The following is a 55,131-nucleotide window of genomic DNA, read 5'->3' as shown; positions in this document are numbered from 1 at the left end:
TTCGCCGACCAATAACGGTGGTTCGGATGATGAGGGGCCGCGACCGGGCGGCCGTCCGAGTCTGAAGGTCGTTAAGTAAGCGGTCGACGCCCGGACGCTATCCTGCTGTCCGGGCGTGGGGGCGGATTCAGTCGATGTATTCGAACAGCTTGACGATTCGCTGCACGCCAGCAACGCCCTGAACGAGATTGGTCGCGCGGTTGCCTTCCTGGCGAGTAACCAATCCCAGCAGGTAGACAATCCCGTTTTCCGTGATCACTTTGATTCTCGAGCCCGGCACGCTGTTATCAGCGAGCATCTGGGTCTTGATCTTGGTGGTTAGCCAGGAATCGTTACTGCGTGCCAATGCCGAGGAGGGTGGCAGGATCTGCAGTTCGTTATGAACGCGCTTGACCCGTTGCACGCCGCTCGCAGCCCGTTCAGCCGTCTCCTTTAGTTCTGCTCGTGGTGTTTGTCCGGCAAGGAGTACCACACCGTTATAACTGGCGACCACCACATGCGAGCCCTGATCGAGATCGGGATGGGCCTTGGCAATATTGACGGCGGCTTTGGTCTCGATCAGAGAGTCATCAATCTTGCTGCCAATAGTGCGCGTGCCCCGATTATCGGCTATTGGGTCATCGCGGGTTGCCGTCAGCACCGAGCTGCAGCCACTGACAGCGATGCACAGCCCTAGGGTGAAAGCCAAGCGGAACGCGTTCATTCCTCACTCCCGAATAGTTGGTTGTCGATCAGGTCGCACAGGCAGTGAATGGTCAGCAGGTGTACTTCCTGGATGCGGGCGGTGACTTTGGCAGGTACGCGGATCTCCACGTCTTCTGGCAGTAGCAGGGAGGCCATTCCGCCGCCGTCTCGGCCGGTAAGCGCGACCACCACCATCTCGCGATCATGAGCTGCCTGAATGGCCTGGATCACGTTGGCCGAGTTGCCACTGGTAGAGATGGCCAGCAGCACGTCACCGGGTTGGCCGAGGGCGCGAATCTGTTTGGAAAATACTTCGTTGTAGCTGTAGTCGTTGGCGATCGAGGTGATCGTTGAGCTATCAGTGGTCAGGGCAATGGCGGGCAGGCTCGGGCGCTCGCGCTCGAAGCGATTGAGCAGCTCGGAGGAAAAATGCTGCGCATCGCCGGCGGAGCCGCCGTTACCGCAGGTGAGGATCTTGCCTTCACTCAGTAGCGCGTTGACCATCACCTGACCGGCCTGCTCGATACTTGGCGCTAGCACTTCCATGGCATGTTGCTTGGTTTCAATGCTGGCCTGGAATAGCTGGCGGATTCGGGTTTGCATGTCCATCGGTGATTGACCTTCAAGTGGCAGGCGCGTCCGATGCCAATCGGACGTTACGCTTGCGGTTCGCTAGGGCTGGGCGGATCCAGCAGCTGTCGCTGCGTCATGACCGTTCAGCTGTCAAATGCGTTGCGGATCCAGTTCAGGTCCTCGGTTTTTCCGGTTGCGGCGATCGCGACGACGTCAAAGCGACAAGGGCTCCGCGCCCAGCGGCTTTCCTTCTGCAGAAACAGTTGGGCGGTCTTGATCAGCTTGTGCTGCTTGCGCATATCGACGCTTTCGAGAGCTCCACCCCAGGCGGTGTGGCGCCTGTAGCGGACCTCGACGAATACTACTGTATCGCCGTCGAGCATGACCAGATCAAGCTCGCCGCTGCGACAGGACCAGTTGCGCTCGAGCAGGCGAAGCCCTTTGCTGCTGAGGTGGTGCAACGCAAGGCTTTCGGCAGAGCGTCCGCTGCTCTGGCTATCACTCATTACTGAGCATCTTCCAGGCGCTCGACCGCGCCATCACGAAATTGAGCCCACGGGAGGTGGCGTTCGATGCGTTGCTGGGGATTCAGGCTGAGGGTCCCGGAAAGTCCGTCCAGCTGCGTGTCTGGCAGTGCGAGCAGTTGATTCAGGCGTGGCGCCAGAAGATAGGCATCTGCGCCCATCGCGTACAGGCGGCCAAGACTCCCGCCCGCCTGGGGCCATTTCTGTTCGACTTCCTGGCGCAGCGGTAGCTGGTCGTCCAGCAGCCAGGGTGTCTCTGCGAAGCGTATGCCTTCGAGGTCCAGGTACTGGGTGCGGTCGTGGCTGGCTGAGTGCAGGTGCGAGGTGCCGTACACCGGAAGGTCGCCTGCATACTGGAAGATCAGTGTGGGTCTGACCTGTTGGGCCTGCTGCGGAGTTGCGGCAAGAAAAATGAAATCGACGTCCTGGCGGCGGGTCGGTTGGCTGGCAGTGGAGGCGTCGGTAATGCTACTGACTCGGCCGGCACGGCTCTCGCTGTTGCGAAGTTGCAGCAGGTCAGCGATCTGATTGGCAAGCTGCACGGGTTCGGCCAACGGCTCGGCGGCTACCAGTGTTCCGCCGGCTTCCTGCCAGCTCTGGCGGAATGCATCGAGAATTCGGCCGCCCCAGTCGCCCCGTGGCGCCAGCGCAATCGCGCGGCGATGGCCGTCCGCCCAGGCGCGGCGGGCGACCTCGCGGGCTTCGTCTTCGGCGGCGAGCCCGAATTGGAAGAGCTGCGGTGGTGTGTGCTGCCCGGCGTCGCTGTAGTTCAGTGCCAATGTGGTGATCGGTAGCTGATCTCGCTCGGCGAGCTGACGAACCAGATCCTTTTCCAGTGGGCCGATTACTAATTGCACACCGGCGGCCTGGGCTTGGCGATAGAAGTCGTCGATGGAAACCATACGGCTACTGTCGTAAAGCTCGATATTCAGTGCCTGCCCAGCTTGTTGTGCGTGCAGATGGGCCGCCAGAAACCCGTCGCGTAGCGCGCGGGCTACGCTCGCCAACTGCCCTTCCATGGGGAGTAGAAGGGCGACGTGATTCAAGGGCTGATCGGCCAGTTCGCGTAGTTTCTGCAGTGGCTCTGGCAGCTGCTGTGCTGCAGGGTGCTGGGGATTCTGCGCGATCCAGTCGTCCATTGCTCGCTGCTGCTGAGCAACCGTACCGGCCCGCTTCAGTGAAAGTGCGAGTGCTTGCCAGCCTGCGAGGTCTGCCTCCGCTGCGCTCTGCAGTTGTTTTTCAGGCAGGGCGGAGACGAGTTTCCAGATGCTTTCGTGGTTTGCTCGGGCTTGCTCGCCGCTCAGCAAGGGTGCCGTGAAGACTCGTTCGCGCGCAGCGGCGAGAGGCTTGTTGGTTGCCTCCAGTGCTTCGGCGCGTACCAGTTGGCTGCGAATCTGCTGTTCCACGGGGAGTTCGCCCAGGCGCTCGAACGATGGGTGTCGGAGTGCCTGCACGGCTTGCTCGGGCTCTGCATTCGCAAGTGCAATTTCGGCCTGCAGTGTCAGTGCAAAAATCTGCTGCGCTGGCTTCAGCGCCTCCACCTGCACCTGTTCAAGAATGCTGCGGGCCTGAGCGTGTTTGCCCTGCTGCACGCTCTGGTCTGCTGCGGCCAGGCGCAGTTGAGCGGCTTGTTCGGGGTCGCTCTGGTCGGCCTTCTGTAGCAGTTGCTGGGTCGAGGCCTGCGGAGTGCGAGGCAGTTCACCAAGCGACGACGAGGGTGAACCGGCGCAGGCCGCGAGCATGGCAGCGAGGCAGAGAAGGAGGAGTGGGCGTAAGCAGGCCATTGGTTGATCGTTCCTGAAAGCACTGGCGGTGGATTGTACCCAAGCACTGGAGTGGCCGCGATGCTGCGGCGGTGAATCGGGCTACAATGCGCATTTCCGTGACGGAGGTAAGCCCTTGTGACTGCCAGTGATGGTGCGAATTCCGGGGTAGGTACGCTTTATGTCGTCGCTACGCCAATTGGCAATCTTGAAGACATCAGCGCCCGTGCGCTGCGCGTACTGAAAGAGGTGTCATTGATTGCTGCGGAAGACACCCGGCACTCGTCCCGTTTGCTTGCGCATTTTGGCATCCAAACGCCTTTGGCCGCCTGTCACGAGCACAACGAGCGTGAAGAGGGTGGGCGATTCCTCGGCCGGCTACAGACCGGGGAGAATATTGCGCTGATTTCCGATGCAGGTACGCCCTTGATATCTGATCCGGGCTATCACCTCGTGCGTCAGGCGCGTGCTGCGGGTGTTGCCGTTGTTCCCGTACCGGGCGCTTGCGCGCTGATCGCCGCGTTATCGGCGGCCGGCTTGCCGTCGGATCGGTTCATTTTCGAAGGCTTCCTGCCTGCCAAGGCCGCTGCTCGCCGCGCTCGTCTGGAGACGCTGAAGGAAGAGCCGCGCACACTGATTTTCTATGAGGCGCCGCACCGGATACTCGAATCGCTCCGCGATTTCGAGGATGTGTTTGGCGGTGGCCGAGTCGCTGTGCTGGGGCGTGAGCTGACCAAAACGTTCGAAACGCTGAAAGGCCTGCCGTTGGGCCAGCTGCGAGCTTGGGTCGAGGCTGACAGCAACCAGCAGCGTGGCGAGTGTGTCGTGCTGGTCGAGGGTTGGCATGCGCCGCAGGATGAAAGTGCGGTGAGCGCAGAGTCACTTCGGGTGCTTGATCTGCTCCTGGCTGAAATGCCGCTCAAGCGGGCGGCAGCTATAGCGGCGGAGATCACCGGTGTGCGCAAGAACCTGCTCTACCAGGCAGCGCTGGAGCGAAAATAGATCGCGGCTGGCCTTGGACTTTCGGGCAGTGTGCTTGCAGGTGGTGGCTTGCGACGATACTCTGGCGCCTGGAGAGTCGATCGGACAGTCGCTGTCTCTTTTTGTTCCGGCAAGAAGGGAGGGAGGAAAGTCCGGGCTCCATAGGGCGAAGTGCCAGGTAACGCCTGGGAGGCGTGAGCCTACGGAAAGTGCCACAGAAAATAACCGCCTAAGCGTTTCGGCGCCGGTAAGGGTGAAAAGGTGCGGTAAGAGCGCACCGCACGGCTGGCAACAGTCCGTGGCTAGGTAAACCCCACTTGGAGCAAGACCAAATAGGGATCCATTGGCGTGGCCCGCGCTGGATCCGGGTAGGTTGCTAGAGGCAGTCAGCGATGGCTGTCGTAGAGGAATGGCTGTCCTCGACAGAACCCGGCTTACAGATCGACTCTCCTTCTTTACTTCCCCTCCCTAAGACCCGTTTTTAATTCCGAAAGATTCTTGCTCTTAACAAAGCACTTTAACTTTGTTCGGTAAGTGCTTGCGCATCATGACAAGCATCTTTCTGACTTCCCGTAGTTCTGTCCGCATCTCCCATTAGCGTCGCTAAATTGCCGCTCCGTAAGGCTTTTTCCCTTCCGGCTCGCCTTGACGGTGGGGCGGCTGCGTTTCTATAGTGCGCACAAGTGGTAGGAAGTGGCAGAAAGTGGGTAAATATGGGCATGGATAGCTAATTCAGGGGAAGCGCAGCCGTGTTTCGCGGAGCTAACGCCATCAGTCTCGACGCCAAAGGCCGGCTAGCCATGCCCAGCCGGTATCGCGACGAGCTGAATTCCCGTGGTGATGGCCAGCTGATTATCACGATCGATGCCGTAGACCGCTGCCTTTGTATCTATCCCCTGCCCGAGTGGGAGCTCATCGAAGCGAAGCTTCGCGAATTGCCCTCTCTTCGTGAGGAGGCGCGCCGTCTGCAGCGGCTGCTGATCGGCAATGCGGTCGATCTGGAGATGGACGGCAGCGGTCGCGTAGTGGTGCCGCCGCGTCTTCGTGAATACGCCCGGCTGGACAAGCGCGCGATGCTCGTCGGGCAACTGAACAAGTTTCAACTGTGGAACGAGGACGACTGGAACGCGATTTCTGACGCGGACCTGGCGGCCATCAAGCAACCCGGCGGTCTGCCGGAAGAACTACGTGACCTTATCCTGTGAACCAGATCAGCAGCCTGCGACATATCACCGTGTTGCTCGACGAAGCCGTCGCGGCGCTGAGCGTGCGTCCGGATGGGCGCTATCTGGATGGAACATTCGGTCGCGGCGGCCACAGCCGCTTGCTACTGCAGCAGCTCGGCCCTGATGGCCAATTGCTGGGCTTCGACAAGGACCCGTTAGCCATCGCTACGGGGCAAGCACTGGCGGCCGAGGACGGCCGCTTTGTCGTTGTGCAGAGAAGTTTTGCCGAGCTGGGCGAGGAAGTCTCGCAACGCGGCTGGGCCGGGACTGTCAGCGGCGTTTTGCTGGATCTTGGTGTCTCGTCGCCGCAGCTGGATGATGCGGAGCGTGGGTTCAGTTTCCTCAATGATGGTCCGCTGGACATGCGTATGGACCCCAGTCGTGGTCTCAGCGCCGCGGAATGGATCGCCCAGGCGGACGAGGAAGAAATCGCGCGGGTATTCAAAGAATACGGCGAAGAGCGTTTTGCCAAGCGCATGGCGCGTGCTGTGGTACAGCGCCGCGCAGAAGCGCCGTTCGAACGTACAGCTGATCTTGCCAAGGTGCTGACCGAGGCCAATCCCGCCTGGGAGAAGGGCAAGAATCCGGCAACGCGGGCCTTTCAGGGGTTGCGCATCTACATCAACAACGAGCTGGGCGATCTGGAGCGCGGCCTCGATGCTGCGCTGGAAGCGCTGGAGGTGGGCGGTCGGCTGGTCGTCATCAGCTTCCATTCGCTGGAAGATCGTATCGTCAAGCAGTTCATGCGCCGTCACGCAAAGGGTGAGGCGGACAAGTTGCCGCGCGATCTGCCGATCATCCCGAAGGCGTTCGAGCCACGGCTGAAGCTGCTCGGCAAGCCCCAGTATGCTTCGGACGCCGAGGTCAAGGCCAACCCGCGTTCCCGCAGCGCCGTGATGCGCGTGGCGGAGAAGCTACGGTGAGCCGTATGTTGCGATCCATGCCCAACGGCAGCCTGCTGATGCTGGTGCTGTTCGTTGGCGTTTTGCTGTCGGCGATTGCTGTCGCTTACTGTGCGCATTGGAATCGCCAGCTGCTCAACGAGCTTTACGGTGAGCTCAGCGTGCGAGACAAGGCGCAGGCAGAGTGGGGGCGCTTGATCCTCGAGCAGAGCACCTGGACGGCTCACAGCCGCATCGAAACGCTGGCGACCGAGCAGCTGCGCATGCATATCCCCGCGGCTGCAGACGTCAGGCTGGTGAAGCCATGATGAATCTTCAGGGCGCGCTCTATCCATGGCGTTTTCGCATCGTACTGACGCTGCTGGCGCTGCTCGTGGGGGCGATCTCCTGGCGTATCGTGGACCTTCAGGTGATGGACCAAGGCTTCCTCAAGGGGCAGGGGGATGCGCGCAGCGTTCGGCATATCCCGATTCCGGCGCACCGTGGCCTGATCACCGACCGTAACGGCGAGCCTCTTGCGGTGAGCACGCCGGTGACAACGCTCTGGGGTAATCCGAAAGAGCTGCAGGCGGCACGCGCGCGCTGGCCCGAGCTGGCCAAGGCGCTGGGGCAGGATGCCGCGACTCTTAGCGAGCGTCTGCAGGCGCAGGCGTCCCGTGAGTTCATCTATCTGGTACGCGGCCTGACCCCTGAGCAGGGGCAGGACATACTCGACCTGAAGATCCCGGGGGTTTATGCCCAGGAAGAGTTCCGTCGTTTCTATCCGGCTGGCGAAGTGGCCGCGCATGTAGTGGGCTTCACCGACATCGATGATCGTGGGCGCGAAGGCATGGAGCTCGCCTATGACGAGTGGCTTGCTGGCGTGCCGGGCAAGCGTCAGGTGCTCAAGGACCGCCGCGGACGCCTGATCAAGGATGTCCAGGTAACGAAGAACGCCAAGGCGGGCAAGGCCATGGCGTTGTCGATCGACCTTCGACTGCAGTACCTCGCGCATAGCGAGCTGCGCAATGTCGTACATGAGTACGGAGCCAAGGCCGCCAGCCTGGTGATGGTCGACGTCAAGACCGGCGAAATCCTCGCCATGGCCAACCAGCCCACCTACAACCCGAACAATCGTCGCAACTTGCAGCCGGCTGCCATGCGCAATCGCGCCATGATCGACGTCTTCGAGCCGGGCTCGACGGTCAAGCCGTTCAGCATTGCCGCCGCGCTGGGCACTGGCAAATATCAGCCGGATTCAGTCGTCAACACGCTACCCGGCTGGATGCGCATTGGCCGTTACACCATCCGCGACGTTTCCCGCGGCGGCATGCTTTCGTTGACCGGCATCCTGATGAAGTCGAGCAACGTGGGTATCAGCAAGATCGCCCTGGATATCGGCGCCGAGCCTGTATATGCCGTGATGCAGCAGGCTGGTTTCGGCCAGGATACCGGGCTCGGCTTCCCAGGCGAGCGGGTGGGCAACCTGCCCAATCACCGCAAATGGCGAGACGCCGAGACCGCATCGTTGGCCTATGGCTATGGCTTGTCGGTGACGGCTGTTCAGCTCGCCCATGCCTATGCGGTGCTGGGTAACCAGGGCTCCAATGTGCCGCTTTCTCTATTGCGCCTGGATCGGGCTCAGGATGGTGTGCAGGTCATCGACAAGCACATTTCCGGCATTGTTCTGCAGATGCTGCGCGCCGTCGTCGAAGAGGAAGGTGGCGGTGGCGCGCGTGCCAAGGTGCCTGGCTATCAGGTAGGCGGCAAGAGCGGTACCGCGAAGAAGATCTCCGGCACCGGCGGCTATACCAAGGACGCCTATCGCTCGTTCTTTGCTGGGGTTGCGCCGCTTTCCAATCCGCGGATCGCCGCGGTGGTCGTCGTGGATGAGCCAAGCAAGGGTCAGTACTACGGCGGTCTGGTTGCGGCGCCGGTATTCGGCAAGGTCATGGCCCGTGCCCTGCGGCTGATGAACGTTGCACCGGACAATCTGCCGCCGCCTGCCGAGCTGCAGACTGCCGAAGCGGCAAAAGGCAAGGGAGGGCGCATCTGATGCCGATGCCATTGAATCACCTGCTGCCTCAGGCTGGCAGCGATGTGCTGATCCGCGAACTCACGCTCGACAGTCGCAAGGTCCGCGGCGGCGATCTGTTCCTGGCGGTACCGGGCTTGCAGTTCGACGGCCGAGATCACGCGCAGGATGCCATCGCTCGCGGTGCTGCTGCGGTTGCATATGAGGCGGAAGGCCTCGTTCAGCCCTTGGTCGGCGAGGCTGTGATGGTGCCCGTGCAGCATCTGGCCAGCCAGCTGTCGGCAATTGCCGGACGCTTTTACGGCGAGCCGAGCCGCAACATGCGCCTGGTCGGCGTCACCGGGACCAACGGCAAGACCAGCGTCAGTCAGCTGATCGCCCAGGCGCTCGACCGTCTCGGTGAGCCCTGCGGCATCATCGGTACGCTGGGCACCGGCTTCCATGGTCAGCTGGAGTTGGGACGACATACCACTCCGGACGCGATCGGCGTGCAGGCGACATTGGCCAACCTGAAGCAGGAAGGCGCGCGTGCGGTGGCGATGGAGGTGTCGTCCCATGGTTTGGATCAGGGGCGCGTCGCTGCACTGGATTTCGATGTCGCCGTGTTCACCAACCTGTCGCGTGATCACCTCGATTACCACGGCACCATGGAGGCCTACGGGGCCGCCAAGGCGCGCCTGTTCAACGTGCCCGGCCTGCGCTGCCGGGTCATCAATCTCGACGATGGCTTCGGTCGTGCGCTGGCCGGCGAAGATCGCGAGTCGCGGCTGATTACCTACAGCCTGGAGGACCCCTCGGCGTACCTCTACTGCGCCGAGGCCCGGCTCGATGACGACGGCATCCATGCGCGTCTGATCACGCCGCAGGGCGAGCGCTCCATGCGCAGCCCGTTGCTGGGGCGCTTCAATGTGAGCAATGTGCTGGCTGCCGTTGGGGCTCTGCTCGGGATGGACTATGCGCTGGATGAAATCCTCGCGGTGCTGCCAGAGCTGGAGGGCCCTGCTGGACGCATGCAGCGCCTCGGCGGCGGCGACCATCCGCTGATCGTCGTCGACTATGCGCATACGCCCGATGCCCTTGAAAAAGTCCTGACTGCGCTGCGTCCGCATGCGCGTGGCCGGCTGCTCTGCCTGTTCGGTTGTGGTGGCGACCGTGACACCGGCAAGCGGCCACTGATGGCCGAGGTGGCCGAGCGGCTGGCCGATGGCATCGTGGTTACCGATGACAATCCGCGCAACGAGGCGCCGGAACGCATTGTCGAGGATATCCGGTCAGGTTTCGTCAATCCTGCGGCGGCGACGTTCGCTCATGGCCGCGCTCAGGCGATTGCCGGCCTGATAGCGACAGCCCACGCCGAGGATGTCGTGGTTCTCGCTGGCAAAGGCCATGAGGACTATCAGGAGATCCGCGGCGAGCGCCTGCCGTTCTCCGACATAGAAGAAGCCTGCAAGGCACTTTCCATCTGGGAGAAACCCAATGCTTGACGCGATGCGCCTGAGCGAGCTGCAGCAGCCGTTGTCTGGCCGCCTGGTTGGGGCGGATGTCAGCTTCGCAGCGGTCAGTACCGATAGCCGGGCGATCGAGCCGGGCCAGCTGTTCATCGCATTGACCGGGCCCCGTTTCGATGGACACGCCTATCTGGCAGATGTCGCTGCAAAAGGTGCCGTCGCTGCGCTCGTCGAGCGTGAAATCGAGACCTCAACGCTGCCTCAGTTGGTCGTCGCCGATACCCGTCTGGCGCTCGGACTGCTGGGTGCCAGCAATCGCAACGCCTTCAACGGGCCGGTTGCCGCGATCACCGGCTCCAGCGGCAAGACCAGCGTCAAGGAAATGCTCGCCAGCATTCTGCGTAGCGCGTACGGACAGAACGCCGTGCTGGCGACTCGCGGCAATCTCAATAACGATCTGGGCGCGCCACTGACGCTGCTCGAGCTGTGCGACGAGCACCGTGCTGCGGTTATCGAACTCGGCGCGTCGCGGCCAGGTGACATCGCCTACACCGTGAAGCTGGTGCGTCCGGATGTCAGTCTGATCACCAACGCCGGGAGCGCCCATGTCGGTGAGTTCGGTGGCCCGCACAAGATCGTCGAAGCCAAAGGCGAGATTCTCGACGGTTTGAGTGAAAGCGGCATTGCCGTGCTGAATCGTGATGACAAGGCCTACCCGATCTGGGCCGAGCGTGTCGCCGGCAAGCGCATCGTTTCGTTTGGTCTGGACAACCCGCTTGCCGATTTCTCCGCCGGTTCGATCGCCTACGATCAGCGCGGTTGCCCGAGCTTCGTGCTGACTGGCCCGCTGGGCAATCTTCGCATCCAGCTCAATCTGCTCGGCCGGCACAACGTCGCCAACGCCTTGGCGGCAGCCGCGGCGGCTTATGCGCTGGGTGTCGACGCCGATGCCGTGGTTGCCGGGTTGCAGCAGCTGCAGCCGGTAAAGGGCCGCGCTGTGGCGCAGATGCTGGCCAATGGCGTGCGTCTGATCGACGACAGCTACAACGCCAATCCGGCATCAATCTGCGCCGCGATCGACGTGCTGGCCAGCTTCGCCGGGCGCACCATCCTGGTATTGGGTGACATGGGCGAGCTGGGCGAGTGGGCTGAACAGGGCCATCGCGAAGTAGGCGCGTACGCGGTAGGCAAGGTCGACACCCTCTATGCGGTAGGGCCGCTGATGGCTCATGCGGTTCAGGCGTTCGGTCCCGGGGCGCGGCATTTTGCCGACCAGGCCAGCCTCATCGACAGCCTGCGTGCCGAACAGGGCAGCGGCACCACCATTCTGATCAAGGGCTCGCGTAGCGCGGCGATGGACAAAGTCGTCGATGCGCTCGCCGGGCCATCCATGGAGAAACACTGATGCTGCTGCTGCTCGCCGAGTATCTGCAACAGTTCCACAAGGGCTTCGCGGTCTTCCAGTACCTGTCGCTGCGTGGAATTCTCGGCGTACTCACTGCGCTCGTGCTGTCGCTGTGGATGGGCCCCTGGCTGATCCGCACGCTGCAGCTGCGCCAGATCGGGCAGTCGGTGCGTACCGATGGGCCACAGTCTCACCTGTCGAAATCCGGCACGCCAACCATGGGCGGCGCGCTGATCCTCAGCGCCATCGGCATCAGTACGTTGCTATGGGCCGACCTGTCCAACCGCTACGTGTGGGTCGTGCTGGCGGTGACCTTGCTGTTCGGTGCCATCGGCTGGGTCGATGACTACCGCAAGGTGATCGAGAAGAATTCCCGCGGGCTGCCTAGTCGCTGGAAGTACTTCTGGCAGTCGGTGTTCGGTCTTGGCGCCGCCGTCTTCCTTTATATGACCGCGCAGACCCCGGTCGAAACCACGCTGATCCTGCCGCTGCTGAAGAATATCGAGATCCCGCTGGGAATCGGCTTCGTGGTGCTGACCTATTTCGTCATCGTCGGTTCGAGCAATGCGGTCAATCTCACCGACGGACTGGATGGTCTGGCGATCATGCCGACGGTGATGGTCGGCGGCGGCCTGGGCATCTTCTGCTATCTGTCCGGCAACGTGAATTTCGCCGAGTACCTGTTGATCCCGTATATCCCGGGCGCTGGCGAACTGATCGTGTTCTGCGGCGCGCTGATCGGTGCCGGCCTTGGCTTCCTCTGGTTCAACACCTATCCGGCACAGGTTTTCATGGGCGATGTCGGCGCACTGGCGCTGGGCGCCGCGTTGGGCACCATTGCGGTGATCGTTCGCCAGGAAGTGGTGCTGTTCATCATGGGCGGTGTGTTCGTGATGGAAACCCTGTCGGTGATGATCCAGGTCGCCAGCTTCAAGCTGACCGGCAAGCGTGTGTTCCGCATGGCGCCGATCCATCACCATTTCGAACTCAAAGGCTGGCCCGAACCTCGGGTAATCGTGCGCTTCTGGATCATTACCGTGATTCTGGTGCTCGTTGGCCTCGCCACCCTGAAGTTGAGGTAATCAAGAGTGCTCATCGCTTCCGACCAGTTCCGCATCGTTGTCGGCCTCGGCAAGAGCGGCATGTCCCTGGTACGCCATCTGGCGCGCCGCGGCCTGCCGTTTGCCGTTGCCGATACTCGTGCGAACCCACCGGAACTGGCGACGCTCAAGGCCGAATACCCGGACGTGCAGGTGCGCTGTGGCGAGCTGGATGTAGAGTTCCTCTGCGCTGCCAGCGAGTTGCTGGTGAGCCCGGGGCTCGCGGTCAGCACTCCGGCACTGCAGGAAGCGGCCGCCCGCGGCGTCAAGCTGTCAGGCGATATCGAACTGTTCGCCCGCGAAGCCAAAGCCCCGATCATTGCGATCACCGGTTCCAATGCCAAGAGCACTGTGACCACGCTGGTCGGCGAGATGGCCGCAGCGGCCGGCCGCAAGGTGGCGGTCGGCGGTAACCTCGGTACACCGGCACTCGACCTGCTTGCTGATGATGTCGAACTCTATGTCCTGGAACTGTCCAGCTTCCAGTTGGAAACCACCGGGCAGCTCAACGCTGAGGTGGCGACCTGCCTGAATATCAGCGAAGACCACATGGATCGCTACAGCGGGCTGCCGGCTTACCATCAGGCCAAGCATCGGATCTTCCGCGGCGCTCGGCAGGTGGTGGTCAATCGCGACGATCGCCTTAGCCGTCCACTGATAGGCGACGAAGTGCCTACCTGGACGTTCGGCCTTGGCAAGCCTGATTTCAAGGGCTTCGGACTGTTCGAAGAGAAGGGCGAAAAGTACCTGGCATTCCAGTTCGAAGCGCTGATGCCGGTTCGCGAACTGAAGATGCGTGGCGCGCACAATCAATCCAACGCGCTGGCCGCGCTGGCGCTGGGGCATGCGGTTGGTCTGCCGTTCGCGCCAATGCTCGAAACCCTGCGTCGGTTCACCGGGTTGCCGCACCGCTGCCAATGGGTGGGACAGCGTGGCGACGTCAGCTACTACGACGATTCCAAGGCGACCAATGTCGGCGCGGCGCTGGCCGCGATCGAAGGCCTGGGCGCCGATATCGACGGCAAGCTGGTGCTGATTGCCGGTGGCGACGGCAAGGGTGCGGATTTCTCAGGATTGCGCGCACCGGTCGCACGTTACTGCCGTGCCGTGGTGTTGCTCGGCCGCGACGCGCAGCGTCTGGCCGACACGCTGGACGATGCGACGACGCTACTGCATGTGGCCAGTCTGGAAGAAGCGGTGCGGCGTGCCGCCGACTGCGCCGAGGCGGGCGATGCGGTACTGCTCTCGCCGGCTTGTGCCAGCCTGGACATGTTCAAGAATTTCGAAGAGCGCGGCCGTTTGTTTGCCGCTGCGGTGGAGGCGCTCAGCTGATGCTCGCCTTCCTGCGCAACGCACCTTCACCCTTGTTTGGCCGCCGTGGCGTGGATCTGGACTTCCCCATGCTTGCCGGTTGCCTGGCGTTGCTCGGTCTGGGGCTGGTGATGATCACCTCGGCTTCCTCCGAGGTCGCCGCGGTCAATTCCGGCAGTCCGCTGTACCACATGATTCGTCACCTGATCTATGTGCTGCTCGGCCTCGGTGCCGCTGCCGCGATGTTGCTCGTGCCGCTTTCGGTCTGGCAGCGGCTGGACTGGATGCTGTTGCTGGCGGCATTCGGGCTGTTGATCCTGGTGCTGCTGCCAGGGATCGGCCGCGAGGTGAACGGCTCCATGCGCTGGATCGGTTTCGGTGCATTCAACGTGCAACCGTCAGAACTGGCCAAGGTTTTCGTGGTGATCTACCTGGCCGGATATCTGGTGCGTCGCCAGGAGGAAGTTCGCGAGAGCCTGTGGGGCTTCGCCAAGCCGTTCCTGGTGCTGCTGCCGATGGCGTTCCTGCTACTGATGGAGCCGGACTTCGGCGCCACGGTGGTGATGATGGGCGCTGCAGTGGCCATGCTGTTTCTTGGTGGCGTAGGCATGATCCGCTTCAGCCTGCTGGTGATCGCCGCGGTCGGAGCGGTGGTAGTGCTGGTGCAGACCCAGGAGTATCGCCTGCAGCGTCTGATCACCTTCACTGACCCCTGGGCCGATCAGTACGGTGCCGGCTACCAGCTGACCCAGGCGCTGATCGCCTTCGGGCGTGGCGAGTGGTTCGGCGTCGGCCTCGGTAACAGCGTGCAGAAGCAGTTCTACCTGCCGGAAGCGCATACCGACTTCGTCTTCTCGGTGCTGGCCGAGGAGCTGGGCATGGTCGGTGCGCTGGCGACCATCGCCCTGTTTGCCTTCGTCGGCGTGCGAGCCCTCTACATCGGCCTCTGGGCAGAGAAGGCCCGACAGTTCTTCGCCGCCTATGTCGCCTGGGGCCTGGCGTTCCTCTGGCTCGGTCAGTTCCTCATCAATGTCGGGGTGAATGTCGGCCTGCTACCGACCAAGGGCCTGACGCTGCCATTCCTCAGCTACGGCGGTAGTTCGCTGGTGGTGACCTGCGCCAGCATGGCGCTGCTGCTGCGTATCGAGTGGGAGAGTCGCACCGTGCTCGGCAGCGAGGACACCGAGTTCGATGAAGCGGATTTTGCCGAGCCGCCGAGCAAGGAGGTCGCTCATGGCCGCTAATGTGCTGATCATGGCGGGCGGCACCGGTGGTCACGTCTTCCCGGCACTGGCCTGCGCGCGCGAGTTCCAGGCGCGTGGCTATTCCGTGCATTGGCTCGGCACCCCACGCGGCATCGAAAACGAGCTGGTCCCGGCCGCGGGGCTGCCACTGCATCTGATTCAGATCAGCGGCTTGCGCGGCAAGAACCTCGCCTCGCTGATCAAGGCACCGCTGCAGCTGGTCCGCTCGCTGTTCCAGGCTCGCCGCATTATTCGCGAGCTGCGTCCGGTGTGCGTGCTGGGGCTGGGCGGCTACGTCACCGGTCCGGGTGGTCTGGCGGCCAAGCTGGCCGGTGTGCCACTGGTGATTCACGAGCAGAACGCGGTGGCCGGCACCGCCAACCGCAGCCTGGTGCCGCTGGCGAGTCGTGTCTGCGAAGCCTTTCCGGATACCTTCAAGGCCAGCGCCAAGCGCCGCACCACCGGCAATCCTGTACGTGAAGAGCTTTTTCTGGAAACCCCTCGCGACACCCTTATTGGTCGCCGGCCCCGTCTGTTGGTGCTGGGCGGCAGCCTGGGTGCCGAACCGGTGAACAAGCTGTTGCCCGCCGCGTTGGCCCAACTGCCGGTGGAGCTGCGTCCGGAAGTGTTCCATCAGGCCGGGAAGCAGCACGCCGAACTGACTACGCAGCGCTACGCGGAAGCTGCGGTCGAGGCCGAGGTCGCACCGTTCATCAAGGATATGGCGCGCGCCTATGCCTGGGCCGATCTGGTGATCTGCCGTGCCGGTGCGCTCACCGTCTGCGAGCTGGCCGCCGCTGGCCTGCCGTCGTTCCTGGTGCCGTTGCCCCACGCGATCGACGATCACCAGACACGCAATGCCGAATATCTGGCGAAGGAGGGCGCTGCCGTTCTTCTGCCACAAGCCAAGACTGATGCGGCCGCGCTCGCCGCTCAGCTGACCGAGGTAATGATGCAGCCGGAAAAACTCAAGGCCATGGGGGCCACTGCGCGCCGCCTGGCCCGGCCCGACGCCACCCGCAGCGTGGTCGAAATCTGCCTGGAGGTGGCCCATGGCTAAGTCTCCCGCCGCGGTGAAAGCGGAAGTACGCCGCATGCGCCGCATTCGCCGCATCCACTTCGTCGGTATCGGCGGGGTTGGCATGTGCGGCATCGCCGAGGTGTTGCTCAATCTCGGCTACGAGGTTTCCGGTTCCGATCTCAAGGAATCTGCCAGTACTGACCGCCTGCAGAGCTTTGGGGCGCAGATATTCATCGGCCATCAGGCCGGTAATGTCGCTGGCGCTGACGTGCTGGTGGTGTCCAGCGCCGTCAACTCGGCCAACCCGGAAGTCGCCCTGGCGCTCGAGCAGCGCATCCCGGTCGTGCCGCGCGCGGAGATGCTGGCCGAGCTGATGCGCTATCGCCACGGCATTGCCGTTGCCGGCACTCATGGCAAGACCACCACTACCAGCCTGCTGGCTTCGGTATTTGCTGCCGGCGGGCTTGATCCAACCTTCGTCATCGGCGGTCGCCTGACCGCGGCCGGGACCAACGCCCAGCTGGGTAGCAGCCGTTACCTGATCGCCGAGGCGGACGAGAGCGATGCCAGCTTCCTCCACCTGCAGCCGATGGTGGCGGTGGTGACCAACATTGACGCCGACCACATGAGCACCTATGGCGGCGACTTCGGCAAGCTGAAGAAGACCTTCGTCGAATTCCTGCACAACCTGCCGTTCTACGGGCTGGCCGTGCTTTGTGTCGACGATCCGGTGGTGCGCGAGATCATTCCGCAGATCGGCCGGCCCACCACTACCTACGGTTTTAGCGAAGACGCGGACGTGCGCGCCATCAATGTTCGCCAGGAAGGCATGCGCACCTACTTCACCGTGCTGCGCGACGGCTGCGAGCCGCTGGACGTGTCGGTGCACATGCCTGGCAATCACAACGTGCTCAACGCCCTGGCGACGATTGCCATTGCCACCGACGAAGGCATCGACGACGAGGCCATCATCCAGGGCCTGGCCGAGTTCGCCGGCGTCGGCCGTCGCTTTCAGGTCTATGGTGATCTGCCGGTCGAGAATGGCAGCGTGATGCTGGTCGACGACTACGGCCACCATCCGCGTGAGGTGGCTGCGGTGATCAAGGCCGTACGTGGCGGCTGGCCGGAGCGGCGCCTGGTGATGGTCTACCAGCCTCATCGTTACAGCCGTACCCGTGACCTCTACGACGATTTCGTGCAGGTACTAGGCGAATCCAACGTGCTGCTGCTGATGGAGGTCTACCCGGCCGGTGAAGACCCGATTCCCGGTGCCGACAGCCGCCAGCTGTGCCACAGCATCCGCCAGCGCGGGCAGCTCGATCCGATCTATGTCGAGCGTGGCGTCGACCTGGCGCCGCTGGTCAAGCCGCTGCTGCGCGCTGGCGACATCCTGCTCTGCCAGGGCGCCGGCGATATCGGCGGACTGGCGCCGCAACTGCTGAGAAGCCCGCTGTTCGGTGGCGATGGCTCCACGAGGAAATCCCAATGAGCGCCCTGCATTCGATTCGTGATCCGAAGACGTTCGGCCGCGTCGCCGTGCTCTTCGGCGGCAAGAGCGCCGAACGCGAAGTCTCCCTGAAATCCGGCGCCGCAGTGCTTGCTGCCTTGCAGGAAGCAGGTGTGGACGCTTTTGGCATCGATGCGGGTGACGATCTGCTGCAGCGTCTGAGCAACGAACGGATCGATCGTGCCTTCATCGTCCTGCACGGCCGTGGCGGTGAGGACGGCAGCATGCAGGGGCTGCTGGAGTGCGCGGGCATCCCCTATACCGGCAGCGGCATCCTGGCCTCGGCGCTGGCCATGGACAAGCTGCGCACCAAGCAGGTCTGGCAGAGCCTTGGCCTGCCAACGCCGCAACATGCCGTGCTGGCTAGCGAGGACGATTGCCGGGCTGCGGCCGAAACGCTCGGCTTTCCACTGATCGTCAAGCCGGCGCATGAAGGCTCGAGCATTGGCATGGCCAAGGTTGGTGCGCTCGCCGAACTGATTGACGCCTGGCGTGCCGCCAGTAGCTACGACTCGCAAGTGCTGGTCGAGCAGTGGATCCAGGGTCCGGAGTTCACCGTGGCCGTGTTGCATGGCCAGGTGCTGCCGCCGATTGGCCTGGGCACACCGCACAGCTTCTACGACTACGACGCCAAGTACCTCGCGTCCGATACCCAATACCGGATTCCCTGCGGCCTGGACGCCGCTCGTGAAGACGAGCTCAAGGCTCTCTCGGCCCGCGCTTGTGAGGCGGTCGGTATCCGCGGTTGGGCGCGGGTCGATGTCATGCAGGACGCCGCCGGAAATTTCTGGCTGCTGGAAGTGAATACCGTGCCCGGCATGACCGATCACAGCCTGGTGCCGATGGCGGCACGCGCTGCTGGGCTGGATTTCCAGCAGCTGGTTCTGAGCATTCTCGATGACAGCCTCGAGGCGGGGAGCTAGCCATGATCGCCACGCTGCGCCATTCGCAACCCGCTAGCGGCCGCGCTTCACGCAAGCCCGCGCAACGGGGTGCGAGCCGCCTGGTGCAACCGCAGCCGCTGTCGCAGCGCCTGCCAAAGCTGAACTTCGCCGGGCTGAAGCGTTTCGTCTGGCCGGTGCTGCTGGTCGGGCTGGCGGTCGGTCTGTACGAGCTGGGTGAGCGCCTGCTGCCCTACGCCGATCGGCCGATCGCCAAGGTCAGCGTGCAGGGCGAGCTGGGCTATGTCAGTCGTGAGGCGGTCCAGCAGCGCATCGCGCCTTTCGTCGAGCAGAGCTTCTTCAAGGTTGATCTGAACGGCATGCGTCACCAACTCGAACAGATGCCATGGATCGCTCATGTCGAAGTTCGCCGCGTCTGGCCGGACCAGGTAATGGTGCGTCTGGATGAGCAATTGCCGATCGCCCGTTGGGGCGGTGAAGCATTGCTTAACAATAAAGGACAGGCTTTCTCGCCGGATGACCTGAGCCGATATGAACACTTGCCACATTTATATGGTCCGAAGCGGGCCCAGCAGCGGGTCATGCAGCAGTACCAGATGCTCAGCCAGATGCTGCGTCCGCTGGGGTTCTCCATCTCCCGTCTCGAGTTGCGTGAGCGCGGGAGCTGGTTTCTGACCACCAACCAGGGCATCGAGTTGCTGTTGGGCAGGGACCAGGTTGTAGAAAAAATGCGTCGTTTCACTGCCATCTATCAAAAGGCACTGGAGCAGGAAAGCGAGAAAATCGCACGGATCGATCTGCGCTACGCGAACGGCCTGGCCGTCGCCTGGCATGAGCCGGTCCCGACTGCGACGGATACGACCGTCGCTGCGAGGAATTGAGGAATGAAACACATGTCGAGCGTGCAAAGCGGCAAGATGATCGTCGGCCTGGACATTGGCACCTCCAAGGTAGTGGCACTGGTGGGTGAAGTGACCGCGGACGGCGAGCTGGAGATCGTGGGTATCGGTACCCATCCTTCACGCGGTTTGAAGAAGGGCGTAGTGGTCAATATCGAGTCCACCGTTCAGTCGATCCAGCGCGCTATCGAAGAAGCCCAGCTGATGGCTGGCTGCCGTATCCATTCGGCCTTTGTCGGTCTGGCCGGTAACCATATCCGCAGTCTGAACTCCCACGGCATCGTGGCGATCCGTGATCGCGAGGTCAGCAGCGCCGACCTGGAACGCGTCCTCGATGCCGCCCAGGCCGTGGCAATCCCCGCCGACCAGCGTGTGCTGCACACCCTGCCGCAGGATTATGTGATCGACAATCAGGAAGGCGTACGTGAGCCCCTGGGCATGTCCGGCGTGCGTCTGGAAGCCAAGGTCCACGTGGTCACCTGTGCGGTGAACGCCGCGCAGAATGTCGAGAAGTGCGTGCGTCGCTGCGGCCTCGAGGTCGACGACATCATTCTCGAACAGTTGGCTTCGGCGCATGCCGTGCTGACCGATGACGAGAAAGAGCTGGGCGTCTGCCTGGTGGATATCGGCGGTGGCACCACCGACATCTGCATCTTCACCGAAGGCGCGATCCGCCACACTGCGGTCATCCCGATTGCTGGCGACCAGGTCACCAATGACATCGCCATGGCTCTGCGTACCCCGACCCAGTATGCCGAGGAGATCAAGATTCGCTATGCTTGCGCGCTTGCCAAGCTGGCCGGCGCGGGCGAGACCATCAAGGTCCCCAGCGTAGGCGATCGCCCGCCGCGCGAACTCTCGCGGCAGGCTCTGGCAGAGGTGGTCGAGCCACGTTATGACGAGCTCTTCACCCTGATCCAGGCCGAACTGCGGCGCAGCGGTTATGAGGATCTGGTCCCGGCCGGGATCGTTCTCACAGGCGGTACAGCGAAGATGGAAGGAGCCGTCGACCTGGCCGAGGAAATCTTTCACATGCCGGTGCGCCTTGGCGTGCCGCACAGCGTCAAGGGACTGAGCGACGTAGTACGTAATCCAATCTATTCGACCGGCGTGGGCCTGCTGTTGTACGGACTGCACAAGCAGGCCGACGGCATTCCCGTACCCGGTATCGGCAGTTTCGCCGAAGAATCAAAGACGTCTGTTCTGGATCGGCTCAAAGGCTGGATTCAGGGCAATTTTTAAGCAGTGCGCTGTAAAACCAAAACTAGAAAGCTGGAAGGAGAGAGGGAAATGTTCGAACTCGTAGATCATACCCCGCAAAGTGCAGTCATCAAGGTCATCGGTGTCGGTGGCGGTGGCGGCAATGCCGTGAACCATATGGTTCGCAACAACGTCGAAGGCGTCGAATTCATCTGCGCCAACACCGACGCCCAGGCGCTGAAGAAGGTCGAAGCACGCACTGTGCTGCAGCTCGGCTCCGCGATCACCAAGGGCCTCGGCGCTGGTACCAATCCTGACATCGGCCGCCAGGCCGCGATGGAAGACCGTGAGCGCATCGCCGAAGTGCTGGAAGGTGCGGACATGGTGTTCATCACCACCGGCATGGGCGGCGGTACCGGTACCGGTGCTGCCCCGATCATCGCTTCGGTCGCCAAGGAAATGGGCATCCTGACCGTGGCCGTGGTCACCCGTCCGTTCCCCTTCGAAGGCCGTCGCCGCATGCAGGTTGCCGATGAGGGCATCCGTGCGCTGTCCGAGTGTGTCGACTCGCTGATCACCATTCCCAACGAGAAGCTGCTGACCATTCTCGGCAAGGACGCCAGCCTGCTGGCAGCCTTCGCCAAGGCGGACGACGTGCTGGCTGGTGCGGTCCGTGGCATCTCCGACATCATGCAGCGTCCAGGCCTGATGAACGTTGACTTCGCTGACGTGAAAACTGTCATGGGCGAAATGGGCATGGCGATGATGGGCACCGGTTGCTCGACCGGCCCGAACCGTGCTCGCGAAGCGACCGAAGCCGCTATCCGCAACCCGCTGCTGGAAGACGTCAACCTGCAGGGCGCACGTGGCATTCTGGTCAATATCACGGCTGGTCTGGACCTGTCGCTGGGCGAATACGCCGCAGTGGGTGAAATCATCGAAGCCTTCGCGTCCGATGAAGCCACCGTCAAGGTCGGTGCTGTCATCGATCCGGATATGGCCGATGAGCTGCATGTCACCGTTGTCGCCACCGGTCTCGGCCCGCGCAACGAAAAGCCGGTCAAGGTCGTCGACAATACCGTGCAGACCACCGTTGCCACTTCCGCCGCTCCGGCCCCGCGTCAGCATGAGCAGGCCGCAGTGAACTATCGGGACCTGGAGCGCCCGACCGTGATGCGTAATCAGGCGCATGCAGCTGCTACTGCAGCCAAGCTGAACCCTCAGGAAGATCTGGATTATCTGGATATTCCTGCGTTTCTGCGTCGTCAGGCCGATTGATTGAAGTTATCAGGAGTATTGTTGTGATTGGTGTTCAGCAAAGTGGGCTTCTGCTATTATCGCCCCCAATTGTTGAAAACTATTCGCAACTAGTGCTATAGCGAAGCAAAAGGCCATGATCAGACAACGCACCCTGAAGAACATCATTCGCGCCACTGGCGTCGGCTTGCATTCGGGAGAGAAGGTTTATCTCACCCTGAAACCGGCACCGGTGGACACCGGAATCGTGTTCTGTCGCACCGACCTCAACCCGCCCGTGGAGATCCCCGCGCGGGCCGAGAACGTTGGCGAAACCACCATGTCCACGACGCTGGTCAATGGTGACGTCAAGGTCGACACAGTGGAGCATCTGCTGTCGGCAATGGCCGGCCTGGGGATCGACAATGCCTACGTCGAACTCTCCGCGTCGGAAGTGCCGATCATGGACGGCAGCGCTGGGCCATTCGTATTCCTGATTCAATCCGCCGGCCTGCAGGAGCAGGACGCCCACAAGAAGTTCATCCGCATCAAGCGTGAAGTGACGGTCGAGGAGGGTGACAAGCGCGCTACCTTTCTGCCTTTCGACGGCTTCAAGGTGAGCTTCGAGATCGATTTCGATCACCCGGTTTTCAAGGGTCGCACCCAGACTGCCAGTGTGGATTTCTCGAGCACTTCCTTCGTCAAGGAAGTCAGCCGTGCACGTACCTTCGGGTTCATGCGCGACATCGAGTTCCTCCGCTCGCACAATCTGGCGCTCGGCGGCAGTGTTGAGAACGCCATCGTGGTGGACGAAACCAGTGTGCTCAACGAAGACGGTCTGCGTTATGAAGACGAATTCGTGAAGCACAAGATTCTCGATGCCATCGGTGATCTGTACTTGCTGGGCACCAGTCTGATCGGCGAATTCCGCGGCTATAAATCCGGACACGCGTTGAACAACCGCTTACTACGTACCCTGATGGAACAAAAGGATGCGTGGGAACTGGTGACCTTCGATGACCCGCAGACCGCACCGATCTCCTACATGCGTCCGGTGGCAGCCGGCTAAGCTGTACCTCTCTTCCTAAATTTAAGGCCACCCTCGGGTGGCCTTTTTTTATCTCTGTTTCAACCGTTTATACGCCGTTACTGGAGCGTTAAGCGCTCCGCTGTGCAGCCCGGTCAGTTCATGCCGTCAAGCAGGCCCGCCAGATCGTCGGCGTGCTCTTCTTCCTGAGCAAGGATGTCCTCGAAGATGCGCCGAGTCGTTGGGTCCTTGTCACCGATGTACTGGACGATCTCGCGGTAGCTATCGATCGCAATGCGCTCGGCGACCAGGTTCTCGAAGACCATGTCACGCAGGCCGTTGCCTTCGGCATATTGCGCGTGAGCGCGCTCGGTGAGGTTGTCCGGATTGAAATCGGGTGCGCCACCGAGCTGCACGATACGCTCGGCGAGCCGGTCGGCGTGTTCCTGTTCCTCGTTGGCGTGCTCGAGGAATTCGGCGGCGGCTACGCTGGATTTGAGGCCGGTGGCCATGTAGTAGTGGCGCTTGTAGCGCAGGTAGCAGACCAGCTCGGTCGCCAGTGCTTCGTTGAGCAGATTGATCACGACTTCGCGGTCGGCGGAATAGCTCTCGGTGACGGCGCCATTCTCGACATGTTGGCGGGCCCGTTCACGCAGGCTCTGTTTGTCGCTCAGTTGTACATAACTCATCGCCATCTCCTGGTCTGGTTTGGCCGCTGTCGCGGTTCTTCACGGTTCGCCATTTGAGATCGGGATGCCGGCGAAAAGTTTAGCCGGCGGTGTTTTCCGGCGGCGGAGGTTCTGGCTGCGATTGGCCGGGGGCAGGATCGTCGATCGGCACCGGCTTGTCCGGGTCTTCACGCTTGGGATTGCTGGGTGACGGCGGCAGGGGCTGTTGATTGGTCATGGTTGTAGCTCAGCTGAGAGCCTTCAGTAGCTCGTCCTTACGCATCTTCGAGCGGCCGCGAATGTCCCGCTCGCGGGCCTTGTCCATTAGCTGGTCGCGGGTCATATCGGTAAGGCTTGTACTGGATGACTTCGAGCTGCGCGCTGAGCCGTTGTTGGGCGACTTGCCCTTGCGCGCATCGGCGGCGCGATGGGCCGAATCGTTGCGGTCGGCGCGTTTGGCCGTCTCGCTCTTGCTTCTGCCAGAACTGCCCTTGCGTTCGCCGCCACCGGATTGTTTGTTGACCGTGGCCCAGGCGCGTGCTTCGGCCTCCTTCTCGGGTACGCCACGTTCTTCGTAGCTTTGCTCGATGTGCTCGGCCTTACGCTGTTGTTTGTCGGTGTACTTGGTTTTGTCCCCACGTGGCATGGCGGTCTCCTTTCTAGCGGGCGCGGAGCTCTGACGCGCTCGCGACGCTGCTTTCTGGTCAACGGCGATTATTGACCTGGTTTTCTTCGAGCTGCTTGCAGGTCAGGAAACCCTGGCCGTCCACCCGCCCTGTTCCATCGAAGCTGACGTAGTAGGGCTGTTGCTTGCCGGCACGATTGAGAATGTAGTCGTGGCAGAGGCCGGGCATTGCGGTTCGAGCACTGGTCCTGGAGGGCTCGCCGCCGATCGTCAGCACCCGTGCCTGGGACATACCGTTTTCCACATCGCGAACCAGAGGTTCATCACGGAACGTGATCCGGTCCACCGGGTTCTGTACGTTGCCGGAACAGCCGACGAGCAACAATGTCGGAACGATGGCGTAAATGGTGCGATTGAACATTTGGAAGCCCTCGGAACGGATAGACGTACCTTTTATGGCCACATGGCGGCCGGCAAGGTTCAATCCGTACGGGGTTAGAACCCTCAGATCGGCCAGCCTGGCGCATAGGGTCGTCAGTCACTGCTCAGCCGGGCGTACGCGCCAGATGACGTTGCCCACGTCATCTGCAACCAGCAGTGCGCCTGTCCGGTCAACTGCAACCCCAACCGGTCTGCCCAGAGCTTCGCCCGCCTCGTTGACGAAGCCGGTCAGCACATCTTCTGCCTGGCCGTCGGGCATGCCGTCGCGGAAGGGGACGAAAACCACCTTGTAACCGCTGCGCGGCCTGCGGTTCCAAGAGCCATGCTGACCGACGAATGCACCATTTCTGTAGCGCTGCGGTAGCAAGCTCCCTTCATAGAACGCCAGGCCGAGCGAAGCGGTGTGTGCACCGAGGGCGTAGTCCGGTACGAGGGCGCGCTCGACCAGGTCCGGGCGCTGAGGTTTCACGCGCGTGTCAACGTGCTGGCCGAAGTAGCTGTACGGCCAGCCATAGAATCCGCCGTCCCGGACCGATGTCATGTAGTCCGGTACCAGATCGCTGCCGATCTCGTCGCGTTCGTTGACGGTCGTCCACAGCGAGTCGCTCTCAGGCTGCCAGGCCAGCCCGTTGGGATTGCGCAGGCCTGATGCGAACAGGCGCATGGTCTTGCGCTGCGGGTCGACTTCGAGAATCGCCGCGCGGTTCTCTTCGGCCTGCATGCCGTTCTCGGCTACGTTGCTGTTCGAGCCGCTGGTGACGTACAGGCGCGATCCGTCCGGGCTGGCGACGACGTTCTTGGTCCAGTGGTGATTGATCGGCCCGGCAGGTAGATCGATCACTTTCTCGCCGCTAGCGGTGATGCGGATTGCGCCTTGCTCATACGGGAAACGAAGGAGCGCATCGGTGTTGGCTACGTAGAAATCGTCACCGACCAACGCCATGCCGAAAGGGGAGTTGAGGTTGTCCAGAAAAACGGATCGCTGCTCCGGTACGCCGTCGCCATCGCCGTCGCGCAACAGGGTGATGCGGTTGGCGCTGGGGCCACCTGAGCCGGCGCGCGCCATGACTTTCTTGGCGACCCAGCCGCGCAGGCCCTGACTCTGCTCCTTGGGTGGCGCATCACTCTCGGCTACCAGCACATCGCCATTGGGCAGGACATGCAGCCAGCGAGGATGATCCAGGCCGCTGGCGAAGGCGTCCACGCGCAAACCTGGCGCTGCTTGTGGCTTTCCACCCTGCGGCCAGCCTTTGGCCGGGGCGATATGCACTGTCGGCAACAGGGTCCGGCTCGGCTCCGGCAGTGTCGGCGCAGGACCATAGCCGGACTCCACCGGGAGCTTTGCGGTTTCGCTGCAACCGGTCAGTGCAAGCAGACCGAAACCTAAGCAGAGAGCCAGAACGCTGCGCATGTTTTCCCCCAGGATCATCGATCCGCAGTCTGCTATGGCGAGCGACCAGCCTGACGGCGCTTGCGTGCGGCGCGCAGTGCCGTGTGACGCTCCAGGCGTGGCATCAGTACGAAGATGGCCAGGGCCAGCAACGTGCTCAGTACGGCGGTGGCTTCGTGTCCAAGGCCGACGGCCACACCGATCGCAGCAGTGAGCCAGATGCCGGCGGCGGTGGTCAGCCCTTTGACGTCCTCCGCGGTGTTGCCTTTGAGGATAGTCCCAGCGCCGAGAAAACCGATGCCGGTTACCAGCCCTTGAATCACGCGCGAAATGTCTTCCGGGGTCATTCCGGCTTGCACCGGCACCAGCACGAACAGCGCGGCCCCGAGCGCCACCAGCATGTGGGTGCGCAGGCCCGCTGCCTTGCGCCGGCGTTCGCGCTCGTAACCGAGCAAGCCACCCAGAACCGATGCGATCAGCAGGCGGCTGCTGACCCGTGTCGCATCTTCCAGGTCGGTGATGTCGGAAAACTCCGAGGCGACGGTGCTGGAAATGATCGCCCACCACTCCATGTCGTTCTCCACGCTGCATTTGTTCTGATATGGAGTGGTTGTGGGCAGCCGGGGTTCGCTAGTCGGTGACGCGGAAGCGCAGCATCCCCATCATCTGGCCTGCCTCGGTGACGACGCGTACACGCCAGCGGCCGGAGGGCTCTGCCGGAAAGTTACGCTTGTGGGTCCAGGCACGGTAGCCGGCTTCGCGGCCGCCGCTGATGTCCAGCGCGATTCGATCGACGCGTCGACCGTTATGCGTCCACTCATGGTAGATCCGCTCTTTCAGGCCGCGGGGTGCATTGATCGCGGTGTAGGCGTAAAGGCCGTTGGCGTGCAGCTCCGCACTGCTGAGCTCGCGCAGGCCCTTGCCGGGTTTGCGCTGGCGATCGTCGAGACTCATGGTCACCGCGACGTCGGTAAGCCAAAGCGTGGCCGGCGGCACCCAGGTCCGGCCAACCCAGCCTGCACCGGCAAGCGCGATAGCCAGGAGCGCGATGCCGGGCACCGTGCGCCAGTTCCCGCGCGGGAACAAGCCACTGAGGCTTGGCAGCGCCAGAACCACGGCGATTACCAGCGCCAGCTGATAACTCTGCGGTGTGGACAGATGAAAGATAATCGGCAGCGCGGTCAGCAGCACGGCGAACAGCGTCAGCGCATGAAAACCCAGATAGACCCAGCGTCGCGGCGCCAGCCATCGGTAATACAGCGGATCAATCAGCGAAACGAGTGCCGCCACGCCAAGCAGCCCGGTGAAAAGGGCCTGGCCGCTGTTCCAGGTGGTGGTGATGGCGAAGAACGGAATGATGAAGAACAGGCTTTCCTGATGCACCATCTGCGTCGCGTAGCGCAGCAGCGGTGGCGGTATCTGCCAGCCGAACCAGCGCTGCAGGGCGCGGCGCAGGCTGGATTCGAGGACCAGCCAGAGCCAACTGACGAGCATCACCAGGGCAACGACCTTGGCCAGACCGGCATGGCGTTCCACCAGAACGAAGCTGGCGACGCCGGATGCGAACCCGAACAGCGCCACAGTGCCCGGGTAACGGCGAATCAGCCGGCTTACCAGCTCGAACAGGCGCGACAGCAGCGGTTTGAGAGACATATGGGTCCAGTCCGAGTACGGCGTGCCAGTTTGCAGTATCGAGCACGCCAGACCGGGCGCAAGCTTGTTGTGATGAAGATTTGCTCGCAGGGCCGGCGTCGGTGCATTCGCTGTCAGGTTTGGACGGCGCTGCGGCTGTCGGCAGCGCCGTGGTGGAGAGCGTTCAGTCTTCCACTCAAGGCAGCTTTTGCGACGGCGCCGGTTGCGGCATCGCCGATGAGTGATGGCTGGTGATAAGCCACTGGCCGGCGTCATCGAACCACTTGTAGGTGAAGGTATAGCGCGCCGGGACTGTGTTGCCATCGCCCAGCTCGAAGCTGTAGAGCCCGGTGTCGAGCGCGCTGTTGCAATCGATCATGATCATCCGTTCGACAATCTCACCTTTCGGTTTCAGCGCCAGGAAATGCTCGAAGTAATCCAGCTTGGCTTCCGGCGTCTGCCTTGGGGTGTTGGACACCGTCGGCAACAGCATTGAATCAGGCGCATAGTTTTCCACGACCCGTTGCGGTTCGCCCGATTGCACATCGGCATTCCAGCGGTCGAACAAGGAGCTGATCTGGGCTTCGTCGGTCTTCTGGCAGGCTTGGTCATCCGCCAGTGCGGCGAGCGGGGTGAGGGAGAGAAGTAGGGGGAGGGCGTATTTCATGCTGTCACTCGTAGCCGGTGGTCGATTCGCGGATCATTCCGCAGCGGTACTGCACATCGTGGTTACGTCATGCAGCCTTGTGACCACCCGCTACCGCGGTCATTCCCGCCAGTGGTCGATCAATGGCGAAGGGCGGACTCGATGGCCTCGCGGACAGCCGTATAAGAGCGCGCTGCCTGTGCCGTCAGGCGCACCTGAGGCAAGCGGACGGTTTCACAGAGACGATCGACAAAATCCTGCTCGGCTTCCGGATCGTCCAGATTGATCACGCAAACCGGTGTCAGATCGTTCTTCTCGCATAGCAGGAAGTCAAAGCGCGTCGCAGCGATGCGGTTGTGGGCTTGGTACCAGTAGGCGCGCCGAGGCACCGCCGTGATCTCGACGACATCGGCGACGCTTACCTTCGCCAGGATGAGGTAGCGCTCAGCGAATGTCCGTTCCAGCATGTCCAGCAGCTCGCGCTCTGCTGGAGAGAACAACGGGACCTTCAGGCTGTAGGGGTACTGCAGGGCGGGATGGTTCAGCTGGCGATTCTTGATGAAGAAAACCAGCACGAAGCAGACGAATGCCACCAGCGTCAGGGCGAGCCAGCTCATGAGTCAGTCCCCTGGCGTAACGGCACATGGCGAAGCCATCTCAACTGGTGCATGTATAAGCCTCCTACATCAACGAAACCTGCAGGTTGTGAGTGTGAACCGATTGATTCGTTCGTTTGAGTGCTTATCCACGATAGTTGTGTGTCGTCCTGTGGATAACAGCTGTAACAGTTTCTATAGGCGCCGCGGCACTAGCGTTTCGAACAGTTGATCAAAATTTGTGCTTTTGCTCTCCTGCGACACGAAAGGGCTAAAAAATGGACTTTCGCGACGGCTTTGCCAGCGCTCTAGAGCTTTATCCACGCCAGCTGTGCATTCCTATGTGGATAACATGGGGGCGCAACGCTGCAGGCCTGATCACGTACGGCCTGCGGCGAGTTGGATGCTTTTTGATCGGTGTCTTCAGGATTTACTGCGGCGCCGTTTTATCCCAACGACTATGCGCCGGCGGCTGCCAGGCATCGAGCAACTCGATGAGCGCCTGCGGCTGGTCGCTACGCTGCAGCATCTGCCTATGTTGAGGCCGCACGAAGCCCTCATCGACGAGGTGGTCGAGGAAGTGGCTGAGCTTGCTATAGAAATGATTGATATCCAGCAACCCGAGCGGCTTGGGGTGGTAGCCGAGCTGACCCCATGTCCAGACCTCGAACAGCTCCTCCAGCGTACCCAGCCCGCCGGGCAGGGCGATAAAGGCATCCGCCAGTTCTGCCATACGCGCCTTGCGCGCGTGCATCCCATCTACCACCTCAAGGCGAGTGAGGCCGGTATGGCCGACCTCGGCATCTTTCAGGCTCTGTGGGATTATTCCAATCACCTCACCGCCTGCAGCCATGGTGGCGTCTGCCACCACGCCCATCAGCCCGACAGCTCCGCCGCCGTAGATCAGACGGATGCCATTGGCGGCCAGCGTGCGGCCGAGGTCTTGGGCAGCTTGTTCATAGATCGGATTGGTACCGCGGCTGGCGCCGCAAAAAACGCAAATGGAACGCAAGGTCATCGTTTACTCCGCTCGTTGGGCTCGCGGAAGGGTACGCCGGGCCGCGCCAGTGGCCAAGCGGGTTGCCGTGCGGCTAGCGCTCGGCCAATGCGCCACTGGCGGCACAGGCGTAGTTGGCGAACAGGCGTTCGATCAGGTTAAGGCTGGACATGGGCACTCTCCGTGAGAAGCGATAGCTCAATGCTAAAGGGAGCATAGATTCAGTTCCCGTAGATTCTTGGCATTTTCGCAATAGCACTCGGCTATGTGCAAGGGTGCTTTGTTATCCCCGGGAGCTGTGTGCGCCTTTGTGGATAACCTTGGGAGCAACGTCTGCAAGCGAAGCGGCACGTGCCTTTGCGCAGAGTGCTCATTTTTTACTCAGCCTCCTGGATGCGACTCCAGGCCGCATGGCAGAAGGCTTTGCAAAACTTTTGTCGCTGAGGTAGGGCGGCACAGCCAGTTGCTTCACCTGCTCCTTTATCCACCGGTGCTGTGGAAAACTCTGTGAGTTGTTTGGGTACATGCCATTGCAGGCTCGTGATGGCGCGGCCGCGCTTCAGATGATCGAAATTCGATCAGCGGGGGCGTACCTCCGCCGGGGCGCATCCCCGCCCCTTATGCCCAGGCATTCATTTCTGGTCGGTTGGTTGTGACGCGCTGGCACCTGATCGAAACTCGCTGCACTTTTTCATTCCAACAAGAACGAGGGAATTCCGCATGACTGATGCCATCCGCTTCGAAGACAAGGTAGTGATCGTTACCGGGGCCGGCGGTGGGCTCGGCCGGGCGCATGCCCTGTTGTTCGCTCGCCACGGTGCGAAGGTTGTGGTCAACGATCTGGGCGGCAGCACCCAGGGCGAGGGCGCCAACAGTTCGGCAGCCGATCGGGTGGTCGAAGAGATTCGTCAGGCAGGCGGCACGGCCATCGCCAATCATGATTCGGTCACCGATGGCGACCGAATCGTGCAGCAGGCTCTGGACACCTACGGCCGCATCGATGTGGTGGTCAACAACGCCGGCATCCTGCGCGACAAGACCTTCCACAAGATGGAAGACGCCGACTGGGATCTGGTTTATCGCGTGCATGTCGAAGGCGCCTACAAGGTTACCCGTGCCGCCTGGCCGCATATGCGCGAGCAGAACTACGGACGGGTAATCTTCACCGCGTCGACCTCCGGTATCTACGGCAACTTCGGCCAGTCCAATTACGGCATGGCCAAGCTCGGGCTGTACGGACTGACTCGCACGCTGGCGCTGGAAGGGCGCAAGAACAATGTGCTGGTCAACGCCATTGCGCCCACCGGCGGCACGCGGATGACCGAGGGGCTGATTCCGCCGCAGGTATTCGAGCAGCTCAAGCCGGAGTTGGTCAGCCCGCTGGTGGTCTATCTGGCCAGCGAGCAGTGCCAGGAGACCTCAGGCCTGTTCGAAGTGGGCGGCGGCTGGATGGGCAAGGTGCGCTGGGAGCGCAGTCTCGGTGCCGGTTTCGACCCGAAGGCCGGTTTCGATGCCGAGGACGTCGCCGCGCAGTGGCAGCAGATCTGTAATTTCGAGAACGCGGCGCACCCGGCCGACAACATGGAAGCCTTGAAGGAAATGATGGCCAACCTGCAGAAGCATGCTGGTTGACCGTCTCTGGCTCGATTTGCGCTGCCGCTTGATCCTGCGTCGCTCAGCCGGTAGCCGCCCCAGGCTCCGGGCGTAGCAGGCGCAGCGCCTTTTCGCGGGCCTGGCTCAGGTCGCGCACATAGAGCAGATGCCCTTGCAGTCGATGGATGCCCGCGCGGCGCAGCTTCAAGCGCACGCGGGCATTACTGCCGCTCAGGATCAGCGTCACGCCCAGTCGCCGGTAATCCACCAGGACGTTCTCCAGCGCCGCCAGTGCCGTCATGTCCAGCATCGGCACCGCGCTGATGTCGACGATCACCACCTTGACCTCCGGATTGAAGCGCCGCAGTGCACCCAGTGCCTTTTCCGCCGCACCGAAGAACAGTGGTCCGCGGATCGCGTAGGTTGCGACATGCTCGGGCATGTCCTGCAGCAGCCGTCGTTGATCGCGCGATAGCGCTGTGGTGTCGGTCAGCTCGCTCATGCGTTTGATGAACAGCCCCGCCGCCAGTAGCAGCCCAACGCCCACCGCCAGCACCATGTCGAACAGCACGGTGAGAATCAGGCAGGTCAGCAGCACCAGTACGTCGCTGCGCGGCGCAATGCGCAGGACGTGCACGACATGCGGCGCTTCGCTCATGTTCCACGCCACCATCACCAGCAAGGCTGCAAGGGCTGCCATCGGCAGATAGCTGAACAGCGGTGCCAGCCAGAGAATCGCGACCAGCACCACGCCGGCATGGATCATCGAGGCCAGCGGCGAAAAGGCACCGGCGCGGACGTTGGTGGCGCTGCGGGCGATGGCCGCGGTCGCGGTGATGCCGCCGAACAGTGGCGCGACCAGGTTGCCCAGGCCCTGGCCGATCAGCTCGCCATTGGGTTCATGGTTGCTGCCTGTCATGCCGTCGGCGACCACCGCGCAGAGCAGCGATTCGATGGCGCCGAGCATGGCGATGGCAAACGCCGGAGCGAGCAGCTGGCGGAACAGCTCGTAGCTCAGCTGTAGCGGCTGGCCGTCCGGACCGGGCAACAGCCAGGGCCAGGCGAAGTCCGGCAGAAACGGTGGAATACCCGGGTGCGTCACGCCGTCCAGCGTGTAGCTGAAGCGTTCACCCAGGGTGGCAACGGACAGTCCCACCGATTCCAGCAGCAAGCCTGCCAGGGCGCCGACGGTCAGCGCCACGAGGTGGCCAGGTACTTTCGGTACCCAGCGTGGCCAGATGATCAGCACCGCCAGGCAGATCGCAGCCACCACGGCGTCACCAAGCTGCGCGCCCGGCAACGAGCGCAGCAAGAGGCTGACCTGCTCGACGTAGTGCTGCGGTTGCTCGGTCAGGGTCAGGCCGAACAGGTCCTTGATCTGCAGGGTGGCGATGACGATGCCGATGCCCGCAGTGAAGCCGAGGGTGACAGGGTAGGGAATGAAGGCGATCAGGCGGCCGGCGCGTAGCAGCCCGAGTGTGATCAGGATCAGGCCGGCGAGCATGGTGCACAGCAGCAGGCCGCCAAGGCCGAACTGCTGGGTAATTGGCAGCAGGATCACCACGAAGGCCGCAGTCGGTCCGGAAACGTTGAAGCGCGAACCTCCGGTCAGCGCGATCAGCGGTGCAGCCACCAGTACGGTGTAGAGGCCGTGTTGCGGCGCCACGCCGACGGCAATGGCCAGCGCCATCGCCAGCGGGATGGCGATGATGCCGACTGTCAGCCCGGCACTGATGTCACCGCGCAATGCACGGGTTCCGTACCCCAGACGCAAGGCCTGACGCCATGCGGAAAACAAAGGGGGAAGCTGCATGCCGGGACGCTCCTTGTACACGAAGGCGCCATTATAGGCGCGAGCACTTTTGTTATTTGTGCCGAACAATCGCCCGGTATGGCCGAATAGCGATGTACGACCTTGGTCGCAAGCCGCCCTGGCGCGTTGAGTGAGCCGCCTGCGAGGAGTAAACTGCCGCCCCCGTGAGACCCCGTGGACCGGAGGCGGCATGCGTAAAGACAAGAAGCAGGTGATTGGCGACGAGATCGCAGACGAGTCGATCAAGCTGTTTCTGCAGCCTGAACCGGCTGACGATACTCCCCCTTCGCTGCACAAGCTGATCAAGGCCTATCGAGGCCTTCGCATCGATGATTTCGAGCGGTTTCTCGGTTTTTTCGTGGCTGCTGGCTACGACCTCGAAGCCAGGAACAGCATGGGGCAGGACTTTATTGATCTGGTTGCCGACCAGCGTCATGCCAGACCCTACATCGAACTGATCGAGGCCATGCGCGGCTGAACCGAGCGGCGCCGTTTCGTATCGAACGCAGCGGGTATCGTTGCGGCTCGGTGCTACGAGTCGGCGCCACGGAGGTCAGGGCCGGCAACATGATTCGCAATCGTTTTCCTCGCAGCGTCCACCGTCGAGCTTTGGGCCAGGCCCGCTCCGGATGGATCGTAGCGAGAGGAAGGAGGCCAAAAGCCGCCCTTCCGACAGCTGGCAGGCTGCCTCTGGTGGTCTGTTCTCGGGCACATGTTCCCGAGCAGCGGTCCAGGCACATGCTCCGTTCCTGATCGTCTGGCTGGTGGGTTTTACGGGGCCGCGTACTGCGGTCTCGACAGTTTAATGCTGTGATTCTGGAGAACGCGTTGATGACGCAACACGATAGCGAAGCAGTGGATATGGTGCTGGTGGGAGCCGGCATCATGAGTGCGACCCTGGCGGTACTGCTCAAGGAACTCGATCCCAATATCAAGCTGGAAATCGTCGAGCTGCAGGAATCCGGAGCCATCGAAAGCTCCAACCCGTGGAACAATGCCGGTACTGGTCACGCGGGTCTTTGCGAGCTGAACTACACTCCCGACAGCAAAGACGGCGCGATCGACATCAAGAAGGCCGTGCTGATCAACACCCAGTTCGAGGTTTCCAAGCAGTTCTGGGCCTATCTCGCCGACCGCGAAGGCTTCGGCTCTCCCCGCGATTTCATCAATGCTGTGCCGCATCTGAGCTTCGTGCGTGGCAGCAAGAACATCGACTACCTCAAGCGCCGCTTCGATGCGCTGAAGACCCACCACGCCTTCGCTGACATGGATTACAGCGAGGATCGTGCGACGCTGGGCGAGTGGATGCCGCTGATGATGCCGGGGCGCGCCGCCGACGAGCCGATCGCCGCGACCCGTGCCATGAACGGCACCGACGTCAACTTCGGTGCGGTGACCAGCCAGCTGCTCGGCTATCTGGCGCGTAGCGGTGGCGTCAAGGTCTCCTACAACCAGAAGGTCACCGGTCTCGATCGGACGGCCAGTGGCTGGAAGGTCGATATCAAGAACACTCGCACCGGCGATTCGCGCCAGGTGCAGGCCGGCTTCGTTTTCCTTGGCGCTGGTGGCGCGGCATTGCCGCTGCTGCAGATGTCCGGTATCGAAGAGGGCAAGGGCTTCGGCGGCTTCCCGGTCAGCGGCCAGTGGCTGCGCTGCGACAACCCGGAGATCGTCAAACAGCATCAGGCCAAGGTCTACAGCCTGGCTGCGGTCGGCGCGCCGCCGATGTCGGTGCCGCACCTGGATACTCGCGTTGTCGACGGCAAGAAGTCCCTGCTGTTCGGACCTTATGCAGGCTTCACCACCAAGTTCCTCAAGCGCGGTTCGTTCATGGACCTGCCGCTGTCGATCCGCCCGAGCAACATCGGCCCGATGATGGCGGTCGCGCGCGACAACATGGACCTGACTCGCTATCTGATCAAGGAAGTGATGCAGTCCATGGGGGATCGCCTGGAGACGCTGCGTGGCTTCTACCCTGAGGCCAAGGCCGAGGACTGGCGCCTGGAGATCGCAGGCCAGCGCGTGCAGATCATCAAGAAGGATCCGAAGAAAGGCGGCATCCTGCAGTTCGGTACCGAGCTGGTCGCGGCAAATGACGGCACCATCGCCGCGCTGCTCGGTGCCTCGCCGGGTGCGTCGGTCACCGTCTCGATCATGCTCGACCTGCTCGAGCGCTGCTTCCCCGAGCAGTACCGTTCCCAGGCGTGGTCGAGCAAGCTGCAGGAGATATTCCCAGCGCGCGAAACCACGCTGCAGAACGACGCCGCAGCCTATCGTGAGATCAGCCAGATGGCCGACAAGCGCCTGGGCCTGGAGTACTGAGCCACACGGCCAGTTCCGCGCTGAACGAGAAAGCCCCGCTCGAATGAGCGGGGCTTTTTTGTGCGCGGATGGTTACCGCCTGGCTGCGCTCAGGCGGCGTGCCGGGATTTTGCGGGGAGCTCGTGGCCAATCCAGCTCAGGCGAGCCTCCTCGACTTCAATCCATTCTGCACCGGCGGGCCTGTGGGTGCTGCTGAGCAGCATGCGGCAGCGGCCGTGCTCGTCGAGCAGGGCGAAGTGACGGGGCTTGCGGCGGCGCAGCAGTGAAAGGATCTGGCGCATGGGTGTTCACTCGTGGTGACGGGCTGGATCCTTTATCGCAGATGCCTGTGACAGCCCGGTGAACTGAACGGGGCGGCATCGCCGTCGGTCAGAAGCTCATCACTGTCGGCGCTTCGTGCCGCTGGGTATACTGCGCGGCATTCGTCGTCCCTAACCTGGAGAAAGCAGCATGCTGCAACGCCTGTTGTTCGGTCTTGTCACCGTTCTTGGAATGAGCCTCGTAGGCTGTGCCCATAGCCCGCAGCAGCTCGATCCGAACCCCAAACTCAATGGCACCATCAATCCTGTCGGCCAGGGCCAGCCCGTGGTCGTGCGCGTGGTCGACGCGCGCCCCTCGCCGACTCTGGGCACGCGTGGCGGGCTTTACCCGGAAACCAGCGCGGTGATCGTGCCGAGTGCCAAGGTCATACCCAAGCTGCAGGCGCAGGCTGAAGCCGCCGTACGCCTGCTTGGCTTCACGCCGTCGCCCAATGCGTACAACGCCCCGCAACTGACCCTGACCCTGGCAGAGCTGAAGTATCAGTCGCCGAAAGAAGGGCTCTACGTGACTGAAGCCAATATCGGCGCAACATTGAAAATCGAAGTCCAGAACGCTGGCAAGCGCTACAACGGCCGCTATGGTGCTTCGCTGAACCAGCGGTTCGGTATGGCGCCGAACGAGCAGACCAACACCAAGCTGGTCACCGATGTGCTGAGTGATGCACTGACCCGCGTATTCCGCGACGACAATATCGGTCGCTTGCTCGCGCAGTAACGCGCAAGCCGCACCGAGACTGCCGTTCCGAAAACCCTGCCATGGCTCAGCCTGGCAGGGTTTTTATTTTCATGGCGCAGAAATGAAGACGCCCCGCGATTAGCGGGGCGTCGGTGCAGCCAGTCGATTGTCAGCGGACGCCGGAGTTGCGCAGGGCGGCCGGGGTGTACTGGTTGGAGTTGGCTTTGTAGTTGTAGGTGTAGGGGTTCTTCTCTTCGTTCTTCATCCCCATGACCAGATAGCGGCCGGAGATGAGGTCGTAGAGGGTTTCCATCGAATACAGCGGCACCTGCACGTTATAGAAATGCAGACCGTGGGCTTCGGCTACGCGCCACAGCTGATTGCGACCGTCGTAATGATCGACGATTGCGGCCTGCCAGGTGTCCTCGTCGATGAAGAAGTGGCGCTTGGCATAGATATTGCGCTCGCCTGTTTTCAGGGTCGCCTCCACTTCCCATACGCGGTGCAGTTCGTAGCGGGTCAGATCCTGATTGATGTGACCGGCCTTGATGATGTCGCTGTACTTGAGCTGCGGCGAATCCAGGCGATAGGCGTTGTACGGGATGTACAGCTCTTTCTTGCCGATCAGTTTCCAGTCGTAGCGGTCCGGCGCACCGTTGAACATATCCAGGTTGTCGGAGGTGCGCAGGCCGTCGGCTGCTGTGCCCGGGCCGTCATAGGCGACCTGCGGAGCGCGGCGCACACGGCGCTGGCCGGCGTTGTAGATCCACGCCATGCGCGGCTCCTTCACCTGATCCAGCGTCTCGTGTACCAGCAGCACGTTGCCGGCCAGGCGCGACGGCTCGGTGACCTGCTGCTTGAAGTAGAACAGCACGTTGCCATGCTTCTCGGGTTTGTAGTCCGTCAGGGTGTCGGTGTAGACCACTTCGTCGACGAACTTGACCAGGCTGAAATTACCGTTCACCTGAGGCGTAGCCTGGGCGATCACGCGGCGCGCGGAGCCGCCGCGGTAGCGGGTGATGTGGTTCCAGATGACTTCTATGCCGTCTTTCGGGATCGGGAACGCGATGGCCTTGTCGAAGTTTTCCAGGCCGTTGCCACCGCGGACCATGTTGGTCTGCGTGGCGTTGCGTGCTGCCGCGTCATACACGTGCTGCGGCATGGCTGCGCTGCGCCGGGTCTCGTAGACCGGCAGGCGATAGCTCTCCGGGTAACGCTTGAACATGGCGATCTGGCCAGGCGTCAGGTTGTCCTTGTACTGCTCGAAGTTCTTCGCCGTGATGGTGAACTTTGGCTTGTCGTTCGGATAGGGATCGCCAACGAAACCGTCTGCCGATACCGCTGCGGCGTCCTGCGCCAGCCCGCCGGTCCATGCCGGAATGGTGCCTGCTGCGTTGCCGGCTTTCTCCGCGCCGATGGGCGTCAGCTCATTGCCCAGGCGCGCTGCTTCCGACTCTGAAACCGCCGCCATGACATTGCTGGCAAGCAGTGAAAGCGTGAGCGCTCCGGTGGTGAACATTTTTATTTTCATTATCTCGTCCTGTCGTTCTGAATAGCTGATTCCCCGTGGCGCCGATGGCAACCGGCGCCAAGTGATACGGCATAGCGATCTGTGCCGGCAGCCATCTTGGTCACGAAGACATCTGTCCGCCGGCCAAGCAGGCTTGGCGCAGGCGAGGCCCAACGTAGTTCGCTGCCGTCCCCGCACACGCTCTAGTACGCCGTTTCGAGGTATGTCGAGGGTGCGGGTGAGCCCGGTCATTAGTCAAGGCCGAGTGGTGAACACTACGTCATAAGTTGAGCTGATGATGGTGCAGGGTCAGCGGCGTTTGATCGGGTAGATCTCACGCGCTGCGTGCTTACGGGTAAACTGCGCGGCTGCCCAGCGGCTTGCAGAACTGGAAGGTGGAATGGTGTTACATGCGCAGTTGGGGATCGTCCTGACCCCTGCATTGGTTCTCAACGGATTGGCGCTGATTTGTGCGTTTTGCGGTAGCTGGCTGCTGGTGGCTACCCAATGGCGTCAGGTATGCGCTTCGCGCCGGGCTGTCGTCGCCCAGGCTCCGACTACATCGCGTAGCACCGCGGGCGCTGCCGCGACACAGCGTGTCAATCAGGTGTTCTATCGATTCGGCTGGGCGGGCCTTCTGCTCGGTCTGGGCCTGTCGGCGGCTTCAAGGTTGCTCTGAGCCAGCGCCGCTGGTTGGAAGGCAGGGCCCGCTGCACGATGCACTGCGGGCCTTCTGCCTTTCAGGGCTCGAGACCTGCGTTCAGACGGTACTGGTTACGCACCGGGGTAGCGTACTGCTGAATCAGATAGGGCTGCTGTACGCTCGGGCAGGCAGCCAGACGCTTGCTCCACTCCGCTTCGGCACGCTCCACTTCTTCACGACTGAACAGCTCGGCTGCGCTGGGCACCTGGATTTCCGGGTCCTGGTCATCCCACAAGCGGTAGGCCAGGTAGTGCACCGGAAACAACCGGTAGCTGCCAAGAATCTGCCGATCCACAACCACCGCCATCTGCTTCGCGTCCTCGGGAACGCTGTCCATCGGCGTGCCAAAGGCAATGTGTACGCGCCCTTTGTAGCCGGTGATACCCAAGGCGATGCTGGCGTCATCCTCACCGGGGGCCTTGCTGTAGCTACCCGTGGTGGCGCGGATATACAGCTCGCGGGCCTTGGCCTGATCGCAGGGGTCGTATTCGTAGCTGATTGCCACCGGCACTGGCCGCAGCGCCTCGAGCGTCTCGGCGAAGGCTTCGTCCTTGCGGCTCATGTGCAGCATCTTGAGGATCGCCGAATCGGTGCGGTCATCGCCGTCCTTGGCCCGACCCTCGGCCTGCGCAATCCACACCGATTCGCCGTCATTGCGAATCGAGTGGTTGATGTAGGCCGACAGCACCTGGTAGGCCGCCAGCTTCTCGCGTCGGCCGGTAATCGACCGTCGCACGATGAAGCTCTTGTTCAAGCGCATCAGGTCGCTGACGAAGGGCCGCTGCAACAGGTTGTCGCCGATCGCGATGCGTGGGGTGCGGATGCCGGCCTGGTACACGGCGTAATTGACGAATGCCGGGTCCATGACAATGTCGCGGTGATTGGCCAGAAAGAGATAGGCCCGACCCTGCTGCAGTTGTTCCAGGCCGGAAAAGGTCACGCCGTCGGTGGCGCGCTCGATGGTCCGGTCGATATAGGCTTCGATCGTATGCTGTAGGGCATCCACGGTGTGGATACTGGCGAACTGTTTGCGCAACCGGCGCGAGATGACCGGCTTGATCAGCCAGCCCAGGCTGTCGGCCATACGGGGGAAGCGGAAGTGCGCCAGAATGTCGAGAAACTCGCGATCGGCGAACAGGCGTGCCATGACCGTCGGTACTTCGGCGTCGGCGTAGGGTCGGATGGCTTCGAATTCGTCCATCATGCTCTCTGTAAAGGAAACGAAGAACGGGCCCGCAGTGCGGAAGGCACGGCGATTCACGGAACGGACCGGAGCCGGCTGGCTCATACTCATCGAGTAAACGGCTGGTTCGGCTGATCGCCAGTGAAGCCTGCATGCGGCCCAGGGTGCCCGTAATCGGGCACGCCGAGTCGGTCTTTTCGATAAAGGTCCGAATCGACGACCTTTAAAGACGGCGATTATAGCGACAAGTCACGTGGAGGTTTGATGCTCGAAACACAGGTCTTCAATTGCCCGTACTGCGGCGAGCCGGTTGAGGCTGTGCTCGATCTCAGCGCAGGGGACCAACAGTACATCGAGGATTGCTCTGTGTGCTGCCGGCCAGTGGTGTTCGATCTGCGCACGGACGGCGAGCAGTGGCAACTGGAAACGTTGCGGGAGGACGACTGATGCGGCGTGTCTATGAGCCGCGCGACCTGCTTGAAGCCGAGATGCTCAGCGGCATGCTGATTGCCGAGGGCATCGAGGCTTTCCTTGCGGGGAGTCATCTGATCGGTGCCATGGGCGAGCTGCCGGCGGCGGGCTTGCTCGGGCTCATGGTGCCGGACGAGGATGCCGAGCGGGCGCGTCAGCTGATCGCTGCGTACAATGGCGCCGAGCCGTTGCCGGGCGATGAACCGGAGAGTTACCCCGGCGAACTGATCTGCTGACGAGTCTTTTTTATGTGCGGTCGCTACGCCCTTTTCCGTTGGAGCCAGGACTTCGCCGCCTTGCCCGGTTTCCCGTCCGACCAGCAGCCGCATTGGAGTGTCGCTCCCGGCGCTTCGGTGCTGTTGCTGCGCCAGATCGATCAGCAGTTGCAGCTCAGTCGGGTGCGCTGGGGGCTGACCCCGGCCTGGATGACCGATCTGACCCGAACCCCGGCCCAGGCGCGTGCGGAAACGATTGCCGAGCAGCCCATGTTTCGCGAAGCCTTTCGCCTGCGTCGCGGCCTGCTGCCGGCCAACGGGTTCTACGAATGGCGCGGTACGGCGCGCAAGCGCCCGTACTGGATGACCAGTGAAGGCTCACTGATGTACATGGCTGCGCTCTGGGAAGCCTACCCGGTGCAGGGTCATACCTACCTGAGCACCGCGGTGGTAACCCTGCCGGCAGCGACGCTGCGCCGGCCGTTGATGCTCGATGAGGCCGGGCAGGCCGCCTGGCTCGACCCTGACACGCCGCTGGAAACACTGCAGGCGCTGATGGCTCAGCCCCAGCCGGCGTTGCGTGAACGACCGTTGGCGACCTTGGTGAACGACCCGCGCCTCGATGGGCCGGAGTGCCTGACTCCGGCCTGATCGGCCACGTCGAGGGCGTGCGGGCCGGTCGTCTCAGACCCTGAACTGGTTGATCAGGCGGCGCTGCTGCTCGGCCAGGCGTGTCAGTCCGGCGCTGGCCTGGCTGGCCTCGTCGGCACCGGTTGCGACCTGCTGGGCGACCTGACCGATATTGGTGACGTTGCGGTTGATATCTTCGGCCACCGCGCTCTGTTCCTCGGCGGCGCTGGCGATCTGATTGTTCATGTCATTGATCAGCGAGACCGCCTGGGTGATCGCCTGTAGCGCTTCTGCGGCGGCATCGGCCTGTTCGACGCTGCGGCGCGTGCGGTTCTGGCTCTGTTCCATCACCTGTACGACGTCGCGTGTGCCGCCCTGCAGCTGCTGGATCATCTGCTGAATCTCGCCGGTCGCCTGTTGTGTCTTCTGCGCCAGATTGCGGACCTCATCGGCCACGACGGCGAAACCACGGCCTTGCTCGCCGGCTCGGGCCGCCTCGATGGCGGCATTCAAGGCGAGCAGGTTGGTCTGCTCGGCGATGCTGCGGATGGTGACCAGGATCGCGTCGATGTTTTCGCTGTCGCGGGCTAGCGTCTGCACCACATCCACGGCGCGGCCGATCTCGCTGGCCAGCTCGGCGATGGTCGCGCCGGTGTCCTGCACGATGTGCCGGCCCTGATTGGCGGCGCGATCGGCATTGTTGGCGGCTTCGGCAGCCTGGGTCGCATTGCGTGCCACGTCCTGGGCAGTCGCGGTCATCTCGTGCACGGCGGTGGCGACCAGTTCGATCTCCGCCAACTGCGTCTGCACGCCCTTGTCGGTTCGAATGGCGATGTCCGCGGTGTGTTCGGATGCGTCGCTGACCTTCTGCACCGAGCTGACCACTTCGCTGATCATGCCCTGCAGCCGCGCCAGGAATGCGTTGAACCCGGCCGCGATCTGGCCGAGCTCGTTACGGCTGTCGATATTCAGCCGCTGGGTGAGGTCGCCTTCGCCCTGGCTGATGTTGTCGAGCATGACCACCATGTCGCGCAGCGGCCGGGTGATGCGGCGGCTGATCAGCCATATCGCGAGCAGCCCGGCGAAGGCGATGAGCATGCCGATGACGAGCATGGCGGCAAGGTTGCTGCGGCTTTCCTCGCCGAGCGCGACCATCAGCTGGTCCAGCTCCTTCATCACTTCTGCGGTTGGCAGCTCCAGCATCAGCACCCAGCGTGCGTCAGTGCCGGGGAATGAAAACGGCAGGAACAGTGCGACGCGGCCGCGAGCATGATCGATCCGGTAGTGGGTCTGGCCGGCAGGCAGCTGCTTGACCAGGGCCTGCTCGTCGGCGTCCAGAAGTTGTGCTGCGGGTTTGCCGAGCAGGTTCCGGTCGCGACTGAAGGCGGCAAGACGGCCGTTATTGGAGATCAGCGCGATCTGCCCGGCTCCGCCGTACAGCTGGCTATTGGCGCTGCTCAGCAATTGCTGCATGAAGTCGACACCGATGTCCGCACCAACGATGCCGTGAAACTTGCCATCGATGATGATCGGCGCATTGAAGGAGGAAAGCAGCTGCGTCTGCCCGTTCATCTCGTACGGTGCGGGGTCGCCGACGCAGGGTTTGAGCTGTTCACGCGGGCACAGGTAGTACTCGCCGGCACGGACGCCCGTTTCCAGCAGGGTTGTGTCCTCGATATCGGTGAGTCGCTCGGTCAGCAGCTTGCCGCTGGCGTCGCGGTAGATCCAGCTGGCGAAGCGGCCTTCGAGCATGCCCGGGACATCGCCGCGGTACATCACGTCATTGGCGTCCACCCCGTTGGGTTCCCAGGCGATATAGGTGCTAGTCAGGCTGGGGTTCTCGATCAGCGTCTGACGCGCCAGGTTGATCAGCTCTTCGCGGGTCAGGTTGGCCATCGGCATACCCTCGTCGTCGCTGAGACCGGTGAGGGTGTGTACGCGGGCGAGACCGGTGGCGATCTGCAAGGGTGCCTGCAGCTGTGCCTGGATGCGACTGACCTGGGATTGCGCCAGTGCGGTGACGCGCTGTTCGACCATGCCGTCGATCAGCGTGCGAGTCCGCTCCTCGACCAGTGCCTGGCTGCGCATGCCGGAAACCATCGCGTACAGCAGAAGCGCCGCAATGATGGCTAGCGTGCAGGCGCCGGCCAATGCCGCGAAAGCGGTCTGGATGGATCTGAACATGTGCGTACTCCAGTTGCGCAGCGGATAATCAGGCTATCGGCAGCATTTGCGACAACTACAGCGGGGCCGCCGGTTGCCTGACCGTTGGGCCCGCTCTAGGATACGGCCGAGGTTTTCCGGAGAGATTCGATGTTCAAGCCGCACAGATTGTCCATGCTGATCGCCGCCGCCGTGCTGGCAGGCTGTCAGGCCGTCAACACCACCAGCGGCGGTGCCGTGGGTGTCGAACGCAAGCAGTACATGTTCAGCATGCTGTCGACCGACCAGGTCAACCAGATGTATGCCCAGTCCTACCAAGAGACGCTCAGCAAGGCTTCGAGCCAGGGCGTGCTGAAGAAGGACACCGCGGTTGCCAAGCGCGTCAATGGCATCGCCCAGCGGCTGATCGCCAAGGTGCCGGTGTTCCGTCCGGATGCGGCGCAATGGGCCTGGGAAGTCAATGTCATCGACAGCCCGGAGCTCAATGCCAACTGCGGCCCTGGTGGCAAGATCATCTTCTACACCGGCTTGATCGAGAAGCTGAAGCTCACTGACGACGAAATCGCCGCGGTGATGGGCCATGAGATTGCCCACGCACTGCGTGAGCATGGGCGTGAAGCCATGTCCAAGGCTTATGGTGTGCAGATGGCGACTCAGCTGGGCTCGGCCATGGGCGTCGGCACCGGTGGCCTGCAGCTGGCGAACATGGGGGTCGAGTACCTGATGACCCTGCCGAACAGTCGTGGCAACGAGAACGAGGCGGATCTGATTGGTCTGGAACTGGCCGCTCGCGCCGGTTACAACCCGAACGCTGCAATCACGCTGTGGGAGAAGATGGGGTCCGCCGGAGGTTCGGCGCCGCCCGAGTTCATGAGTACGCACCCGTCGTCGACAACTCGCGCCGCGGCGCTGAAAGCGAACATTCCGAAAGTCATGCCGCTTTACGAGCAGGCCCGCGGCGGTCGTTGACCCTTGGCCCGTCGCCGGCCTTTCAGGTCGGCGACAGCAGCGCCGCCAGCGGCGTCTCGATCCCCAGTTGCTGGTGCACACCCTCTAGGTCGATGAGGGTGTTGATTTCTTCGATGTCGCCGGCCGGATTGAGCGTCCAGACGCTCATGACGGCAATGGCGAGAATCTTGTCGGTTACCGAGGGGCCGAACAGCGGGGTGGCCAACGTGCCCATCACGGTGCTCGAAGTAACCACCTTGTGGCCCTCGCAAATGCACTCGTCCACTACCACTTCCAGATCGGGCATGGCGTTGCGCACGTTGCGCACGAGCTCGGCGAAGCCCGCGCTGTTCAGCGGCTGGCCGATGAGTGAGCCCTTGTAGGCGAAATACTTGCTCTGCATCTGTTCGGAGAGGGCCAGCCGGCCCTTGTTCCAGCTCAGATCGATATGGTTGCAGACTCGTTTCTTGCGTCCATCCGCTGACATGCAGCCTGATCTCCTCGGGGCGCTGATGGTGCGCTGCGGTAGCGCACTCTATCAGCTCCCCGAATGTGCAGATTTGCGCTGCGTATCAGCCTGAGACAATCGTGCTCATGGTCAGCGCCTGATACCCGGCGTAGAGCGCCAGAGCCGCGAAGCCAGCCGCTGCGACTCGGCGGATCAGCGTCAGCGGTAGTCGGTCCGCCGCGAAATGACTGACCAGCACCACCGGAACGTTGGCCAGCAGCATGCCAACCGTGGTGCCGAGAATGACCAGCACGAACTCCGGGTACTGGGCGGCGAGCATCACCGTGGCGACCTGGGTTTTGTCACCCATCTCGGCGATGAAGAAGGCGATCGTGGTCGCGACGAACGGGCCGTAGGGGCGACCGAGTCTGGCATCGTCGTCGTCAAGTTTGTCCGGCACCAGCGTCCACAGCGCGACGGCGGCGAAGCTGGCGGCGAGTATCCAGCTCAGTGCAACCGGCGAAAGCAAGCTCGATACCCAGCTACCGACCGCGCCGGCGGCGGCATGGTTGGCCAGGGTGGCAACGACGATACCCCAGATGATCGGCCAGGGACGGCGATAGCGCGCCGCCAGCAGCAGCGCAAGCAACTGGGTCTTGTCGCCGATTTCGGCCAGGGCAACGATTAGAGTGGGAACGAAAAACGATTCCAAGCGGCATTCCTTTAGGGCGGGTCGACAGATTCACCATGACATGCGCAGCCTGCCCGCCCGGGTCAGGTGTACATGTCATGGGTCTTGTCAAACCTGGCCTGGCGTATCGTTACGCGCTGGCCGGTCGCATGCGCCATGGTCTGCGGACCAAGTATGTTGACGCATGCCGGACGAGCGGGGTGCTCGTCGGAGACTACTCCCCCAAGGACGGCGGCGAGTTTGCCGCAACCGGCTGGCCGGTGCAACCGCCTGTCGCCGACGTCAGGGGCGTTTTGCGCGGTAGATGCGAAAGCCGTTGCGCTCGACGATGGTCTGGCAGGCACCGAGATGCTGCTCGATCAGTGGCGGATAGCGGAGAAATGCGTTGGCTACCAAACGTAGCTCGCCGCCGCTCGACAGATGCTCGGCGGCCCGTTCGATCAGCGTTTCGCTGGCCTGATAGCTGGTGTGCACGCCCTGGTGGAACGGTGGGTTGCTGACGATGGCCGCCAGTTGCCGAGGTGCGGTGTCGATGCCATCGCCGGCGATCACTTCAGCTTCGAGCCCGTTGGCCGCGAGTGTGCGGCGACTGCTCTCGACGGCAAAGGCGTCGACGTCCAGCAGCACCAGCTCGCTTTGCGGATAACGGCGTTTGAGCGTGGCGCCGAGAATGCCGGCGCCGCAGCCGAAATCGAGCACTCGCCCACTGGGTAGATTGTCGAGGTGTTCAAGTAGCAGGGCGCTGCCGACGTCGAGTCGTCCGTGACTGAATACCCCGGGCAGGCTGATCACCTGCAGCGGTCCGTCTTCCAGTTCCAGCGTGAAGTGGTGAGCCAGTGCATCGAGTTCCGGAGCGGCCGGTGTCTGTTCGATCTCGCCCTGCCAGAGCTGGCAGTGGCGCGCGCTGTCGAGCTTGCGGGCGCGGCCGAGACTGGCCAGTTGTTTTGCGGCACGTTCGACGCCCGCGCGCTTTTCCCCGACCAGATAAAGCGGGCGGCCTGCCAACTGTGCTGCCAGCGCCTGCAGTACGTAGTCAGTCAACTCGCGGGACTTTGGCAGAAACAGCACGGCGGCGTCATATTCGCCGGGCGGTGGGGCGACGCCAAAGCTGCAGCGTCCACTGAAGCGCTTGTTCAGCAGGTGCTGTTCGCCGGCATGCCAACTCCAGCCGACGGCGCCGGGCAACTGGCCCAGCAGATCGTCGGCGGGCAGTCCAGCCAGCAATAGCCGTCCTTGAAACAGCTCGGCCTGGCGCAGCAGTACTTCGCTTCGAGGGTCCATGAGCGTCTCCCTGAAAAAGTCGGCGAGCTTAGGTGCTATGGGTCGTTGCTCGCAAGCTCAGGGCAGCGGCATGGCTGCCCTGAGTCGCTTCGCTCAGTTGACCTGGCGCAGCGGGGCGCCGGCAAAGAAGGCAGTCGCGTTCTCGGCCAGCTGGGCGACGATGCGCTGACGCGCTTCACGGCTGCCCCAGGCGCTGTGCGGGGTGATGATCAGTCGCGGCAGATCCGGCGCCAGCAGGGGGTTATCGTCCTGTGGCGGCTCGCTGGTCAGCACGTCGGTGGCCGCGCCCCCCAGGTGACCGCGGCGCAGGGCATCAGCCAATGCGTGCTCGTCGACCAGGCCGCCCCGCGCGGCGTTGATCAGAAAGGCGGTTGGTTTCATCAGCTGCAGCTCGCGCGCGCCGATGAGGTTGCGCGTCTGCTCCGTCAGTGGACAGTGCAGCGTGAGTGCGTCCACCTGCGGGAGCAGCTCGTCCAGGTCCAGACGCTCCGGGCGCTTCGGCCGGCCCGGCAGATTGCCGACCAGCACGCGCATGCCGAATGCTTCCGCCAGCCTGGCTACGGCGCTGCCGAGTTCGCCGTGACCGAGCAGGCCGAGGGTCTTGCCCTCCAGTTCGACGATGGGAAAGTCCAGCAGGCAGAACTGTCCGCTTTCCTGCCAGCGCCCACGGGCGACGGCGGCCTGGTAATCGGGTAACCGCGTAGCCAGCGCCAGCAGCAGCATCAATGTGTGCTGGGCGACGGTGGGTGTGCCGTAGGCCTGGCAGTTGCTGACCACGATGCCGTGCTCGCGAGCGGCCTGCAGGTCGATGTTGTTGACCCCGGTGGCCGAGACCAGGATGAGCTTCAGCTCGGGGCAGGCAGCCAGGGTTTCGGCCGTGAGGGAGACCTTGTTGACGATTGCGACCTGGGCGCCCTGCAAGCGCTCGACGATCTGGTCGGTTGTGCTTTGCTCATGACAGACGAGTTCGCTGAAAGCGTTCCGCAACGGGTCGAGGTCGAGATCGCCTTGTTCGAGGGGAGAGAGATCGAGAAAAACGGCGCGATTGGACATCAACTGTACCTTTTCGAAGAAACCGGGGCTGGTCGACAATGTGGCCCGGCATAGCGTGGAGATTGACTGTGTACTGGATGGAATTTATGACCGTGGCGCTGGTGCATCTACTCGCAGTGGCGAGCCCCGGACCGGATTTTGCGGTGGTGGTGCGCGAAAGCGTGACCCAGGGCCGACGTGTCGGAAGCTGGACTGCCTTGGGTGTCGGCTGCGGGATATTCGTCCATGTCGCCTATTCCCTGCTCGGCATTGGCCTGATCGTCTCGCAGTCGATTGTGCTGTTCAACCTCTTCAAGTGGCTGGCGGCCGGGTATCTGCTCTATTTGGGCTGGCGCGCGCTGCGCGCGCGACCGATGAGCCTGGACGTGACCGATGAAACGAATGCGCGTGCGGGTCGTTCGGCCTGGCAGGCATTCGTTGTCGGTTTCGTCACCAACGGCCTGAATCCCAAGGCCACGCTGTTCTTCCTTTCGCTATTCACCGTCGTGATCAGCCCCGATACACCGCTGCTGGTGCAGGCGGGCTACGGCGTCTATCTCGCCGGGGCCACCGCGCTGTGGTTCCTGCTGGTGGCTTGGTTGTTCAGCCGAGGCCGCGTGCGCGCTGGCTTTGCGCGGATGGGCCATTGGTTCGATCGGTTGACCGGCGCGGTGCTGATCGGCCTTGGCGTGCGTCTGGCCGTAAGCGAGATCGGTTAACACGCTGAAACGAGGTGCGCGGAAAATAATCCTTTGGACTGATTTTGCCTGGGGGCGGACGCTCTAGAGTGCTGCTTACAACTCCAACAAGAACAGGATGCCCCTCATGCTGCAGACCCGTGTCATCAAGCCCGCGGCGAACGCTTACCAGTACCCTCTGCTCATCAAGCGCCTGCTGTTATCCGGCGTGCGCTACGAGCGCACCCGCGAGATCGTCTACCGTGACCAGCTGCGTTACGACTACCGCACCCTGAATCAACGTGTCGCGCGGTTGGCCAACGTGCTGACTGCAGCAGGCGTCAAGGCAGGTGACACCGTGGCGGTGATGGACTGGGACAGCCACCGCTATCTGGAATGCATGTTCGCCATCCCGATGATCGGCGCCGTGGTGCATACCATCAACGTGCGCCTCTCGCCGGATCAGATCCTCTACACCATGAACCACGCCGATGACCGCTTCGTGCTGGTCAACAGCGAGTTCGTGCCGCTGTACCAGGCGATTGCCGGGCAGCTGACCACGGTGCAGAAGACGCTGCTGCTCACCGATGGCGACGTGCACGACGCCGGTCTGCCGGATTGCGTCGGCGAATACGAGAGCCTGCTCGCCGCTGCTGCACCTAGCTACGATTTCCCGGATTTCGACGAGGACTCGGTCGCCACGACCTTCTACACCACCGGCACCACCGGCAATCCCAAGGGCGTGTACTTCACCCATCGCCAGCTGGTGCTGCACACCCTGGCTGCGGCAGTGACCGTCGGCTGCCGGGAGAATCCTCGGCTGATGGGCTCGGACGACGTCTACATGCCGATCACGCCGATGTTCCATGTGCATGCCTGGGGTTTGCCCTACGTCGCCACCATGCTCGGCCTCAAGCAGGTCTATCCCGGGCGTTACGATCCCGAGTACCTGATCGACCTGTGGCGCCGTGAGCAGGTGACTTTCTCCCATTGCGTGCCGACCATCGTGCAGATGCTGCTCAACGCCAAGGCGGCGCAGGGCACCGATTTCAAGGGCTGGAAGATCACCATCGGCGGCAGTGCGCTGACCCGCGGCCTGTATGACCAGGCCAAGGCCCGTGGCATGAACCTGATCGCCGCCTACGGCATGTCTGAGACCTGCCCGCTGATCTCCGGCGCACATATCAACGATGAGTTGCTGGAAGCCGATGAGGACACCCGCAGCACCTTCCACCTCAAGGCCGGCGTGCCGGTGGTGCTGGTCGATGCGGCGATTCAGGCTGCCGACGGCAGTTTCCTGCCGGCAGACGGTACCTCACAGGGCGAACTGGTACTGCGTGCGCCCTGGCTTACGCAGGGCTATTACAACGAACCGGAGAAAAGCGAAGAGCTGTGGGCTGACGGCTGGCTGCACACTGGCGACGTGGCGGTGATCGACGAGATGGCCAATATCGAGATCCGCGACCGCATCAAGGATGTGATCAAGACCGGCGGCGAGTGGCTGTCGTCATTGACCCTGGAAGGATTGATCAGCCGTCACGAGGCGGTGCGCGACGTAGCGGTTGTCGGCGTGCCGGATGAGCGTTGGGGCGAGCGACCGTTCGCCCTGGTGGTGCTGGCCGAGGGCCGCGAGCTGAACGCCGACCAGTTACAGACGTTCCTCGAGCCGGCGGTGGCCGAAGGGCATATCAACAAGTGGGCGATCCCGCAGCAGGTCGCCGTGGTCTCGGAAATCCCCAAGACCAGCGTTGGCAAGCTGGACAAGAAGCGCATCCGCAGCGAGATCGCGCGTTGGCAGGAGGACGCCGCGGTGGCGCAGCCCTCGCCGAGCTGAGCCGACGGCTTCAGTCGGCATCGAGTAGGGTTTGTACTCGGCTCTGGAGAGCATCCAGAGTGAAGGGTTTGCCGCGCAGCAGGTGCTCGGGTTGGGCACCGCTGCCGGCCTGCAATGCTTGCTCGGCATAGCCGCTGATGAGCAGGATCTTCAGCTCTGGCCGCAGCTGGCGCGCTTGTTCGGCAACTTGATGGCCGTATCTGCCGCCCGGCAGACTGATATCGGTAATCAGCAGATTGGGGACATGCTCAGGCGAGCAGCCGCGACTTCTGTGCCGATGGTGCCATTGCCTGCAGCGCGGGCAGTCGGCATCCTGCTGGCCGGCGCTCCGGCGCAGTGGATATTGCAAACCTGAGGATGCCACATGGCTGCCACCCAACCGCTGTTGATTCGCGAAACCTTCCCTGTCGGCCCGTTGCAGTGCAACTGCACGATCATTGGCGATCCTGTGAGCAAGAAGGCCATCGTCGTCGATCCGGGCGGCGACCCGGAGAAGATCATGGCGCGGCTGGATGTTCACGGCCTGAAAGTGGTGAGCATCATCCATACCCATGCGCATCTGGACCATTTTCTGGCGTCCGGTCGGATGAAGGAGCAGACCGGCGCCACGCTGCATCTGCACAAGGCTGACCAGTTCCTCTGGGATAACCTGGAGATGCAATGCCGCATGTTCGGTGTGCCTTACACGCCGGTGCCTGCGCCGGACCAGTGGCTGGCCGATGATGAGGAACTGGCCTGTGGCTGCGGCGTGGCGCTGCACACACCGGGGCATACACCTGGCTCGATGAGTTTCTGGTTTGCCGATGCAAAGCTGCTGATTGCCGGCGATACGCTGTTTCGCCGCGGTATCGGGCGCACGGATCTGTGGGGCGGCGATTATGCGAGTATCGAGCGGTCCATCAAGCAGCGTCTCTATACGCTCGACGAGGAGGCCACGGTGGTCACCGGTCACGGCCCTGACACCCGTCTGGGCGACGAGATGCGCGACAATCCCTTCGTGCGCGCCGGCGCCTGATCGGCCGTTGGACCGGTTCTGTTGCACGGTTCCTATCCCTGCTGGTGGGCAGTGGTAATCTAGCGCTGCATTCAGGGTTCGTGGCTACGAAGCGCGATGCCCTGGTAACTGACGAGAGAAGGAAGTACCTATGAAAATGCTGAACATGACCGCTCTCGCAGCGGGCGTTGCGCTGCTGGTCGGTTGTACCACCAACCCTTACACCGGCGAGCAGCAGGCTGGTAAGGCGGGCGTATATGGCGGTATCGGTGCCGTCAGCGGGGCGGTCATCGGTGCTGCGACTTCGAGCAAGAAGGATCGCACCAAGGGTGCACTGATCGGTGCTGCGGTTGGCGGCGCTGCCGGCGGTGGCTACGGCTACTATGTCGACACCCAGGAAGCCAAGCTGCGCCAGACCCTGCAAGGCACCGGTGTTCAGGTTCAGCGCAATGGCGACAACCTGACGCTGATCATGCCCGGCAACATTACCTTTGCCAGCAACTCGGCTGACATTTCCAGCAGCTTCTACCCGACCCTCAATTCCCTGGTGCAAGTCTTCAAGGAGTTCAACAAGAACGGCGTCGATATCGTCGGTCATACCGACAGCACTGGTTCGCTGCAGCTGAACCAGGATCTGTCCAACCGCCGTGCCCAGAGTGTCGCGTCTTATCTGGTCTCCAATGGTGTGGCGCCCGCGCGTATTTCGTCCTACGGTGCCGGCCCGAGCCAGCCGATCGCCAGCAACGACACTGCGGCCGGCCGCGCGCAGAACCGTCGCGTCGAGATCAATCTGCGTCCGCTGTAAGTGCTAATAGATTGCGGGGCTGCAATGGCCCCGTTGTCGACGAAAAACAGACGCCACTAATCCGTTAATCCTTCTCGCCATTGAACCTCTCTGCACTATTCGAATCTGACATTCGATAGCACGCCAGTAGTGGCACAGAGGAGGTCGAATGGATGATCGTCCCGCTCTCCATTCCCGCAGGTCCTGGTTGCCATTACTGGTCGCACTGGCCCTGATGGCGGGGCTGGGTGGATGGATTGGCTGGCAATGGCACGTCCAGGAGCAGCGCAGCAAGGTTGAGCAGGAGCAGCGCTTTACCTTTGCCGTCGATGATATCGAGCACACCCTTCGCGAGCGAATGCGTGCCTACGAGATGGTGTTGCGCGGCCTTGCTGGTGTGGTGGCGGGTAGCGACGAAGTGAAGGTGGACGACTGGGCGCGCGCCGCAGACCAGTTGCAGCTGCAGGACTTCTACCCCGGTATCCAGGCTGTGGCACTGGCACGCCATGCGACTCCAGAAACCCTTGACGGCATTATCGAGCAGATTCGCAGCTCGGGGCGCGAGCGCTTTCGCATGTATCCGTCGGGCGTGCGCGACGAGTATGTCGTGACCGACTACATCCACCCGACCGATTGGCGTAACCGGAGGGTGCTCGGCTTCGATCTGTTCAGCGAGGCGACCCGTCGTGAGGCGATCGTCAGCACCCGTAACAGCGGCAATCCGGTGCTCACCGGGCCGCTGCGCCTCAAGCAGGAAACCGAGCAGAACGTCCAGGTTGGTGTTCTGCTGTTCTTCCCCCTGTATGCCGCAACTGCACCGGTAACCACCGAGGAAGAGCGTCAGCGCGCCTTCGTCGGCACGTTGCACGGCGCGTTTCGCCTCACCGATCTGATGGAGGGCATCCTCGGCTCGCGGAGCCGGATGTTGCAGCTGCAGCTGTTCGATGCCGCCAATCCAGACTCTCCGTTGCTGGCCGGGCGTGCACCGGTCAGCGCCGATGCCAAATTCCAGCGGATCCGCAATATCTACATGTATGGCCGTAGTTGGCAGCTGCAGGTTGCGAGCACACCGGAGTACGAGGCGGTGCTGCGGGACAACAACCGGGCCTTCAGTCTCGCGGCTGCGCTCACCGCGGCGGCACTGTTTTCTTTGCTCGTCGGTGGTTACCTGTATCTGCGCGAACGCGCGCTGCGCAACAGCCAGGCGTTGAGCCTGCAACTGCAGGAGCGCGAAGCACGTTTCCGCCAGTTGATCGAGCAACTGCCGGTAGCGACATTGTTGTGCAACGCTGGCGGTCGTATCGAGCTGGCCAATCAGAGTGCGGCACAGCTGTTTGGCAGTACGGCGGAGCTACTTGCGGGCGAGCGGGTGAGCCGTTACGTGCCTGGCGTACTCGGCGAGCAGATACTGCGACAGCTGCGTGAGACCAGTCAGCTCGAACTGCAGGCCCAGCGCGAAGATGGCAGGCCCATACCGGTTGCGGTCAGCCTGACCAGCTTCAACCATGACGATGCGTTGTACTACGTGTTGAACCTGCTCGATCTGCAGGCGCGCAAGCGCGACGAGGAGCGCTTCCGCAACGTGGTCGAGGCTTCCCCCAACGCGTTCGTGCTGGTGGATGTTCACGGCGACATCGTCATGGTCAACCGTCAGACCGAGGTGCTGTTCGGCTACACGCGCCAGGAACTGCTCGGTCAGCCAGTGGAGCAACTGTTGCCCGAAGCGCTGCGTGAAGCCCATCGAGGCCTGCGTCAGGGCTACACCGAGCATCCCGAACCACGGCGCATGGGCAGCAATCGCGAGCTGTTCGGCCTTCATCGCGATGGCAGCGCGTTGCCGGTGGAGATCGGTCTGTCGCCCTTGCGCAGTGGCGACGAGCAGTTGGTGCAGGCAGTGATCATCGATATCAGCCACCGCAAGGCCGCCGAGCGCCGCTTGCGCGAGCAGGCCGATCAACTGGCCGTTGCCAACCGCTACAAATCGGAATTCCTCGCCAACATGTCCCATGAGCTGCGTACGCCGCTCAACAGCATCCTGATTCTCAGCGATCAGTTGCGGCAGAACGGGGCTGGCAATCTGAACGAGAAGCAGGTTCGGCATGCCGATATCATCCACCGCGCTGGCCATGAACTGCTGCAATTGATCAACGACGTGCTGGATCTTGCCAAGATCGAGTCCGGCCACATGCAGCTCAAGCTGGAGCCGCTGAACCTGCGGGAAATGCTTGCCGAACAGCAGACTTCGCTCGGGCCGATGGCCGAGCAGAAAGGCTTGCTGCTCAGGATCGAAGTCGATGCTGACGTGCCGGTCACGCTGAATTCCGATCGCGCACGGCTGCAGCAGATCCTGCGCAACCTGCTCACCAACGCGCTGAAGTTTACCGAGCAGGGCGAGGTGGAACTGCTGGCGAGCTGCCGCTGCGCCGAAGACGGTTCAGGCCAGACGCTGCAGTTGCAGGTGCGCGATAGCGGCATTGGCATTGCCAAGGACCAGCACGAGCGGATCTTCCAGGCCTTTCAGCAGATCGATGGCTCGATCAGCCGGCACTACGGTGGTACCGGGCTGGGACTCGCGATCACCCGGCAACTGGTTGAGGTGCTGGGCGGCCAGGTGACTGTCGAAAGCGAGCTGGGCCAGGGCGCCACGTTCACCGTCGTGTTGCCTATCGCAACGGTGTCGGGTGCATCGACGCAGGCATTGCTACCACCCCAGCCGCAGCGGCGCGGTCGCGGTCCCGGCCTGCTGATCATCGAGGACGATACGGACTTTGCCTCCGTGGTCGCCGAGGTCGGACAGAGCCATGGTTTCACCAGCCTGATCTGCAATACCGGGGAGCAAGGGCTGGAGGCACTGAGACGCGAGCACTTCGCTGCGGTGATC

At 62.5% G+C, this 55,131-nt stretch carries 56 protein-coding genes, 1 other RNA gene, 1 pseudogene and 1 riboswitch (2 of these 59 only partly in view); of the genes and pseudogenes, 32 read left to right on the top strand and 26 right to left on the bottom strand.

Annotation, left to right across the window (positions count from 1 at the left end; genetic code table 11):
- Positions 1–79: the final stretch of a ClpXP protease specificity-enhancing factor gene (locus BHD08_RS16455; protein ID WP_015277998.1), read on the top strand. The gene continues 326 nt to the left of window position 1, outside the view; only the last 79 of its 405 coding nucleotides appear in the window; its start codon lies off the left edge, out of view; it ends in the stop codon at positions 77–79.
- Positions 80–127: 48 nt separating this feature from the next.
- On the opposite strand, the gene BHD08_RS16450 is transcribed toward BHD08_RS16455, so the two are convergent.
- The 4 genes from BHD08_RS16450 to BHD08_RS16435 form a co-directional block, all read right to left on the bottom strand.
- Positions 128–703, bottom strand: a complete 576-nt coding sequence (locus tag BHD08_RS16450) for a BON domain-containing protein (protein WP_015277997.1) — start codon at positions 701–703, stop codon at positions 128–130.
- Positions 700–1,293 (bottom strand): phosphoheptose isomerase, encoded by a 594-nt coding sequence (locus BHD08_RS16445; protein WP_015277996.1) that lies wholly within the window; start codon positions 1,291–1,293, stop codon positions 700–702. Before BHD08_RS16445 ends, BHD08_RS16450 begins: the two co-directional genes overlap by 4 nt.
- 107 nt (positions 1,294–1,400) lie before the next feature.
- Positions 1,401–1,763: a YraN family protein gene (locus BHD08_RS16440; RefSeq protein ID WP_015277995.1), complete on the bottom strand. Its 363-nt coding sequence runs from the start codon at positions 1,761–1,763 to the stop codon at positions 1,401–1,403.
- Positions 1,763–3,565, bottom strand: coding sequence for a penicillin-binding protein activator (locus tag BHD08_RS16435; protein ID WP_015277994.1), 1,803 nt, complete (start codon positions 3,563–3,565; stop codon positions 1,763–1,765). Before BHD08_RS16435 ends, BHD08_RS16440 begins: the two co-directional genes overlap by 1 nt.
- A 117-nt stretch (positions 3,566–3,682) precedes the next feature.
- Between BHD08_RS16435 and rsmI the strand changes: the two genes are divergently transcribed.
- The 18 genes from rsmI to lpxC all read left to right on the top strand — a co-directional run bounded on the left by rsmI (position 3,683) and on the right by lpxC (position 23,009).
- Positions 3,683–4,546, top strand: coding sequence for a 16S rRNA (cytidine(1402)-2'-O)-methyltransferase (gene rsmI / locus BHD08_RS16430; RefSeq protein ID WP_125023563.1), 864 nt, complete (start codon positions 3,683–3,685; stop codon positions 4,544–4,546).
- A gap of 72 nt (positions 4,547–4,618) precedes the next feature.
- Positions 4,619–4,978: RNase P RNA component class A (gene rnpB, locus BHD08_RS16425), an RNA gene on the top strand.
- A 296-nt stretch (positions 4,979–5,274) separates the two neighbouring features.
- Positions 5,275–5,730, top strand: a complete 456-nt coding sequence (gene mraZ / locus BHD08_RS16420; protein ID WP_003281171.1) for a division/cell wall cluster transcriptional repressor MraZ — start codon at positions 5,275–5,277, stop codon at positions 5,728–5,730.
- Positions 5,727–6,674, top strand: a complete 948-nt coding sequence (gene rsmH, locus BHD08_RS16415) for a 16S rRNA (cytosine(1402)-N(4))-methyltransferase RsmH (RefSeq protein WP_015277991.1) — start codon at positions 5,727–5,729, stop codon at positions 6,672–6,674. Before mraZ ends, rsmH begins: the two co-directional genes overlap by 4 nt.
- Positions 6,675–6,679: 5 nt before the next feature.
- Positions 6,680–6,961, top strand: coding sequence for a cell division protein FtsL (gene ftsL, locus BHD08_RS16410; RefSeq protein WP_375708257.1), 282 nt, complete (start codon positions 6,680–6,682; stop codon positions 6,959–6,961).
- Positions 6,961–8,688, top strand: a complete 1,728-nt coding sequence (locus tag BHD08_RS16405) for a penicillin-binding protein 2 (RefSeq protein ID WP_041756747.1) — start codon at positions 6,961–6,963, stop codon at positions 8,686–8,688. Before ftsL ends, BHD08_RS16405 begins: the two co-directional genes overlap by 1 nt.
- Positions 8,688–10,151 carry a UDP-N-acetylmuramoyl-L-alanyl-D-glutamate--2,6-diaminopimelate ligase gene (locus BHD08_RS16400; protein WP_015277988.1) on the top strand — a complete coding sequence of 488 codons (1,464 nt, stop codon included), beginning with the start codon at positions 8,688–8,690 and terminating at the stop codon, positions 10,149–10,151. Before BHD08_RS16405 ends, BHD08_RS16400 begins: the two co-directional genes overlap by 1 nt.
- Positions 10,144–11,520, top strand: a complete 1,377-nt coding sequence (murF, locus tag BHD08_RS16395) for a UDP-N-acetylmuramoyl-tripeptide--D-alanyl-D-alanine ligase (protein ID WP_015277987.1) — start codon at positions 10,144–10,146, stop codon at positions 11,518–11,520. Before BHD08_RS16400 ends, murF begins: the two co-directional genes overlap by 8 nt.
- Complete coding sequence (gene mraY / locus BHD08_RS16390) at positions 11,520–12,602, top strand: phospho-N-acetylmuramoyl-pentapeptide-transferase (RefSeq protein WP_015277986.1); 1,083 nt, start codon at positions 11,520–11,522, stop codon at positions 12,600–12,602. Before murF ends, mraY begins: the two co-directional genes overlap by 1 nt.
- A gap of 6 nt (positions 12,603–12,608) precedes the next feature.
- Complete coding sequence (murD, locus tag BHD08_RS16385; RefSeq protein ID WP_015277985.1) at positions 12,609–13,952, top strand: UDP-N-acetylmuramoyl-L-alanine--D-glutamate ligase; 1,344 nt, start codon at positions 12,609–12,611, stop codon at positions 13,950–13,952.
- The gene (gene ftsW, locus BHD08_RS16380) at positions 13,952–15,175 is read left to right on the top strand and encodes a putative lipid II flippase FtsW (protein ID WP_015277984.1); all 1,224 of its coding nucleotides are present in this window, start codon (positions 13,952–13,954) and stop codon (positions 15,173–15,175) included. The genes murD and ftsW overlap by 1 nt, the downstream gene beginning before the upstream one ends.
- On the top strand, positions 15,165–16,235 hold the full coding sequence (gene murG / locus BHD08_RS16375) for an undecaprenyldiphospho-muramoylpentapeptide beta-N-acetylglucosaminyltransferase (RefSeq protein ID WP_125023561.1): 1,071 nt from the start codon (positions 15,165–15,167) through the stop codon (positions 16,233–16,235). The genes ftsW and murG overlap by 11 nt, the downstream gene beginning before the upstream one ends.
- A complete protein-coding gene (gene murC, locus BHD08_RS16370) occupies positions 16,228–17,685 on the top strand; it encodes a UDP-N-acetylmuramate--L-alanine ligase (RefSeq protein WP_125023559.1) in 1,458 nt (485 codons plus the stop codon). The genes murG and murC overlap by 8 nt, the downstream gene beginning before the upstream one ends.
- The gene (locus BHD08_RS16365) at positions 17,682–18,626 is read left to right on the top strand and encodes a D-alanine--D-alanine ligase (RefSeq protein WP_125023557.1); all 945 of its coding nucleotides are present in this window, start codon (positions 17,682–17,684) and stop codon (positions 18,624–18,626) included. The genes murC and BHD08_RS16365 overlap by 4 nt, the downstream gene beginning before the upstream one ends.
- A 2-nt stretch (positions 18,627–18,628) precedes the next feature.
- Positions 18,629–19,486 carry a cell division protein FtsQ/DivIB gene (locus BHD08_RS16360; RefSeq protein ID WP_015277980.1) on the top strand — a complete coding sequence of 286 codons (858 nt, stop codon included), beginning with the start codon at positions 18,629–18,631 and terminating at the stop codon, positions 19,484–19,486.
- 12 nt (positions 19,487–19,498) lie between these two features.
- Positions 19,499–20,746 carry a cell division protein FtsA gene (ftsA, locus tag BHD08_RS16355; RefSeq protein ID WP_041756745.1) on the top strand — a complete coding sequence of 416 codons (1,248 nt, stop codon included), beginning with the start codon at positions 19,499–19,501 and terminating at the stop codon, positions 20,744–20,746.
- A gap of 48 nt (positions 20,747–20,794) precedes the next feature.
- Entirely contained in the window at positions 20,795–21,982 is a 1,188-nt protein-coding gene (gene ftsZ, locus BHD08_RS16350; RefSeq protein WP_015277978.1) for a cell division protein FtsZ, read from the top strand.
- Between the two features lie 115 nt (positions 21,983–22,097).
- Positions 22,098–23,009, top strand: a complete 912-nt coding sequence (lpxC, locus tag BHD08_RS16345; RefSeq protein ID WP_003302766.1) for a UDP-3-O-acyl-N-acetylglucosamine deacetylase — start codon at positions 22,098–22,100, stop codon at positions 23,007–23,009.
- Positions 23,010–23,122: 113 nt separating this feature from the next.
- Here lpxC and BHD08_RS16340 read toward each other — a convergent pair whose 3' ends face one another.
- The 11 genes from BHD08_RS16340 to BHD08_RS23255 all read right to left on the bottom strand — a co-directional run bounded on the left by BHD08_RS16340 (position 23,123) and on the right by BHD08_RS23255 (position 30,179).
- The gene (locus tag BHD08_RS16340) at positions 23,123–23,656 is read right to left on the bottom strand and encodes a bacterioferritin (RefSeq protein WP_015277977.1); all 534 of its coding nucleotides are present in this window, start codon (positions 23,654–23,656) and stop codon (positions 23,123–23,125) included.
- 79 nt (positions 23,657–23,735) lie between these two features.
- On the bottom strand, positions 23,736–23,873 hold the full coding sequence (locus BHD08_RS23080; protein ID WP_177412690.1) for a hypothetical protein: 138 nt from the start codon (positions 23,871–23,873) through the stop codon (positions 23,736–23,738).
- Between the two features lie 9 nt (positions 23,874–23,882).
- The gene (locus BHD08_RS16335) at positions 23,883–24,281 is read right to left on the bottom strand and encodes a Rho termination factor N-terminal domain-containing protein (protein ID WP_125023555.1); all 399 of its coding nucleotides are present in this window, start codon (positions 24,279–24,281) and stop codon (positions 23,883–23,885) included.
- 58 nt (positions 24,282–24,339) lie between these two features.
- Entirely contained in the window at positions 24,340–24,681 is a 342-nt protein-coding gene (osmE, locus tag BHD08_RS16330; RefSeq protein ID WP_125023553.1) for an osmotically-inducible lipoprotein OsmE, read from the bottom strand.
- Positions 24,682–24,798: 117 nt separating this feature from the next.
- Positions 24,799–26,112 (bottom strand): sorbosone dehydrogenase family protein, encoded by a 1,314-nt coding sequence (locus BHD08_RS16325; RefSeq protein WP_125023551.1) that lies wholly within the window; start codon positions 26,110–26,112, stop codon positions 24,799–24,801.
- A gap of 32 nt (positions 26,113–26,144) precedes the next feature.
- Positions 26,145–26,663: an MgtC/SapB family protein gene (locus BHD08_RS16320; protein WP_125023549.1), complete on the bottom strand. Its 519-nt coding sequence runs from the start codon at positions 26,661–26,663 to the stop codon at positions 26,145–26,147.
- Between the two features lie 58 nt (positions 26,664–26,721).
- The gene (locus BHD08_RS16315; protein WP_125023547.1) at positions 26,722–27,744 is read right to left on the bottom strand and encodes a DUF5924 family protein; all 1,023 of its coding nucleotides are present in this window, start codon (positions 27,742–27,744) and stop codon (positions 26,722–26,724) included.
- Positions 27,745–27,919: 175 nt separating this feature from the next.
- Positions 27,920–28,390: a nuclear transport factor 2 family protein gene (locus BHD08_RS16310; protein ID WP_125023545.1), complete on the bottom strand. Its 471-nt coding sequence runs from the start codon at positions 28,388–28,390 to the stop codon at positions 27,920–27,922.
- 119 nt (positions 28,391–28,509) lie between these two features.
- Entirely contained in the window at positions 28,510–28,986 is a 477-nt protein-coding gene (locus BHD08_RS16305) for a DUF2726 domain-containing protein (RefSeq protein WP_125023543.1), read from the bottom strand.
- Positions 28,987–29,395: 409 nt separating this feature from the next.
- A complete protein-coding gene (locus BHD08_RS16300; protein ID WP_125023541.1) occupies positions 29,396–29,983 on the bottom strand; it encodes a TIGR00730 family Rossman fold protein in 588 nt (195 codons plus the stop codon).
- A gap of 73 nt (positions 29,984–30,056) precedes the next feature.
- Positions 30,057–30,179 (bottom strand): hypothetical protein, encoded by a 123-nt coding sequence (locus tag BHD08_RS23255; protein ID WP_256678705.1) that lies wholly within the window; start codon positions 30,177–30,179, stop codon positions 30,057–30,059.
- A 503-nt stretch (positions 30,180–30,682) separates the two neighbouring features.
- Between BHD08_RS23255 and BHD08_RS16295 the strand changes: the two genes are divergently transcribed.
- Positions 30,683–31,594 (top strand): SDR family oxidoreductase, encoded by a 912-nt coding sequence (locus BHD08_RS16295; protein ID WP_015277966.1) that lies wholly within the window; start codon positions 30,683–30,685, stop codon positions 31,592–31,594.
- A 43-nt stretch (positions 31,595–31,637) separates the two neighbouring features.
- Here BHD08_RS16295 and dauA read toward each other — a convergent pair whose 3' ends face one another.
- Positions 31,638–33,368 (bottom strand): C4-dicarboxylic acid transporter DauA, encoded by a 1,731-nt coding sequence (gene dauA, locus BHD08_RS16290; protein ID WP_015277965.1) that lies wholly within the window; start codon positions 33,366–33,368, stop codon positions 31,638–31,640.
- Positions 33,369–33,558: 190 nt separating this feature from the next.
- Between dauA and BHD08_RS16285 the strand changes: the two genes are divergently transcribed.
- Positions 33,559–33,846, top strand: a complete 288-nt coding sequence (locus tag BHD08_RS16285; protein WP_015277964.1) for a PA4642 family protein — start codon at positions 33,559–33,561, stop codon at positions 33,844–33,846.
- A gap of 338 nt (positions 33,847–34,184) precedes the next feature.
- Positions 34,185–35,690 (top strand): malate dehydrogenase (quinone), encoded by a 1,506-nt coding sequence (gene mqo / locus BHD08_RS16280; protein ID WP_256678714.1) that lies wholly within the window; start codon positions 34,185–34,187, stop codon positions 35,688–35,690.
- A gap of 89 nt (positions 35,691–35,779) precedes the next feature.
- Here mqo and BHD08_RS16275 read toward each other — a convergent pair whose 3' ends face one another.
- Positions 35,780–35,971 (bottom strand): hypothetical protein, encoded by a 192-nt coding sequence (locus BHD08_RS16275; protein ID WP_125023537.1) that lies wholly within the window; start codon positions 35,969–35,971, stop codon positions 35,780–35,782.
- Between the two features lie 169 nt (positions 35,972–36,140).
- Here BHD08_RS16275 and BHD08_RS16270 point away from each other — a divergent pair, with 169 nt between their 5' ends.
- Entirely contained in the window at positions 36,141–36,725 is a 585-nt protein-coding gene (locus tag BHD08_RS16270; protein ID WP_015277961.1) for a YajG family lipoprotein, read from the top strand.
- Positions 36,726–36,855: 130 nt separating this feature from the next.
- Here BHD08_RS16270 and BHD08_RS16265 read toward each other — a convergent pair whose 3' ends face one another.
- Positions 36,856–38,205 (bottom strand): DUF1329 domain-containing protein, encoded by a 1,350-nt coding sequence (locus BHD08_RS16265; RefSeq protein WP_125023749.1) that lies wholly within the window; start codon positions 38,203–38,205, stop codon positions 36,856–36,858.
- 731 nt (positions 38,206–38,936) lie between these two features.
- Positions 38,937–40,103, bottom strand: coding sequence for a 1-acyl-sn-glycerol-3-phosphate acyltransferase (locus tag BHD08_RS16255; RefSeq protein WP_125023747.1), 1,167 nt, complete (start codon positions 40,101–40,103; stop codon positions 38,937–38,939).
- A gap of 243 nt (positions 40,104–40,346) precedes the next feature.
- On the opposite strand from BHD08_RS16255, the gene BHD08_RS16250 reads away from it, so the two are divergent.
- The 3 genes from BHD08_RS16250 to BHD08_RS16240 are packed head-to-tail and all read left to right on the top strand — an operon-like array spanning position 40,347 to position 41,419.
- Positions 40,347–40,529 carry a CPXCG motif-containing cysteine-rich protein gene (locus BHD08_RS16250; RefSeq protein ID WP_015277958.1) on the top strand — a complete coding sequence of 61 codons (183 nt, stop codon included), beginning with the start codon at positions 40,347–40,349 and terminating at the stop codon, positions 40,527–40,529.
- Entirely contained in the window at positions 40,529–40,789 is a 261-nt protein-coding gene (locus BHD08_RS16245) for a DUF2007 domain-containing protein (RefSeq protein ID WP_015277957.1), read from the top strand. The genes BHD08_RS16250 and BHD08_RS16245 overlap by 1 nt, the downstream gene beginning before the upstream one ends.
- Positions 40,790–40,801: 12 nt before the next feature.
- Entirely contained in the window at positions 40,802–41,419 is a 618-nt protein-coding gene (locus BHD08_RS16240; protein WP_015277956.1) for an SOS response-associated peptidase, read from the top strand.
- Positions 41,420–41,452: 33 nt separating this feature from the next.
- Here the strand turns inward: BHD08_RS16240 and BHD08_RS23540 are convergent, their stop codons facing one another.
- Positions 41,453–42,295 (bottom strand): methyl-accepting chemotaxis protein, encoded by an 843-nt coding sequence (locus BHD08_RS23540; protein WP_375708260.1) that lies wholly within the window; start codon positions 42,293–42,295, stop codon positions 41,453–41,455.
- 15 nt (positions 42,296–42,310) lie between these two features.
- Positions 42,311–42,496: pseudogene (locus tag BHD08_RS23535) on the bottom strand (HAMP domain-containing protein); the annotation flags it as partial.
- A gap of 1,215 nt (positions 42,497–43,711) precedes the next feature.
- On the opposite strand from BHD08_RS23535, the gene BHD08_RS16230 reads away from it, so the two are divergent.
- Entirely contained in the window at positions 43,712–44,530 is an 819-nt protein-coding gene (locus BHD08_RS16230) for a M48 family metallopeptidase (protein WP_125023531.1), read from the top strand.
- Positions 44,531–44,552: 22 nt separating this feature from the next.
- Here BHD08_RS16230 and BHD08_RS16225 read toward each other — a convergent pair whose 3' ends face one another.
- The 4 genes from BHD08_RS16225 to BHD08_RS16210 all read right to left on the bottom strand — a co-directional run bounded on the left by BHD08_RS16225 (position 44,553) and on the right by BHD08_RS16210 (position 47,982).
- Positions 44,553–44,996: an ester cyclase gene (locus BHD08_RS16225; protein ID WP_125023528.1), complete on the bottom strand. Its 444-nt coding sequence runs from the start codon at positions 44,994–44,996 to the stop codon at positions 44,553–44,555.
- A gap of 85 nt (positions 44,997–45,081) precedes the next feature.
- Entirely contained in the window at positions 45,082–45,669 is a 588-nt protein-coding gene (locus BHD08_RS16220) for a TMEM165/GDT1 family protein (RefSeq protein ID WP_015277952.1), read from the bottom strand.
- Positions 45,670–45,759: 90 nt separating this feature from the next.
- Positions 45,760–45,883: riboswitch (yybP-ykoY riboswitch) on the bottom strand.
- Between the two features lie 47 nt (positions 45,884–45,930).
- A complete protein-coding gene (locus tag BHD08_RS16215) occupies positions 45,931–46,929 on the bottom strand; it encodes a class I SAM-dependent methyltransferase (RefSeq protein ID WP_125023526.1) in 999 nt (332 codons plus the stop codon).
- A gap of 93 nt (positions 46,930–47,022) precedes the next feature.
- Positions 47,023–47,982, bottom strand: coding sequence for a 2-hydroxyacid dehydrogenase (locus BHD08_RS16210; RefSeq protein WP_125023524.1), 960 nt, complete (start codon positions 47,980–47,982; stop codon positions 47,023–47,025).
- A 68-nt stretch (positions 47,983–48,050) separates the two neighbouring features.
- On the opposite strand from BHD08_RS16210, the gene BHD08_RS16205 reads away from it, so the two are divergent.
- Both BHD08_RS16205 and BHD08_RS16200 read left to right on the top strand, forming a co-directional pair.
- Complete coding sequence (locus BHD08_RS16205) at positions 48,051–48,680, top strand: LysE family translocator (RefSeq protein ID WP_015277949.1); 630 nt, start codon at positions 48,051–48,053, stop codon at positions 48,678–48,680.
- A gap of 106 nt (positions 48,681–48,786) precedes the next feature.
- Positions 48,787–50,472: a fatty acid--CoA ligase gene (locus BHD08_RS16200; RefSeq protein ID WP_015277948.1), complete on the top strand. Its 1,686-nt coding sequence runs from the start codon at positions 48,787–48,789 to the stop codon at positions 50,470–50,472.
- A 10-nt stretch (positions 50,473–50,482) separates the two neighbouring features.
- Here BHD08_RS16200 and BHD08_RS16195 read toward each other — a convergent pair whose 3' ends face one another.
- Complete coding sequence (locus BHD08_RS16195; RefSeq protein ID WP_160128664.1) at positions 50,483–50,821, bottom strand: hypothetical protein; 339 nt, start codon at positions 50,819–50,821, stop codon at positions 50,483–50,485.
- A gap of 15 nt (positions 50,822–50,836) precedes the next feature.
- On the opposite strand from BHD08_RS16195, the gene BHD08_RS16190 reads away from it, so the two are divergent.
- The 3 genes from BHD08_RS16190 to BHD08_RS16180 all read left to right on the top strand — a co-directional run.
- A complete protein-coding gene (locus BHD08_RS16190; RefSeq protein ID WP_015277947.1) occupies positions 50,837–51,487 on the top strand; it encodes an MBL fold metallo-hydrolase in 651 nt (216 codons plus the stop codon).
- Positions 51,488–51,617: 130 nt separating this feature from the next.
- A complete protein-coding gene (locus BHD08_RS16185; RefSeq protein WP_015277946.1) occupies positions 51,618–52,271 on the top strand; it encodes an OmpA family protein in 654 nt (217 codons plus the stop codon).
- 148 nt (positions 52,272–52,419) lie between these two features.
- On the top strand, positions 52,420–55,131 hold the 5' portion of the coding sequence (locus tag BHD08_RS16180) for a CHASE domain-containing protein (RefSeq protein WP_125023522.1). The gene runs 1,008 nt beyond the window's last position; 2,712 of the gene's 3,720 nt are visible here — the first part of the coding sequence; it begins with the start codon at positions 52,420–52,422; its stop codon lies off the right edge, out of view.

Origin of the sequence: Pseudomonas sp. SCT, assembly GCF_003864275.1 — a bacterium.
Classification (GTDB): Bacteria; Pseudomonadota; Gammaproteobacteria; order Pseudomonadales; family Pseudomonadaceae; genus Stutzerimonas; species Stutzerimonas stutzeri_AE.
Note: the sequence above shows the minus strand (reverse complement) of the source record. Positions and strands in the feature narration are given on the sequence as shown.

What these genes read in the sequence shown, in the direction of transcription:
- BHD08_RS16450 (WP_015277997.1), bottom strand. Translation starts at nt 703, where the DNA reads ATGAACGCGTTCCGCTTGGCTTTCACCCTAGGGCTGTGCATCGCTGTC.
- BHD08_RS16445 (WP_015277996.1), bottom strand. Translation starts at nt 1,293, where the DNA reads ATGGACATGCAAACCCGAATCCGCCAGCTATTCCAGGCCAGCATTGAA.
- BHD08_RS16440 (WP_015277995.1), bottom strand. Translation starts at nt 1,763, where the DNA reads ATGAGTGATAGCCAGAGCAGCGGACGCTCTGCCGAAAGCCTTGCGTTG.
- BHD08_RS16435 (WP_015277994.1), bottom strand. Translation starts at nt 3,565, where the DNA reads ATGGCCTGCTTACGCCCACTCCTCCTTCTCTGCCTCGCTGCCATGCTC.
- ftsL (WP_375708257.1), top strand. Translation starts at nt 6,680, where the DNA reads ATGTTGCGATCCATGCCCAACGGCAGCCTGCTGATGCTGGTGCTGTTC.
- BHD08_RS16405 (WP_041756747.1), top strand. Translation starts at nt 6,961, where the DNA reads ATGAATCTTCAGGGCGCGCTCTATCCATGGCGTTTTCGCATCGTACTG.
- BHD08_RS16400 (WP_015277988.1), top strand. Translation starts at nt 8,688, where the DNA reads ATGCCGATGCCATTGAATCACCTGCTGCCTCAGGCTGGCAGCGATGTG.
- murF (WP_015277987.1), top strand. Translation starts at nt 10,144, where the DNA reads ATGCTTGACGCGATGCGCCTGAGCGAGCTGCAGCAGCCGTTGTCTGGC.
- mraY (WP_015277986.1), top strand. Translation starts at nt 11,520, where the DNA reads ATGCTGCTGCTGCTCGCCGAGTATCTGCAACAGTTCCACAAGGGCTTC.
- ftsW (WP_015277984.1), top strand. Translation starts at nt 13,952, where the DNA reads ATGCTCGCCTTCCTGCGCAACGCACCTTCACCCTTGTTTGGCCGCCGT.
- murG (WP_125023561.1), top strand. Translation starts at nt 15,165, where the DNA reads ATGGCCGCTAATGTGCTGATCATGGCGGGCGGCACCGGTGGTCACGTC.
- murC (WP_125023559.1), top strand. Translation starts at nt 16,228, where the DNA reads ATGGCTAAGTCTCCCGCCGCGGTGAAAGCGGAAGTACGCCGCATGCGC.
- BHD08_RS16365 (WP_125023557.1), top strand. Translation starts at nt 17,682, where the DNA reads ATGAGCGCCCTGCATTCGATTCGTGATCCGAAGACGTTCGGCCGCGTC.
- BHD08_RS16360 (WP_015277980.1), top strand. Translation starts at nt 18,629, where the DNA reads ATGATCGCCACGCTGCGCCATTCGCAACCCGCTAGCGGCCGCGCTTCA.
- ftsA (WP_041756745.1), top strand. Translation starts at nt 19,499, where the DNA reads ATGTCGAGCGTGCAAAGCGGCAAGATGATCGTCGGCCTGGACATTGGC.
- ftsZ (WP_015277978.1), top strand. Translation starts at nt 20,795, where the DNA reads ATGTTCGAACTCGTAGATCATACCCCGCAAAGTGCAGTCATCAAGGTC.
- lpxC (WP_003302766.1), top strand. Translation starts at nt 22,098, where the DNA reads ATGATCAGACAACGCACCCTGAAGAACATCATTCGCGCCACTGGCGTC.
- BHD08_RS16340 (WP_015277977.1), bottom strand. Translation starts at nt 23,656, where the DNA reads ATGAGTTATGTACAACTGAGCGACAAACAGAGCCTGCGTGAACGGGCC.
- BHD08_RS23080 (WP_177412690.1), bottom strand. Translation starts at nt 23,873, where the DNA reads ATGACCAATCAACAGCCCCTGCCGCCGTCACCCAGCAATCCCAAGCGT.
- BHD08_RS16335 (WP_125023555.1), bottom strand. Translation starts at nt 24,281, where the DNA reads ATGCCACGTGGGGACAAAACCAAGTACACCGACAAACAACAGCGTAAG.
- osmE (WP_125023553.1), bottom strand. Translation starts at nt 24,681, where the DNA reads ATGTTCAATCGCACCATTTACGCCATCGTTCCGACATTGTTGCTCGTC.
- BHD08_RS16325 (WP_125023551.1), bottom strand. Translation starts at nt 26,112, where the DNA reads ATGCGCAGCGTTCTGGCTCTCTGCTTAGGTTTCGGTCTGCTTGCACTG.
- BHD08_RS16320 (WP_125023549.1), bottom strand. Translation starts at nt 26,663, where the DNA reads ATGGAGTGGTGGGCGATCATTTCCAGCACCGTCGCCTCGGAGTTTTCC.
- BHD08_RS16315 (WP_125023547.1), bottom strand. Translation starts at nt 27,744, where the DNA reads ATGTCTCTCAAACCGCTGCTGTCGCGCCTGTTCGAGCTGGTAAGCCGG.
- BHD08_RS16310 (WP_125023545.1), bottom strand. Translation starts at nt 28,390, where the DNA reads ATGAAATACGCCCTCCCCCTACTTCTCTCCCTCACCCCGCTCGCCGCA.
- BHD08_RS16305 (WP_125023543.1), bottom strand. Translation starts at nt 28,986, where the DNA reads ATGAGCTGGCTCGCCCTGACGCTGGTGGCATTCGTCTGCTTCGTGCTG.
- BHD08_RS16300 (WP_125023541.1), bottom strand. Translation starts at nt 29,983, where the DNA reads ATGACCTTGCGTTCCATTTGCGTTTTTTGCGGCGCCAGCCGCGGTACC.
- BHD08_RS23255 (WP_256678705.1), bottom strand. Translation starts at nt 30,179, where the DNA reads ATGCTCCCTTTAGCATTGAGCTATCGCTTCTCACGGAGAGTGCCCATG.
- BHD08_RS16295 (WP_015277966.1), top strand. Translation starts at nt 30,683, where the DNA reads ATGACTGATGCCATCCGCTTCGAAGACAAGGTAGTGATCGTTACCGGG.
- dauA (WP_015277965.1), bottom strand. Translation starts at nt 33,368, where the DNA reads ATGCAGCTTCCCCCTTTGTTTTCCGCATGGCGTCAGGCCTTGCGTCTG.
- BHD08_RS16285 (WP_015277964.1), top strand. Translation starts at nt 33,559, where the DNA reads ATGCGTAAAGACAAGAAGCAGGTGATTGGCGACGAGATCGCAGACGAG.
- BHD08_RS16275 (WP_125023537.1), bottom strand. Translation starts at nt 35,971, where the DNA reads ATGCGCCAGATCCTTTCACTGCTGCGCCGCCGCAAGCCCCGTCACTTC.
- BHD08_RS16270 (WP_015277961.1), top strand. Translation starts at nt 36,141, where the DNA reads ATGCTGCAACGCCTGTTGTTCGGTCTTGTCACCGTTCTTGGAATGAGC.
- BHD08_RS16265 (WP_125023749.1), bottom strand. Translation starts at nt 38,205, where the DNA reads ATGTTCACCACCGGAGCGCTCACGCTTTCACTGCTTGCCAGCAATGTC.
- BHD08_RS16255 (WP_125023747.1), bottom strand. Translation starts at nt 40,103, where the DNA reads ATGATGGACGAATTCGAAGCCATCCGACCCTACGCCGACGCCGAAGTA.
- BHD08_RS16250 (WP_015277958.1), top strand. Translation starts at nt 40,347, where the DNA reads ATGCTCGAAACACAGGTCTTCAATTGCCCGTACTGCGGCGAGCCGGTT.
- BHD08_RS16245 (WP_015277957.1), top strand. Translation starts at nt 40,529, where the DNA reads ATGCGGCGTGTCTATGAGCCGCGCGACCTGCTTGAAGCCGAGATGCTC.
- BHD08_RS16240 (WP_015277956.1), top strand. Translation starts at nt 40,802, where the DNA reads ATGTGCGGTCGCTACGCCCTTTTCCGTTGGAGCCAGGACTTCGCCGCC.
- BHD08_RS23540 (WP_375708260.1), bottom strand. Translation starts at nt 42,295, where the DNA reads ATGATCAGCGAAGTGGTCAGCTCGGTGCAGAAGGTCAGCGACGCATCC.
- BHD08_RS16230 (WP_125023531.1), top strand. Translation starts at nt 43,712, where the DNA reads ATGTTCAAGCCGCACAGATTGTCCATGCTGATCGCCGCCGCCGTGCTG.
- BHD08_RS16225 (WP_125023528.1), bottom strand. Translation starts at nt 44,996, where the DNA reads ATGTCAGCGGATGGACGCAAGAAACGAGTCTGCAACCATATCGATCTG.
- BHD08_RS16215 (WP_125023526.1), bottom strand. Translation starts at nt 46,929, where the DNA reads ATGGACCCTCGAAGCGAAGTACTGCTGCGCCAGGCCGAGCTGTTTCAA.
- BHD08_RS16210 (WP_125023524.1), bottom strand. Translation starts at nt 47,982, where the DNA reads ATGTCCAATCGCGCCGTTTTTCTCGATCTCTCTCCCCTCGAACAAGGC.
- BHD08_RS16200 (WP_015277948.1), top strand. Translation starts at nt 48,787, where the DNA reads ATGCTGCAGACCCGTGTCATCAAGCCCGCGGCGAACGCTTACCAGTAC.
- BHD08_RS16190 (WP_015277947.1), top strand. Translation starts at nt 50,837, where the DNA reads ATGGCTGCCACCCAACCGCTGTTGATTCGCGAAACCTTCCCTGTCGGC.
- BHD08_RS16185 (WP_015277946.1), top strand. Translation starts at nt 51,618, where the DNA reads ATGAAAATGCTGAACATGACCGCTCTCGCAGCGGGCGTTGCGCTGCTG.